This window comes from Lysobacter capsici, from assembly GCF_014779555.2.
GTDB classification, from domain to species: Bacteria; Pseudomonadota; Gammaproteobacteria; order Xanthomonadales; family Xanthomonadaceae; genus Lysobacter; species Lysobacter capsici.
Window position 1 is genome coordinate 5,049,959 of sequence record NZ_CP094357.1, and the last position, 56,155, is coordinate 5,106,113.

57 protein-coding genes (2 of these 57 cut by a window edge) are annotated in these 56,155 nt (G+C 66.0%); 24 read left to right on the forward strand and 33 right to left on the reverse strand.

Going from position 1 to position 56,155, the window contains the following annotated elements:
* From IEQ11_RS20770 to IEQ11_RS20780, 3 genes are all read left to right on the forward strand, one after another.
* On the forward strand, positions 1–170 hold the final stretch of the coding sequence (locus IEQ11_RS20770; protein ID WP_046657924.1) for a YciI family protein. 223 nt of this gene lie to the left of the window's left edge; 170 of the gene's 393 nt are visible here — the last part of the coding sequence; the start codon falls outside the window, past its left edge; the stop codon is at positions 168–170.
* 139 nt (positions 171–309) lie between these two features.
* On the forward strand, positions 310–1,413 hold the full coding sequence (locus IEQ11_RS20775; RefSeq protein WP_191822792.1) for a DUF1615 domain-containing protein: 1,104 nt from the start codon (positions 310–312) through the stop codon (positions 1,411–1,413).
* A 214-nt stretch (positions 1,414–1,627) separates the two neighbouring features.
* Positions 1,628–1,993: a DUF1428 domain-containing protein gene (locus IEQ11_RS20780; RefSeq protein WP_036106558.1), complete on the forward strand. Its 366-nt coding sequence runs from the start codon at positions 1,628–1,630 to the stop codon at positions 1,991–1,993.
* A 329-nt stretch (positions 1,994–2,322) separates the two neighbouring features.
* Here the strand turns inward: IEQ11_RS20780 and IEQ11_RS20785 are convergent, their stop codons facing one another.
* The 5 genes from IEQ11_RS20785 to IEQ11_RS20805 form a co-directional block, all read right to left on the reverse strand.
* A complete protein-coding gene (locus tag IEQ11_RS20785; protein ID WP_191823808.1) occupies positions 2,323–2,580 on the reverse strand; it encodes a hypothetical protein in 258 nt (85 codons plus the stop codon).
* Complete coding sequence (locus IEQ11_RS20790) at positions 2,577–3,446, reverse strand: aldo/keto reductase (RefSeq protein WP_247024629.1); 870 nt, start codon at positions 3,444–3,446, stop codon at positions 2,577–2,579. The genes IEQ11_RS20785 and IEQ11_RS20790 overlap by 4 nt, the downstream gene beginning before the upstream one ends.
* Before the next feature lie 169 nt (positions 3,447–3,615).
* Entirely contained in the window at positions 3,616–4,170 is a 555-nt protein-coding gene (locus tag IEQ11_RS20795) for an HD domain-containing protein (RefSeq protein ID WP_191823806.1), read from the reverse strand.
* Between the two features lie 168 nt (positions 4,171–4,338).
* Positions 4,339–4,764, reverse strand: a complete 426-nt coding sequence (locus IEQ11_RS20800; RefSeq protein WP_191823805.1) for a RidA family protein — start codon at positions 4,762–4,764, stop codon at positions 4,339–4,341.
* Between the two features lie 185 nt (positions 4,765–4,949).
* Positions 4,950–5,363: a rhodanese-like domain-containing protein gene (locus IEQ11_RS20805; RefSeq protein ID WP_046657930.1), complete on the reverse strand. Its 414-nt coding sequence runs from the start codon at positions 5,361–5,363 to the stop codon at positions 4,950–4,952.
* Between the two features lie 90 nt (positions 5,364–5,453).
* Here IEQ11_RS20805 and ftrA point away from each other — a divergent pair, with 90 nt between their 5' ends.
* Entirely contained in the window at positions 5,454–6,455 is a 1,002-nt protein-coding gene (gene ftrA / locus IEQ11_RS20810) for a transcriptional regulator FtrA (RefSeq protein ID WP_191823804.1), read from the forward strand.
* A gap of 20 nt (positions 6,456–6,475) precedes the next feature.
* Here the strand turns inward: ftrA and IEQ11_RS20815 are convergent, their stop codons facing one another.
* Together IEQ11_RS20815 and IEQ11_RS20820 are read right to left on the reverse strand one after the other, a co-directional pair.
* A complete protein-coding gene (locus IEQ11_RS20815; protein WP_191823803.1) occupies positions 6,476–7,087 on the reverse strand; it encodes an HAD-IA family hydrolase in 612 nt (203 codons plus the stop codon).
* A gap of 102 nt (positions 7,088–7,189) precedes the next feature.
* Positions 7,190–7,765: a GNAT family N-acetyltransferase gene (locus IEQ11_RS20820; RefSeq protein WP_191823802.1), complete on the reverse strand. Its 576-nt coding sequence runs from the start codon at positions 7,763–7,765 to the stop codon at positions 7,190–7,192.
* A gap of 309 nt (positions 7,766–8,074) precedes the next feature.
* Here IEQ11_RS20820 and IEQ11_RS20825 point away from each other — a divergent pair, with 309 nt between their 5' ends.
* From IEQ11_RS20825 to IEQ11_RS20835, 3 genes are all read left to right on the forward strand, one after another.
* Positions 8,075–8,899 (forward strand): alpha/beta fold hydrolase, encoded by an 825-nt coding sequence (locus tag IEQ11_RS20825; protein ID WP_191823801.1) that lies wholly within the window; start codon positions 8,075–8,077, stop codon positions 8,897–8,899.
* 80 nt (positions 8,900–8,979) lie between these two features.
* A complete protein-coding gene (locus IEQ11_RS20830; protein ID WP_191823800.1) occupies positions 8,980–9,513 on the forward strand; it encodes a DUF2306 domain-containing protein in 534 nt (177 codons plus the stop codon).
* A 128-nt stretch (positions 9,514–9,641) separates the two neighbouring features.
* Complete coding sequence (locus tag IEQ11_RS20835) at positions 9,642–10,574, forward strand: hypothetical protein (RefSeq protein ID WP_191823799.1); 933 nt, start codon at positions 9,642–9,644, stop codon at positions 10,572–10,574.
* Positions 10,575–10,581: 7 nt separating this feature from the next.
* On the opposite strand, the gene IEQ11_RS20840 is transcribed toward IEQ11_RS20835, so the two are convergent.
* The gene (locus IEQ11_RS20840) at positions 10,582–12,264 is read right to left on the reverse strand and encodes an amidohydrolase family protein (protein ID WP_247024631.1); all 1,683 of its coding nucleotides are present in this window, start codon (positions 12,262–12,264) and stop codon (positions 10,582–10,584) included.
* On the opposite strand from IEQ11_RS20840, the gene IEQ11_RS20845 reads away from it, so the two are divergent.
* The 6 genes from IEQ11_RS20845 (at position 12,238) to IEQ11_RS20870 (ending at position 19,227) form a co-directional block, all read left to right on the forward strand.
* Positions 12,238–12,678 (forward strand): hypothetical protein, encoded by a 441-nt coding sequence (locus IEQ11_RS20845; protein WP_191823797.1) that lies wholly within the window; start codon positions 12,238–12,240, stop codon positions 12,676–12,678. The genes IEQ11_RS20840 and IEQ11_RS20845 overlap by 27 nt on opposite strands.
* A complete protein-coding gene (locus IEQ11_RS20850) occupies positions 12,675–13,361 on the forward strand; it encodes an SIR2 family NAD-dependent protein deacylase (protein ID WP_191823796.1) in 687 nt (228 codons plus the stop codon). Before IEQ11_RS20845 ends, IEQ11_RS20850 begins: the two co-directional genes overlap by 4 nt.
* A gap of 451 nt (positions 13,362–13,812) precedes the next feature.
* Complete coding sequence (locus IEQ11_RS20855) at positions 13,813–16,503, forward strand: CshA/CshB family fibrillar adhesin-related protein (protein WP_191823795.1); 2,691 nt, start codon at positions 13,813–13,815, stop codon at positions 16,501–16,503.
* A gap of 255 nt (positions 16,504–16,758) precedes the next feature.
* Positions 16,759–17,214 (forward strand): hypothetical protein, encoded by a 456-nt coding sequence (locus IEQ11_RS20860; RefSeq protein ID WP_191823794.1) that lies wholly within the window; start codon positions 16,759–16,761, stop codon positions 17,212–17,214.
* Positions 17,215–17,821: 607 nt separating this feature from the next.
* Complete coding sequence (locus IEQ11_RS20865; RefSeq protein WP_191823737.1) at positions 17,822–18,331, forward strand: SRPBCC family protein; 510 nt, start codon at positions 17,822–17,824, stop codon at positions 18,329–18,331.
* Entirely contained in the window at positions 18,331–19,227 is an 897-nt protein-coding gene (locus IEQ11_RS20870; RefSeq protein ID WP_191823738.1) for a sterol desaturase family protein, read from the forward strand. The genes IEQ11_RS20865 and IEQ11_RS20870 overlap by 1 nt, the downstream gene beginning before the upstream one ends.
* A 142-nt stretch (positions 19,228–19,369) precedes the next feature.
* Here IEQ11_RS20870 and IEQ11_RS20875 read toward each other — a convergent pair whose 3' ends face one another.
* Complete coding sequence (locus tag IEQ11_RS20875) at positions 19,370–19,987, reverse strand: glutathione S-transferase family protein (RefSeq protein WP_191823739.1); 618 nt, start codon at positions 19,985–19,987, stop codon at positions 19,370–19,372.
* A gap of 42 nt (positions 19,988–20,029) precedes the next feature.
* Positions 20,030–21,451 (reverse strand): M20/M25/M40 family metallo-hydrolase, encoded by a 1,422-nt coding sequence (locus IEQ11_RS20880; RefSeq protein WP_191823740.1) that lies wholly within the window; start codon positions 21,449–21,451, stop codon positions 20,030–20,032.
* A gap of 112 nt (positions 21,452–21,563) precedes the next feature.
* Here IEQ11_RS20880 and IEQ11_RS20885 point away from each other — a divergent pair, with 112 nt between their 5' ends.
* Together IEQ11_RS20885 and IEQ11_RS20890 are read left to right on the forward strand one after the other, a co-directional pair.
* Positions 21,564–22,040: an Lrp/AsnC family transcriptional regulator gene (locus IEQ11_RS20885; RefSeq protein ID WP_191823741.1), complete on the forward strand. Its 477-nt coding sequence runs from the start codon at positions 21,564–21,566 to the stop codon at positions 22,038–22,040.
* A gap of 114 nt (positions 22,041–22,154) precedes the next feature.
* A complete protein-coding gene (locus IEQ11_RS20890) occupies positions 22,155–23,204 on the forward strand; it encodes a pyridoxal-phosphate dependent enzyme (RefSeq protein WP_191823742.1) in 1,050 nt (349 codons plus the stop codon).
* A gap of 36 nt (positions 23,205–23,240) precedes the next feature.
* Here the strand turns inward: IEQ11_RS20890 and IEQ11_RS20895 are convergent, their stop codons facing one another.
* Positions 23,241–24,149 (reverse strand): LysR substrate-binding domain-containing protein, encoded by a 909-nt coding sequence (locus IEQ11_RS20895; RefSeq protein WP_247024633.1) that lies wholly within the window; start codon positions 24,147–24,149, stop codon positions 23,241–23,243.
* A gap of 146 nt (positions 24,150–24,295) precedes the next feature.
* Here IEQ11_RS20895 and IEQ11_RS20900 point away from each other — a divergent pair, with 146 nt between their 5' ends.
* On the forward strand, positions 24,296–25,000 hold the full coding sequence (locus tag IEQ11_RS20900; RefSeq protein ID WP_191823743.1) for a glutathione S-transferase family protein: 705 nt from the start codon (positions 24,296–24,298) through the stop codon (positions 24,998–25,000).
* A gap of 246 nt (positions 25,001–25,246) precedes the next feature.
* Here the strand turns inward: IEQ11_RS20900 and IEQ11_RS20905 are convergent, their stop codons facing one another.
* Together IEQ11_RS20905 and IEQ11_RS20910 are read right to left on the reverse strand one after the other, a co-directional pair.
* A complete protein-coding gene (locus IEQ11_RS20905; RefSeq protein ID WP_191823744.1) occupies positions 25,247–26,392 on the reverse strand; it encodes a fatty acid desaturase family protein in 1,146 nt (381 codons plus the stop codon).
* A gap of 7 nt (positions 26,393–26,399) precedes the next feature.
* On the reverse strand, positions 26,400–27,521 hold the full coding sequence (locus IEQ11_RS20910; RefSeq protein WP_191823745.1) for a ferredoxin reductase: 1,122 nt from the start codon (positions 27,519–27,521) through the stop codon (positions 26,400–26,402).
* Positions 27,522–27,633: 112 nt separating this feature from the next.
* On the opposite strand from IEQ11_RS20910, the gene fabR reads away from it, so the two are divergent.
* Positions 27,634–28,272: an HTH-type transcriptional repressor FabR gene (gene fabR, locus IEQ11_RS20915; protein WP_036107004.1), complete on the forward strand. Its 639-nt coding sequence runs from the start codon at positions 27,634–27,636 to the stop codon at positions 28,270–28,272.
* A gap of 250 nt (positions 28,273–28,522) precedes the next feature.
* On the opposite strand, the gene IEQ11_RS20920 is transcribed toward fabR, so the two are convergent.
* From IEQ11_RS20920 to IEQ11_RS20945, 6 genes are all read right to left on the reverse strand, one after another.
* Positions 28,523–29,029, reverse strand: a complete 507-nt coding sequence (locus IEQ11_RS20920) for a hypothetical protein (RefSeq protein ID WP_036106498.1) — start codon at positions 29,027–29,029, stop codon at positions 28,523–28,525.
* Between the two features lie 129 nt (positions 29,030–29,158).
* The gene (locus IEQ11_RS20925; protein ID WP_191823746.1) at positions 29,159–29,497 is read right to left on the reverse strand and encodes a hypothetical protein; all 339 of its coding nucleotides are present in this window, start codon (positions 29,495–29,497) and stop codon (positions 29,159–29,161) included.
* 101 nt (positions 29,498–29,598) lie between these two features.
* The gene (locus IEQ11_RS20930) at positions 29,599–30,423 is read right to left on the reverse strand and encodes an ATP-grasp domain-containing protein (RefSeq protein ID WP_191823747.1); all 825 of its coding nucleotides are present in this window, start codon (positions 30,421–30,423) and stop codon (positions 29,599–29,601) included.
* A 65-nt stretch (positions 30,424–30,488) separates the two neighbouring features.
* Positions 30,489–30,989: an STM3941 family protein gene (locus tag IEQ11_RS20935; protein ID WP_191823748.1), complete on the reverse strand. Its 501-nt coding sequence runs from the start codon at positions 30,987–30,989 to the stop codon at positions 30,489–30,491.
* Between the two features lie 696 nt (positions 30,990–31,685).
* Positions 31,686–33,002 (reverse strand): peptidoglycan-binding domain-containing protein, encoded by a 1,317-nt coding sequence (locus IEQ11_RS20940; protein ID WP_057922598.1) that lies wholly within the window; start codon positions 33,000–33,002, stop codon positions 31,686–31,688.
* 131 nt (positions 33,003–33,133) lie between these two features.
* Positions 33,134–33,724: a hypothetical protein gene (locus IEQ11_RS20945; protein WP_191823749.1), complete on the reverse strand. Its 591-nt coding sequence runs from the start codon at positions 33,722–33,724 to the stop codon at positions 33,134–33,136.
* 305 nt (positions 33,725–34,029) lie between these two features.
* Here IEQ11_RS20945 and IEQ11_RS20950 point away from each other — a divergent pair, with 305 nt between their 5' ends.
* Both IEQ11_RS20950 and IEQ11_RS20955 read left to right on the forward strand, forming a co-directional pair.
* A complete protein-coding gene (locus IEQ11_RS20950) occupies positions 34,030–35,694 on the forward strand; it encodes an alkaline phosphatase family protein (protein ID WP_082124501.1) in 1,665 nt (554 codons plus the stop codon).
* Positions 35,694–36,455: a hypothetical protein gene (locus tag IEQ11_RS20955; protein WP_191823750.1), complete on the forward strand. Its 762-nt coding sequence runs from the start codon at positions 35,694–35,696 to the stop codon at positions 36,453–36,455. The genes IEQ11_RS20950 and IEQ11_RS20955 overlap by 1 nt, the downstream gene beginning before the upstream one ends.
* 618 nt (positions 36,456–37,073) lie before the next feature.
* On the opposite strand, the gene IEQ11_RS20960 is transcribed toward IEQ11_RS20955, so the two are convergent.
* From IEQ11_RS20960 to IEQ11_RS20980, 5 genes are all read right to left on the reverse strand, one after another.
* Positions 37,074–37,616, reverse strand: a complete 543-nt coding sequence (locus IEQ11_RS20960; protein WP_191822482.1) for a hypothetical protein — start codon at positions 37,614–37,616, stop codon at positions 37,074–37,076.
* A 131-nt stretch (positions 37,617–37,747) separates the two neighbouring features.
* Entirely contained in the window at positions 37,748–38,995 is a 1,248-nt protein-coding gene (locus IEQ11_RS20965; RefSeq protein WP_191822483.1) for a YcaO-like family protein, read from the reverse strand.
* Positions 38,996–39,074: 79 nt separating this feature from the next.
* The gene (locus IEQ11_RS20970; RefSeq protein ID WP_160309516.1) at positions 39,075–39,212 is read right to left on the reverse strand and encodes a hypothetical protein; all 138 of its coding nucleotides are present in this window, start codon (positions 39,210–39,212) and stop codon (positions 39,075–39,077) included.
* Positions 39,213–39,408: 196 nt separating this feature from the next.
* Entirely contained in the window at positions 39,409–39,882 is a 474-nt protein-coding gene (locus tag IEQ11_RS20975; protein ID WP_191822484.1) for a hypothetical protein, read from the reverse strand.
* Between the two features lie 96 nt (positions 39,883–39,978).
* Complete coding sequence (locus IEQ11_RS20980; protein ID WP_191822485.1) at positions 39,979–40,779, reverse strand: energy transducer TonB; 801 nt, start codon at positions 40,777–40,779, stop codon at positions 39,979–39,981.
* 7 nt (positions 40,780–40,786) lie between these two features.
* Between IEQ11_RS20980 and IEQ11_RS20985 the strand changes: the two genes are divergently transcribed.
* On the forward strand, positions 40,787–41,437 hold the full coding sequence (locus IEQ11_RS20985; protein ID WP_191822486.1) for a hypothetical protein: 651 nt from the start codon (positions 40,787–40,789) through the stop codon (positions 41,435–41,437).
* A 135-nt stretch (positions 41,438–41,572) separates the two neighbouring features.
* Here IEQ11_RS20985 and IEQ11_RS20990 read toward each other — a convergent pair whose 3' ends face one another.
* From IEQ11_RS20990 to IEQ11_RS21005, 4 genes are all read right to left on the reverse strand, one after another.
* On the reverse strand, positions 41,573–42,262 hold the full coding sequence (locus IEQ11_RS20990; RefSeq protein WP_247024635.1) for a hypothetical protein: 690 nt from the start codon (positions 42,260–42,262) through the stop codon (positions 41,573–41,575).
* A gap of 737 nt (positions 42,263–42,999) precedes the next feature.
* Positions 43,000–43,353: a transcriptional regulator gene (locus IEQ11_RS20995; RefSeq protein WP_191822488.1), complete on the reverse strand. Its 354-nt coding sequence runs from the start codon at positions 43,351–43,353 to the stop codon at positions 43,000–43,002.
* A gap of 102 nt (positions 43,354–43,455) precedes the next feature.
* On the reverse strand, positions 43,456–43,698 hold the full coding sequence (locus tag IEQ11_RS21000; protein ID WP_191822489.1) for a helix-turn-helix domain-containing protein: 243 nt from the start codon (positions 43,696–43,698) through the stop codon (positions 43,456–43,458).
* Between the two features lie 125 nt (positions 43,699–43,823).
* Positions 43,824–45,575, reverse strand: a complete 1,752-nt coding sequence (locus IEQ11_RS21005; RefSeq protein ID WP_191822490.1) for an AAA family ATPase — start codon at positions 45,573–45,575, stop codon at positions 43,824–43,826.
* Between the two features lie 358 nt (positions 45,576–45,933).
* Between IEQ11_RS21005 and IEQ11_RS21010 the strand changes: the two genes are divergently transcribed.
* Positions 45,934–46,314 carry a VOC family protein gene (locus IEQ11_RS21010; protein WP_191822491.1) on the forward strand — a complete coding sequence of 127 codons (381 nt, stop codon included), beginning with the start codon at positions 45,934–45,936 and terminating at the stop codon, positions 46,312–46,314.
* 52 nt (positions 46,315–46,366) lie between these two features.
* Here IEQ11_RS21010 and IEQ11_RS21015 read toward each other — a convergent pair whose 3' ends face one another.
* From IEQ11_RS21015 to IEQ11_RS21030, 4 genes are all read right to left on the reverse strand, one after another.
* Positions 46,367–46,789 (reverse strand): hypothetical protein, encoded by a 423-nt coding sequence (locus tag IEQ11_RS21015; RefSeq protein WP_191822492.1) that lies wholly within the window; start codon positions 46,787–46,789, stop codon positions 46,367–46,369.
* Between the two features lie 85 nt (positions 46,790–46,874).
* The gene (locus IEQ11_RS21020; RefSeq protein ID WP_191822493.1) at positions 46,875–47,213 is read right to left on the reverse strand and encodes a hypothetical protein; all 339 of its coding nucleotides are present in this window, start codon (positions 47,211–47,213) and stop codon (positions 46,875–46,877) included.
* Between the two features lie 332 nt (positions 47,214–47,545).
* A complete protein-coding gene (locus tag IEQ11_RS21025) occupies positions 47,546–49,243 on the reverse strand; it encodes a M28 family metallopeptidase (protein WP_191822494.1) in 1,698 nt (565 codons plus the stop codon).
* 524 nt (positions 49,244–49,767) lie between these two features.
* On the reverse strand, positions 49,768–50,658 hold the full coding sequence (locus tag IEQ11_RS21030; RefSeq protein ID WP_191822495.1) for a LysR family transcriptional regulator: 891 nt from the start codon (positions 50,656–50,658) through the stop codon (positions 49,768–49,770).
* A gap of 363 nt (positions 50,659–51,021) precedes the next feature.
* Here IEQ11_RS21030 and IEQ11_RS21035 point away from each other — a divergent pair, with 363 nt between their 5' ends.
* Positions 51,022–52,566 (forward strand): MFS transporter, encoded by a 1,545-nt coding sequence (locus IEQ11_RS21035; protein ID WP_191822496.1) that lies wholly within the window; start codon positions 51,022–51,024, stop codon positions 52,564–52,566.
* Positions 52,567–52,576: 10 nt separating this feature from the next.
* Here IEQ11_RS21035 and IEQ11_RS21040 read toward each other — a convergent pair whose 3' ends face one another.
* Positions 52,577–53,482 (reverse strand): hypothetical protein, encoded by a 906-nt coding sequence (locus tag IEQ11_RS21040; protein WP_247024637.1) that lies wholly within the window; start codon positions 53,480–53,482, stop codon positions 52,577–52,579.
* Between the two features lie 166 nt (positions 53,483–53,648).
* Here IEQ11_RS21040 and bla point away from each other — a divergent pair, with 166 nt between their 5' ends.
* The gene (gene bla / locus IEQ11_RS21045) at positions 53,649–54,572 is read left to right on the forward strand and encodes a class A beta-lactamase (protein WP_191822498.1); all 924 of its coding nucleotides are present in this window, start codon (positions 53,649–53,651) and stop codon (positions 54,570–54,572) included.
* Positions 54,573–54,709: 137 nt separating this feature from the next.
* A protein-coding gene (locus tag IEQ11_RS21050) for an NHL repeat-containing protein (protein ID WP_191822499.1) crosses the window boundary here: on the forward strand, positions 54,710–56,155 show its 5' portion. 666 nt of this gene lie beyond the right edge of the window; 1,446 of the gene's 2,112 nt are visible here — the first part of the coding sequence; it begins with the start codon at positions 54,710–54,712; its stop codon lies beyond the right edge, outside the window.

Genomic DNA, 56,155 nt, shown 5'->3' on the forward strand with positions numbered 1-56,155 from the left:
CCAAGGAAGTGCTCGGCGGCTATTGGATGCTCAACGTCGCCTCGCGCGAGGAAGCGATCGAATGGGCCAGGCGTTGCCCGGCTTCGGAAGACGAAACCATCGAGATCCGCCAGGTGATGGGCATGGAGGATTTCCCCGACGAGGTGCAAAAACAGGTCGCCGATCGGTGAGCGATGCGAGAGCGTCGAGCCGCCGCGTTGCCCACGCGCGCGGCTGAACGCCATCGCGCGATCGCGCTGGCCGCGCCGCCAAGCCGCCCGTATCCTGCATGCGTTCCCATCCGGCTTGGCCAACCCCGTGTCCCGACCCTTGCCCACCGCCGGTTCGACTTCGGAACGCCGACGCCTCGCCATCTTCGCGCTGCTCGCCACCCTGCTCGCCGGCTGCGCGAGCCAGCCCAGCCAGGAAGGACGCCAGCCCGCGGACGTGCGCGCCGAACTCGCGCGCAAGATCCCGGCTTCAACCGCCGACCGCGAAGGTTGGGCGGCCGATATCCAGGCCGCGCTCGCCGCGCAGCGGATCGATCCGTCCAGCGAGAACCTGTGCGCGGTACTGGCGGTGATCGAGCAGGAGTCCGGCTACCGCGCCGATCCGGCAGTGGACGGACTGGCGCGGATCGCGCGCGAGGAAATCGACCGTCGCGCGGCGGCGAAGCACGTGCCCCGGTTCATGGTGACGGCCGCGCTGCAGATCAAATCCCCCGATGGACGCAGCTACGCGCAGCGGCTGGAATCGGTGCGCAGCGAACGCGAACTGAGCGAACTCTACGAAGACATCATCGGCCGCGTGCCGCTGGGCAGTCGCTTATTCGCCGGCATGAACCCGGTGCAGACCGGCGGCGCGATGCAGGTGAGCATCGACTTCGCCAAAACGAACGCGCGCGACTATCCGTATCCCCTGACCGGCTCGATCCGCGAGGAAGTGTTCACCCGCCGCGGCGGCCTGTACTTCGGCATCGCCCATCTGCTCGGTTACGCCACGCCCTACACCCGCAAGCTGCACCGTTTCGCCGACTACAACGCCGGCTGGTACGCCAGCCGCAACGCCGCCTTCCAGAACGCGGTGAGCAAGGCGTCCGGCATCGCGCTGGCGCTGGACGGCGACCTGCTGGCGCCCGGCGCGTCGATGAAGGCGCCGGGCAAGACCGAGATCGCGGTGCGCGCGCTGGGCGCGCGGCTGGACATGGACGATGCCGCGATCCGGCGCGCGCTCGCCCGCGGCGACCGGCTCGATTTCGGCGAAACCGATCTGTACACGCGCGTATTCGCGCTGGCCGAAACCGGCGGGCCGCTGCCGCGCGCGCTAGTGCCCGGCATCGCGCTGGAAAGCCCCAAGATCACCCGCAAGCTGACCACCGCCTGGTTCGCCGATCGGGTCAACCAGCGCTATCAGCGCTGCATGCTCAAGCCCTGACAGGCGCGGCGCGAGCGATCGGGCATCGCCCGGCGGCGCCGACGCGAACGCCGGAATCGCGCGAACGCGCCGTTTCCTGAACAGGCGAAAATCAATTCGACCGCGATGTCGATTCCCGCGCCGTCGGTTCGTCGTTCCAATGAGGCAGGCAGTTCACCGGCGCGATCGCGCAGCCCTGCCCCCATTCGTTCCGTGTTCCCACCAGGAGATTTCCATGTCCTACATCGACGGTTTCGTGATCGCCGTACCCGCGGCCAACAAGCAGAACTTCATCGACTACGCCCGCCAGTTCGACCCCATCTTCATCGAACTGGGCGCGCTGCGCGTCATCGAAGCCTGGGGCGACGACGTGCCGGACGGCAAACTCACCGACTTCCGCAAATCCGTGCAGGCCACCAGCGACGAAGTGGTGGTGTTCTCCTGGATCGAGTGGCCCGACAAGGCCACCCGCGACGCCGGCATGAAGAAAATGATGGAAGACCCGCGCATGGACCCGTCCAACCCCGACAACCCGCCGATGCCGTTCGACGGCAAGCGAATGATCTTCGGCGGCTTCGAGCCGGTGGTCGAAATCAAGTAACCACATCGCCCACCCGGACGTTCGCCCCGCGCTCCACGTGGCGAGCGCCCGGATACGACCGACACATAGCCCGACCACCTCAATCAGCGCTGCGCCGAATCCAGGACGCTATCTCAGTCCAAACCCATGCTGCCAGGTTCATCCCCCAGCGCTGCGAAGCCTGCAACTCGCGAGAACAAAAGCACACCCGAAGGGCGGCGCACATGGATGTGCGCCGTGCGCCACCGGGACAGGATGTCCCGTGTGGCGCATGCCCGCGTAAGCCCCGCACTTGCGGGCTCTTGATTCACAAAAAAGCATTTTTCTTTGGTTACCTTTCTTTTGTTGCTTTAGACAAAAGAAAGTAACCCGCCCGCTTGCGGGCGGAAGCTGTTGATCTTGCTGGAAGCCGCAACGGCTTCGAAGCTCATGAAACCAAAAGCCGGATCAACAAACTTTTCATGAGCATGGAAGAAATCGTCAGCCGCCCGTTCAAACAGAATCTGAAGCACAAAAACCACTGACGCAAACGAACCCACGCTAATCCACACACGCGGCGCACCGCTCTTCCAAATCCCAAATCCCAAATAACCAATCCCGCCCCTCAAGCCACCTCCCGCCCCGCCCCCACCTGCCAAATCTCATACCACTCTTCCGCGCTAAGCCGAATCGACAACGCCGCCACCGCCTCCCGCAACCCCTGCACACGCCCACTGCCCGTAATCGGCCAAGGCCGCGACGGATGCCGCAACAACCAGGCATAAGCCATCGTCGCCACCGACGCCCCACCGTGACGCTCGCCGACCGCAATCAGACGCTCGCGCACACGCGCGGCATGAGCGTCATCAGCGGCGAACAAACGCCCGCCGCCGAGCGGCGACCAGATCATCGGCCGCATGCCGAGCAACTGACATTGATCGAGCGTGCCGTCGTCGAGCGCCGGCAAATGCAGCGGCGACAGCTCGATCTGATGCGTGGCCAGCCGATGCCGCGCATTCAACAACTGCAGCTGCGAGGGCGTGTGATTCGACACCCCCACATGCAGCACCTTGCCGGCCGCCTTGAGCTGTTCGAAGGTCAGCGCCAGCGCGTCGGCGTCCATCAGCAGATCGGGACGATGGATCAGCAACAGATCGAGCCGGTCGGTGCGCAGCGCGCGCAGCGAATTCTCGACCGAGGTCCGCACATGCGCCGCGGAGGTGTCGTAGGACTTGATCCGGTGATCGGGCCGCTGCGCCGAAGTCAGCTTGATCCCGCACTTGCTGACGAGGCGGATGCGATCGCGCAGCCCCGGCTCGGCCGCGAGGGCTTCGCCGAACAAGGACTCGACCCGGTAATCGCCGTAGATATCGGCGTGATCGAAACTGTCGATGCCCAGCGCCAGCGCCTCGTTGATCCATCGCAGGCGCTGGCCGACATCGAAGCCCCATTCGGCCATGCGCCAGGCGCCGGCGACGATCGGAGACAGTTGCAACGAAGATGGATCGACGGATGCGGACATGGCGGGCACGAGCGATGGGGGACGCTCAGTCTAGCCGCGACCGCTGCGTGCGCCAGCCTCCAGACGAACCGGTCATCGCTCGCGACCGAATTACATCCGCGCGGGCCCCAGCACCGGCACGATGCGCGCCGGACGTCGTCGCTCAAGCCGCTTCGTGATCGACCAGTTCCACCGCGCGCGCATGCACCGAGTCGAACAGCGCTTCCAGCCGCGGGTGCACGCCGCGCACGCCGTCGATCACCCGCGCCGACCAGTCGAAGTACTCTTGCTTGCGCTGACGCGACCAGTCCCGCGGCGGCGCGGCGAGCAGATCGCGCAGATTGCAGATCTTGTCGGCGAGCTTGACCAGTTGCGCCTCGCGCGAGGCATGCGCGGCGTGTTCGATCTGCAGACGCTTGCGCTCGGCCTTGGGCAGGGCCTTGTCGTCGCTGACTTCCAGCACGACCGCGGCGATGCGGGCGCCGAACATCGCTTCGAGCTCGTCCGCGCGGGTGTCGGTGTCCTCGATCGTGTCGTGCAGCAAGGCCGCGCACAGCACGACGGTATCGTCGACGCCGCCTTCGTTGGCCAGCACGTCGGCCAGGGCGATGGGATGGTTGATGTAGGGCGAGGCGGCCTGGTCGAGGCGGCGCTGGTGGCGGTGACGCTCGGCGGCGAAGGCCGCGGCGCGGATCAGCAGGCGGTGATCGGTGCTCATATGGTTCTCCTGGTCGTCCACAGGCCCGCGCCCAGCCGTCGGCGCCACGCGGCTCGGCCGCGCGGCGACAATCGAAAGGGGGAGCGCGGCGGGACCGGTCGCAGAATGCGAGTCCGGTGCGGCCACGGATGCATTGTAGCGCGTCGGTGGCCGCTGCAAGCCGCCGACTTAGGGGGCTACGGCCGCGACCGCCTCGATCTCGAACAACATGCCGTCCAGGGCCAGGCGCGGCACCGGGATCAGAGTGCAGGTCGGCCGATGATCGGCGCCGAACGCCGCGGCCAGTTCTTCGCCGAACACGCGCAGGCGCTCGTGGCTGTGGTCGACGATCAGCACGGTCAGCTTGACCACGTCGCGGCCGCGCGCGCCGCCGGCCTCCAATGCGGTCAGCAGATTGCGCATGGCTTGGCGCACTTGCCGGCGGAAATCGGGATCGAGCGCGCCGTCGACGCTCTCGCCGCCCTGCCCGGCGACGATGATCCAACGCGCCCCGGGCTCGACCCGGGCCAGATGCGAATAACCATTGGGCGCCGGATCGTACAGGCCGGCCGGATTGCTGAGTGCGAACACGGGTTGCGGGATTGCGGCGTTCATCGTCGATCCTTGCAGGTGAGGTAAACCAAGTGCGGACGACGGCGCGACGTTCAATGCGTCGCGCATTCGTTGCACTGTCCTGCGGATGACGATCCGGCTCGTATTACCGTGACATGAGGATGCGCGAGACCGAAGCGGAGATCGCCTCGTCATGCAGCACGCATCAACTCACCAAGCGCTCCAACTCAAGCCACCGCGCCCTGCGCCGAGCGCTGCAACTCGAAGCCCTCGTCCAGCCAGCCGGTGATGCCGCCGGCCATCAATTTCACCGGGTAGCCCAACTCGGCCAGACGCAAGGCGCCGCGCGCGGCGCCGTTGCAGTGCGGGCCGGCGCAATAGGTCACGAACAAGGTCCGCGGCGGATACGCGCTCATGCGCGAGGCGATGATCTTGCGGTGCGGCAGGTTGATCGCGCCGGCGATATGGCCGCGCGCGAACAATTGCGGACTGCGCGTATCGACCAGCACGAAGCCGGGTTCGCCCGACTGCAGCGCCTCGCAGGTGTCCCAGCAGTCGGTCTCGAACGCGAACTGCGCCTGGAAATGCGCCATCGCCTGTGCGGGCGCGGCGGCGGGGATCGCGGTGACGGCGTTGGCCATGGCGGGCTCCAAGCTGGCGGTAGGTGCGGCCATTGTCGGCAGTCGCGCGGCGGTTCACCATTGGCGGCAATGCCATCTATCGATCAGATCATGCCTAAGTCGAAAACCGCGCCGCGCGGCATCGGGCCGATCAACCCGCGGGTCGCCGTGCTGGTCTACGACGGCCTGTGCGCATTCGAATTCTCCTGCGCGGCCGAAGTGTTCGGATTGCCGCGGCCGGAACTCGGCCGCGACTGGTACCGCTTCGAAACCTGCGCCGCGCAGCGCCGGCCCTTGCGCGGCCAGTACGGGTTGAAGCTGTCGGCCGACGCCGGCCTGGACCGGCTGGCCCGCGCCGGCACCGTGATCGTTCCGGGCTGGACCTCGCTGGACACGCCGGTGCCGCCGCGCATCCTCGCGGCGCTGCGCGAGGCGCACGCTCGCGGCGCGCGCTTGCTGTCGATCTGTTCGGGCGCGTTCGTGCTCGCCGCGACCGGCCTGCTCGACGGCCGCCGCGCCACCACCCATTGGCGCTATGTCGATGCGCTGCGCGAGCGCTATCCGCGCATCGAGGTCGATGCCAACGCGCTGTACATCGACGAAGGCCGCCTGCTCACCTCCGCCGGCAGCGCCGCCGGCCTGGACCTGTGCCTGCATCTGGTGCGGCGCGACCGCGGCGCCAAGATCGCCAACCATGTCGCCCGCCGCCTGGTGATTCCGCCGCACCGCGACGGCGGCCAGGCGCAATACATCGATCGTCCGGTCGACCGCAGCGAACGCGGCGCGCTGGCGCCGCTGCTCGACGCGCTGCGCCGGCGCTTGGCCGAACCGCTGCCGGTGGCGGAACTGGCGCGCATGGCGTCGATGAGCGAACGCAGCTTGATGCGCCGCTTCAAGGCCGCCACCGGAATGACCCCGGGCGACTGGCTGATCCAGGCGCGGGTCGAGCGCGCGCGCGAACTGCTCGAAACCACCGCCGCGTCGATCGACCGGGTCGCCGCGCAGACCGGCTTCGGCAGCGCGATCACCATGCGCCATCATTTCCGCCGCAAACTCGGGCTGAGCCCGCGCGATTACCGCGAACGCTTCGCCCGCGCCGCCGCGGCCGGCTAAGCGCTTCGTCCAGCGCGACCTTATCCGTCCAGCGCGCCGGCCTCGTCCAGCCACTGCCGCATCGACGCGACACCGCGGTAATGATGCGCATTGACCCCCAGCGCGGCGGCCGCGGCCACGTTGCGCGCGTCGTCGTCGACGAACAGCAGGCGTTGCGGCGCGGCGTCGGCGCGATCGAACGCGGCCTGGAACAGCGCTGCGTCGGGCTTGGCCACGCCGACTTCGCTGGAATTGACGACCGCGTCGAAATGCCGCGACAGCCCCAGCGTCTGCAGATCGCGCGGCAGGCGCGAGGTCGCGTTGCTGACCAGAATGCGGCGCAGGCCCGGCCGGCAAGCTTCGAGCAAGGCCAGCACCGGCGTATCGACTTCGCCGCACGACAGCGACCATTGCCGCACCGCATCGTCCGCCTGCGCGCGCGGATGCGCCGCGCGCAGGCGCGACGCGACCTGTTCGCGCCATTGGTCGTCGTCGATGCGCCCGGTCACCGCCTGGGCCAACAGCTCCGACGCGAACGCGGTCGCGCGCAGACTGCCGCGCGGCAGGTCGTGGGCGGCTTCGATCGCCGCGTCGCGCTCGGGCCAGCGGCGCAGCACCCCATCGAGATCGATCAGCAACGCGTGATAGTTCATGGCATCGCCCGCGGGTCGGTGGTTGTAGCGATTATCGGGCCGGTTGCCGGCCCAGATCGCGCGAGGCGCGTGCGCGATCGTGAATACGTCGAACGCGTCACCTCAGCCGGCCGCATCGCGCCCGCGCTCGAAGCGCAGACCTTCGGCGGCGCGCGCGTTGCCGCTGCGCACGAAGCCCAGCTTGCTCAGCACCCGCACCGAGGCCGGATTGGCCCATTCGGTTTCGGCTATCACCCGCTCCACCCGCGGCTGCGCCAGCGCCCAGTCGACCAGGGCGCCGGCCATTTCCGTTGCGTAGCCGCGGCCTTCGAACTGCGGCAACACCGCATAGCCGACCGCGACCTCGCCGTCGAGCGGCGGACCGATGAAACCGCCGCTGGCGACCAGCACCGATGCCGCGCCGTCCTCGTGCCGCGCCAGCGCATACCAACTGAACCAGCCGCCGCAGGCCGGCGCGGCCTGCAGCCACAGCGCGAACAGCGGCAATGCGTCGGCCACCGTCTGCGGCGGCCATGCATCGGGAATATGCGCATCGAGCAAGGCGGCGAACGCCGCGCGGTCTTCCAGTTCGGCGCGAGCCAGCGCGAGCGTGGCCGGCACCAGCCGCAGGCGCTCGGTGACGATCGGCTCGGCGCCCGGCGGGGCGATCGGAAGTACGGCATCGCGGGTGAAGCTCATGCTTGCGATCGCCTGACGAAACCGGAACTGGAGACTGCACCTTACCCCGCATGGCTGCGCGCAAGCGACCGCGGCCGCGCCGTGCCCTTCACGATCCGCGCCGTCGCGCGCTGACAAACGCGACGCGCATCACTCATCGCGCATCGCGTTGTCCTGCGCCGCCCGGGTTCTACGTGGGCTTCGTTCAGGGCGCCGATATCCGCATGCGACATCCGCGCCCTCCGCTTCCGCATTCCGCCAGGACGGCGCCGCGCGACCGGCGACTTCGCTGCGTCCGCTCCCCACGCTTGCCCCCACCACGGAGTCCTCATGAGCACCTTCACCACCCGCGCCGGCGTCGACCTGTACTACAAGGATTGGGGCAGCGGCCCGATCGTGGTGTTCTGCCACGGCTGGCCGTTGAGCGCCGACAGTTGGGAAGCGCAGATGTTCTTCCTCGCCGGCAACGGCTATCGCTGCATCGCCCACGACCGTCGCGGCCACGGCCGTTCCAGCCAACCGTGGGACGGCAACGACATGGATCACTACGCCGACGATCTGGCCGAATTGCTCGAACATCTGGACGTCACCGATGCGGCCTTGTTCGGTTTCTCCACCGGCGGCGGCGAAGTCGCGCGCTACATCGGCCGCCACGGCACCGCGCGGGTCACCAAGGCCGGATTGATCTCGGCGGTGCCGCCGCTGATGCTGAAGACCCCGGCCAATCCCGGCGGGCTGCCGATCGAGGTCTTCGACGGTTTGCGCGCCGGTTCGCTCGCCGATCGCTCGCAGTTGTACAAGGACCTCGCCGCCGGCCCGTTCTTCGGCTACAACCGGCCCGGCGCCACGCCGTCGCAAGGCGCGATCGACTGGTTCTGGCTGCAGGGCATGGCCGGCGGCCACAAGAACACCTACGACTCGATCGCCGCGTTCTCGGCCACCGATTTCACCGAAGACCTGAAGAAGTTCGACGTGCCCACGCTGATCGTGCATGGCGACGACGACCAGGTCGTGCCGATCGACGCCGCCGGCCGCGCCTCGGCCAAGCTGATCGCGGGCAACAAACTCATCGTCTACCCCGGCGCGCCGCACGGCCTGACCGACACCCACAAGGACCGGCTCAATGCCGACCTGCTGGCCTTCCTGCAATCGTGACACCCGCGCGCTGACACACACCGCCGCCCTCGCCCGCGCGCGACGGCGGTTTTCTCCCAGGTATCCCCAGGAGCCCAGCCATGTTCGGTATCACTGCGTTCGGCATGTTCCACACCGTACTCGGCCTGATCGCGGTCGCCGCCGGTTTCGTCGCGATCGCGCGCCACCACGAAATCGCGATGGCCTCGCGCAGCGGTTGGTTGTACGTCTGGCTGACCGTGGCCACCTGCATCACCGGCTTCTTCATCTTCCACCACGGCGGCTTCGGCAAGCCGCATGTGCTCGGCATCGTCACCCTGCTGGTGCTCGCGGTCGCCTGTCTCGCCGAGCGCCGCAAGCCGTTCGGCCGGTTCTCCCACTATGTCGCCGCGATCGGCTACACCCTCACCTTGTTCTTCCACATGATCCCGGGCTTCACCGAAACCCTGACCCGCCTGCCCGAAGGCCGTCCCTGGGCCAGCGGCCCGGACGACCCGCAACTGGCGCAGCTCATCGGCGGCGTGTTCGTGGCCTATCTGGGATTGATGGTGTGGCAGGGGTTGCGGATACGGCGCGAGCGTCGCCGTTCGCAGGTGGTGCATGACATCGCGTCGGCGGATCACGCGGGCGGCTGACTTGCATCTGCGTCGCATCGCTTGTTTACGTTGATGGGCTATCGGAGCGGTCGGCTCAGCCCCGACCGCGCCCGCGCGCGAACCGCGCTACCATCCGCGCTCAGCATGGAATCTCGCGCAAACCCGTCATGAAGACCCTGCAACTGTGGCCGATCCTCAGCCTGGAACCGAGCGAGGGCGAGCTGGTCGCCTTCGATATCGGCCCCGACCGCGCGGTGTACCTGTTGCATGCGCTCAAGCCGCTGGACTATCGGCGCGAAGACAAAGGCGCGAGTTTCGCCAAGGTCCGCCCCGCCACGCCGCAGCGGTACCGCGCGCAGGCCTGGCTGGATGGCGCGCAATTGCTCGACCTGTGCATCGACAACGAACCCTACAACGTCCACGCCCTGCAACCGCTCGGCGATGATCTGCTGTTGGTCTGCGCGCGCTCCACCTCGCGCGGCGGCCACAGCGATCTCAATGGCCGCGTCTATTCGCGCGACGGCCGGCTGCTGAACGAAATCGCGCTGGGCGACGCCATCGAGCACGTGCAGACGACCGCACGCGGCGAAATCTGGCTCGGTTACTTCGACGAAGGCGTGTTCGGCGACCATCCCCTGTCGGCGCACGGCCTGGTCGCCTGCGACCGGCAAGGCACGCCGGTGTTCCGTTACCAGCCCGACGCGCCGCTGGACACCATCGCCGATTGCTACGCGCTCAACGTCGCCAGCCACAACGAAGCATGGACCTGCTACTACACCGACTTCCCGCTGGTGCAGCTGCGCGATCATCGCATCGTGCGCCACTGGAACGTACCGGTGTACGGCGCGCATGCGTTCGCCGTGTATCGCGATCGCGCGCTGTTCGCCGGCGGTTACGATGCGCGCCACGCCTGTACCCTGCTGCGTCTGGACGACGGCCCGGACGCATCGGTCATGGCGACCTTCAAGCTGCTCGATGAGCACGGCGAACCGCTGCAGGCCGAACTCGTCCGCGGACGCGGCGACACCTTGTATCTGTACCGGGACGATAGCGTCTACGCCTGCGATATCCACCAGGCCATAAGCGCGTTTTCGAACTGACCGGCGCTCAATGCGCCGGGTGGCGCGCGTCCTTGAGCCGCTCGATCTGCTCGCCCAAGCCGCGTTCGAACGCCTGCCCCTCGCCCAGTCGACGATCGATCTCGGCCATCGGCAACCACCGTCCCTGCGCGAACACGCCGGCGATCTTCGACACATTCTGGGTATCGGCCAGCGGGTCGGCATCGAGCAAGACCAGATTCGCGCGTTCGCCTTCGCGCACCGCGCCGCTGCCGGCGTCCGGATCGAACAAGCGATGGGCATTGATCGAAGCCGCGCGCAGTACGTCCAGCGGGCTCAATCCGACCTCGCGCAGTTCGATCATCTCCTGCTGCACCGACACCCCGAACGCGAGCCCCGGCAGGGCCGCATCGGTGCCGACAGTCAGCCTGACGCCGCGCTTGTACAACTCGCGCGTCAACACGCGGGAGAAGTCGTAACCGGCCGAGAAGGTGTCGGCGCCTTCCTGATCGCGAAACGCCTGACTCAGGTAGCGATTGGCCGGCGGCGTCCAGTCCAGACGGGTGACCGGATCGACGAGCTTGATCCAGTCGCCCGGCACCGACGGCACCTCGCGCTGCACATACATGCCGACGATGGTCTTCAGCGTGATCAGGGTCGGCGTCACCGAAACGCCGCTGTCGTCGACCGCCTGCGCCAACGCCGGGATGTCGCTGGGCGACAGATCGCTGCCGATGCGAGCGAACCGCGCCAGCTCTTCGCTGTGGGCGATATTGGTCATCGGATGAGCGAACGCGAACGCACGATCGGCGCAGCTCGCGCAACCCAGTTCGGGCAGATGGCCGGTGGTGATGAAGCCTTGGCGCCGGGATTCCTCGACCACCGCCTGATAGGTCTCGCGATTGAGGAACTGATACGGCTTGATGAAATCGTAGCCGCGTTCGCGCGCGCGGCGCACCGCGGCGATGCCGTCGGCGGCGGTATACGGCGCTTCGGGCCTGGACGCCGGCGGCGTCGATTCGGGCTTGTTCGCCACCGCCGCGCGCGGCCCGTTGATGCGCTTGCCCACGTACAGCCGCGGGCCGTCGATGCGGCCTTGATCGATCTGCCCGCGCAGCCACAGCAGGTCCTCGTCGCTGCCCGCGCTGCCGCCGAGATTGGCCGCGCCGGTGACGCCGGCCTTGAGGAACGACAGCATCACTTGCCGGTCGTAGGCGTGATCGCGGCCCAGCTCGAGCGCGGCCATCGCCGGGTCCTTGCTGTCGCGGATCGCGCCTTCTGTGGCGATGTGCACATGCGCATCGACGAAACCGGGAATCAAAAACTTGCCGGTCCCGTCGACGACCGTCGCGCCCTCGACCCGCGTCCGCGCGCCCTGCGTCGCGATCCGCGCGATCTTGCCGTCGCGGATCAGCACCGTGCGATGGCGCAGCACTTCGTCGGTATCGACCGGTATCACGGTGACGTCGGTGATCACGTAGCTGCCGCCCGGCGCCGCCATCGCGGTGGCCGACAGCGACGCGAGCCCGAGGCCTAGCGCCAACGCATGAACGATCATTCCAGTCTCCGGTTGCTTGCAGGTCGATGATAACCACGCGATCGCGATGGACAGGGGCGAATCTCGCATCCCCGCGCATCGCAACCCGCCCTCAACAGATGCCGTCGATGGCGTCATGGTTGAAAGCCACAATCGCCCGACAGGCTTATGAACCACGACGATGACGATCGCCATATCGACCGGCGATGGCTGGCCTGCGACGCGATCGGCCAGGTCGCCGCGTTCACCACCGCCGGATCCGGCCCGATTCCGCGCTCGGCGCGGGCCGCTGTCGACGGGGCCGATGCCGGCGTGGAGGCCTTGCCGATCCGCGGCGCTTACCGGCTGATTGCGCACGCCGGCAACGCCGAGGATTGGATAAGCTGCGTTCAGAGCGGCCTGTTCGCCTACGATTGGAGTGACATCGTCGCGGACGATGGCGGTTACGCCTACGAATTGCTCGCCGTGCCGCTCGCTCCGATCCGGCTGCCGGAGTTGCCGTCGCCGCTGCGCGAGATCGCCGCCGCGACGACAATCGCCGATGTCGTCTTCGGCGAAAACGATCTGCTGTCGCGTCGTCTGCTTCCCGATACCGAGCTCCCCGCATGAAAGACAAAATCGTCGTATTCACCGGCGCAGGCGTCAGCGCCGAAAGCGGCCTGAAGACCTTCCGCGACATGGGCGGGCTGTGGCACGAGCATCGCCTGGAGGACGTGGCTTCGCCGCAGGGCTGGCAGCGCGATCCGGCCACCGTGCTGCGTTTCTACAACGAACGCCGTCGCGGCGTGCTGGCGGCGCGTCCGAACGCCGCGCACGAGGCCATCGCCCGTCTGGAAGAGCGCTATGAGGTCGTGGTGATCACCCAGAACATCGACGACCTGCACGAGCGCGCCGGTTCCTCGAACGTGCTGCACGTCCACGGCGAAATCCTCAAGTCGCGCAGCACCGGGCTGACCCCGCCACGCATCTACACGCTCAAGGGCCCGACCATCGAGATCGGCGATCTGTGCGAGCGCGGCAGTCAGTTGCGTCCGGACGTGGTCTGGTTCGGCGAGGCCGTGCGTCATATGGACGAGGCCGAGGCGCATTTCGCGACCGCCGCCAAGGTGCTCGCGATCGGCACCTCGCTGACCGTGTATCCGGCCGCGGGCCTGGTCGATTGCGCGCCGCTGTCCGCCGAGCGTGTGTTCGTCTCGCCGGAGGTGCAGCAGGTGCCGCGTCATTACCGCTTCATGCAAGGCACCGCGGTGGAGACCGTGCCGCCGTTGGTGCAGCGATGGATCTCGCAATGAAAGTGCACTAAGGCACTTTTTTAGCGCTGATTTTGGGGAATGCAGTGTGCTGGCGAGGACGCTAGCATGAGCATGCTCAAATCATCGCCCGTGGGGGACCGATGTTCGCCCAGAGCGGCCCGCACACCAGGGCCGCGTAAATGCATGAAAGCAAGACCTTGCGTGCCGTTGTCCACGCATGGGCCTTGCGCCGTGCACGCTGTTCGTCTGCGAGTCGACTTCCCCGGCAATAACGCGATGCGACGTTCGCCGATGCGGCGGGACGCACGACAGCGAACACGATCAAGCAAGCGAACGGATCACCGACCATGCGTGGATCGATACAACGCCCATCGCCGCGGCATGTACACGCAACCGGTCGCGGCACCGGCCCGACTCAAACCAACGCTCCCGCAACCGGGGCGCTCACTTTTTCGATCGCCCCTGGCGATGTCGCAGTCCTGGAGGACAGATGACCAGCACCACCGCCATAACGCCCCATCGGTCGCGACGGGACTCAACCCGTCCGCTGCCGCGTTCGACCGGGCCGCGGCCGTGGGCGCTGACCCTGGCGCTGCTGTGGCTGGCCTTGCCGCCGCCCGCGCAGGCGCAGTTCGCGACCCAGGGCTCGGGCACCTATCGCAACAACATCATCTGGTTTCGCTGGGGAAACGGCACCTGTCTCAACAGCCAGGACAACTGCGCGGAAATCGGCAACAACACCGCCAACCAGACCATCACCAGCCAGCAGACCTACAACGTGGCGGGTCAGCCGCTGGTGGTGACCTGCACGCTGTCGGGGGTGGACGACAACGAGTTCCGCACCTATCGCTCCGGCTTGTGGCAGGGCGACGGACTCGACGACTTGTACAATATCGGCGGCGTCGGCACGGCCAATACCTTGTACAACGGCCTGCTGAATTTCGGCCAGACCCAGGTATCGACGGCCACGTTCGCCTGTGGCGCCACGCTGGGAGGCAATCCTTTCCCGCTGGAGGGACTGGTGGTCGCCGACGCAGAGCAGTCCCTTACGGGCGGCACCGGCCAGAACGAATCGATTTCCGCCAATGCGCCGACCGCGACCAGCTGGCGCATCATCGACCGCTTCCGCACGCCCGGCTGCACGACCAACGCCACCGCCAACATCACCGCAACGACGCTGACCCTCAACGGCAGCACCCCACTGTGCACGGCCGGTCCGATGGCCGTCGCCTTCATGGAGGGCGCCACCGGCGCGACCCTGACCCTGCGCGGCAACGGGCGTTCGGCCATGGCCCTGGGCGTGATGGTGTTCGTCGCCGACCGCAGCGATGCGCCGCTGAGTTACGGCGAGCCTCAGCACTTGCCGAACTTCACCTGGAACGGCGGCAATCTGCCGAACGGCAACACCACCTACACCACCATGATCCTGGCGACGCTGAACCAGCCGGCGGTGCGGCTGGGCACGCGGGTCGACATCGAGAACGTCTCTCTGGCCGGCGCTCCGGCGACCGGCGACGACAGCAACTTCACCACCCCGACCGCCACCGACGACGAAGACGCCTTCGCCACGCTGGCCAATATCGCGCTGTCGCCGGGCGCCAGCCACAACCTGTCGGTGCCCTGCGCCGGCAACGGCGCCTTCGTGCGCGGCTTCATCGATTTCAACCGCGACGGCGATTTCACCGACGCCGGCGAAACATCCGCCTCGGCCACCTGCAACGGCACCGCCGCCGCGGTGACCTGGACGATGCCGGCGGTCGCCGGGTTGAACCCGGGCGCCAGCTATGCGCGCTTCCGCATCGCCTCGGCCGCCATCGACGTGGCCAGTCCCGTCGGTCTGGCGAGCAGCGGCGAAGTCGAGGACTACCCGGTCACCCTGACCTCGCAGACCCTGACGCTGCGCAAGCAATGGACCGGCGCGGCCGTCGGCGACGACGCCGTCATCACCGCCTCGCGCGGCGGCAGCGTGATCGACACGCTCAACAGCAATGCCGACGCCGCGGGCGAACTCGAAACCGATCCCACGCCGGCCAATGTGTTCGCGGGCGAGACCATCGTCCTGGCCGAAACCCTCGCCGCCGGCAACGTCGGCGGCTATGCCCCGGCCCTGGCCTGCACCGGCGCCGCGGACACCAATCCCAACGACGGCATCGCCATCGCCGCGACCGACACCAACATCGTCTGCACCTACACCAATACGCGCGTGGCCACCCTGCAACTGGCGAAGGCCTGGGCCGCCAACAGCAGAACCGGCGATACCTTGACGATCGGCGCCACCACCGGCGGCAACAACAACACCGCGCCGTTCGACGCGACCGCGCCGACCGCGGCCAACAGCGGCGCGCCGGTGAACGTGCGCCTGGGCGATGTCGTCACGCTGCCCGCGGAAACCGGAACCGGCCTGGGCAACTACACCACGACACTGGCCTGCACCGGCGGCCATACCCTGTCCGGAACCAACGGACAGGCCGCCAACACGCTGACCATCACCAGCGGCAACGCGGCCGTGTGCACCTACACCAACACTCGCATAGCGCAGCAGATCAACCTGGCCAAAGTGTGGAGCGCGAACAGCACCAATGGCCACACCGCCAGCGCGACGACCACCGGCGGCAGCGCCAACCCGACCTTCAACGCGACCGCTCCGACCAACAGCGCCGGCCCGGCCGTGACCGTGTTCGCGGGCGACGTGCTGACGTTGCCGGCGGAAACCTTCGGCGGCGGCGCGACCGCCGCCAGTTACACCACCGCGCTGGCCTGCACCGGCGGCAGCCCGCTGGCCAGCGGCGCGACCGGCCGGACGCTGACGATCACCGCCAGTACCGCGGCGACCACCTGCACCTACACCAACACCCTGGTGGTGGTGGATCTGTCGATCACCAAGACCAACACCTTCGCCGCGGGGCCGCGCGATCAGGTCAACGACACGGTGGCATCGGGCGCCACGACCACCTATACGCTGGTCGCGACCAATAACGGACCTGGCCAGGTCACCGGTTCGATCGTGCGCGACACGCCCGTCGCCGGGCTGACCTGCCCGCCCGGCAATGCGGTAACGATCACCGGCAATGGCGTGCCCGCGGGCAGCTTCACCGTCGCCGACCTGAGCGCCGGCATCGCGCTCGGCACGCTCGGCGCGGGGCAGAGCACCACGCTCAGCTTCGACTGCCAGGTGAATTGATGAGGGCATCGGGCCCAGGCGGCGAGTTGTCGATGCTCGGCGTCTCGCCGTCCGTGCATTCACCACGGGCCGGTCGTGTACGCGCCGTTGCTGGCACGGCGGTGCGAACGACGCTGCCGTTGGTCGAGGGCTGGTTGGCGCGCTGACGACGGGGCGGCATCCGTCGCGCCAGTGGTCGCAGCCGCGGCGGATGCGCTACCGTTCGATCCAGTACCTCTACGGCCCCAATGGCCCGGTTCACTCAGGAGCAGGCCGATGTTCGCATCCAGGGCGATCACGTTCTCCGCATTGGCCTTGATTCTGGCGGTCTTCGTCGCCGCCCCTGTTTTCGTCCTGCAGGCCAGCCCTTACATGCAGCCGGGACAAAACTGGTCGATGGGCTTGCTGGCCGGCGGAGACCTGCGCTTGCTCGATTCCGGCCGCTATGTTCATCGGTCGTGGTGCGACATGTGTCCCAACCAGATGATCGTGCAGGGCACCTGGCGGCGATCGGGCGATTGGCTGCTGTTGCAACCGGCATCCGCCGAGCGCGCTGAAAGAAAGCTGCGCGTGGCCACGATCAAAGGTTGCCCGATGCTGATTCCGTTGCAGAACGGCGAGTGGCCCAAATGGATCAGTCACGGCACGGTGTATTCGCGCGCGGGCGACCGGTGTGCGATCGAGCTGGATATGGCGGGCCGAACCGGGGAGTTGCTGCGCGATCTGCAATGAGGTCGTTGCATCCTGGTTCGCTCAACCAGGTAGTGCGGCAAGTTCGAAAGTAGCCTTGTCTTTGCAGTCTCGCGGTCGCGGCTCGCGCCGCTCCTACAGGTAGGCCATGCAGCTTCTGCTTGAGCCTGAGGTCCAGTGCGCCACTAGCGCTGCGAAGCTTGTAACTCGCGTTAGCAAATGCACACCCGAAGGGCGACGCGCAGGGATGCGCGTCGCGCGCCACCGGGACAAGGATGTCCCGTGTGGCGCGTGCCCGCGTCAGCATCGATCTTGCGGGCCTTTGATTCAAAGAAAAGCATTTTTCTTTGGTTACCTTTTGACCGAAGGGAATCCAGGCGGACTTTTGTTGCTTTAGACAAAAGAAAGTAACCCGCCGTTTCAGCGGCGGAAGCTCTCAGCATTTGATCTTGATGGGTGAATAGAAGGTCACCGAATCTCCTACTCAAAGACCTCAAAGGCTTCGGGCAGGGCCAACGCCCGTTTCACGGACCACAGCAGCATCGGGCACCCCCAACATCGCAGCCCAAACCATCCACAAAGGCCAACCCCCAAGCAAAACATACGCCCGCGTGTGGACAGCCCCGAACCGCCCTCCTAGACTCCGCTCATGCACCTGACCCTCACCGCCGAACGCAGCATCGCCGCCGCGCCCGAGGCGGTGTTCGCGCTGGCGCTGGACCACGAACGGTTCCCGACCCTGTTCGACGGCTACGGCCCGATCCCCGGGCTCAAGCGCATCACCCCGCTGTCGCCGCCCGCGCTCGGCAGCCTGCGCGCGCTGGAGAACCGCGACGGATCCAAGCTGCGCGAACGCATCACCGCCTGGCAGCCGCCGCATCATCACGCCTACGTGCTCGACGGCTTCCGCGCGCCGCTGTCGTGGCTGGCGCGCGAGGGCCAGGCCGACTGGCGCTTTCACGCCGAACCCGACGCCGACGATACGCGGATCGCGAACGTCACCCACGTGGTGTGGACCTACCGATTCGAACTCACCTCGTTCCTGGCCTGGCCATTGGCCGCGCCGCTGCTGCAAGGCTGCATGCGCGCGGCGATGCGGCGTTGCCTGGAGCGCATGGCGCAATCGCTGGAAACCGCGTGGCGCGAGGAGCGGCGCTGATGGAAGAGTGGATCCTGATGGCGCTGGCGCCGGTGTTCCTGCTGTTGATCGCGCTGGAAGCCTGGTATTGGCGCAAGCGCCGGCCCGATCAGTACAGCCTGCGCGACACCTTGTCGAACGCGGCGCTGGCGTTGATGCACCAGGCCAGCGACGCGATCGCCTGGCTGATCGTGATCGGGCTGTACTACGCGGTCTACGCACATCGCTTGTTCGAATTGCCCGCCTCGGCCTGGACCATCGCCGGCCTGTTCCTTGCCCAGGATTTCTTCTACTACTGGTTCCATCGCGCCAGCCATCGCATCCGCTGGATGTGGGCCTCGCACGTCACCCACCATTCCTCCGAGCGGCTCAACCTGTCGACCGCGTTCCGGCAGAGCCTGACCTATCCGATTTCCGGCATGTGGCTGTTCTGGCTGCCGCTGGCGTGGATCGGCTTCGAACCCAAGCACATCGTGGCGGTGGTCGCGATCAACCTGGCGTTCCAGTTCTTCGTGCACACCCAGGCGGTCGGCAAACTCGGCTGGCTGGAAAAGGTGTTCAACACGCCCTCGCACCACCGCGTGCATCACGCGCGCAACGCGAAATACATCGACCGCAACTACGCCGGCGTGCTGATCGTCTGGGACAAATTGTTCGGCACCTATGTCGAGGAAGACGAGGCGGTGCCGTGCGAGTACGGCATCATCGGCCAGATCCACAGCCACAATCCGATCAAGCTGACCTTCCACGAATGGATTGCGATGTTCGGCGACGCCTGGCGCGCGCGCGGTCTGCGCGGCATGCTGGGCCAGCTGTTCGGGCCGCCCGAGCGGTCCTTGGCGCATACCGACCCCGTGGTTATTCCTACGGCGTCGACGTCGACTTCGACGACCGTGCTGGCAGACGGCCGCGATTGAAGCGGCTGCAGGTTCCAGCCTACGGTTTTTTTCGCTCGCTTAAATCGCGCGCGGCACTTCATCAGCGATCCAACAGCGACAAACCGAAACACATGTAATTGCGAGCACTTCTGCTCAGCGGCCTGGGCGCGACCGCGCTGGTTCAATCGTGGGTCTCGCCCGACAACGGCGTGGCCCGCATCGAATCGCGCCGCTCGAACGCATCGAACCAGCCGCTGAGTTTCGGCCGGCCCTCGCGGAAATCCGGCAGTTCGCGAAACGCCAACCAGCTCAGCGCGGTGGCGATGGCGATATGACCCACGTGCAGCGGCGCGTCCGCATCGAGTTCGCGCTCGAGCCAGTCGTAGCTCTCGATCAGCTTGAGCGTATACGCCTCGCGCAAGGCGTCGTAGCGCAAGGCCTCGGGACGGCGCACGGTTTCCCAGCGCACCTTGATCCCGGCATCGGCCAAGCCCTGCGCGATCGCCTGCAGGCGCAAGGCCTGCCAGCGCGCCTCGCCGTCGCGCGGAATCAGCGGCGCGCGGTCGTGCAAGGTGTCGAGGTAGGCGCAGATGATGTCGGAGTCGAACAATGCCGACCGTCCGGGACGAATCAACACCGGCACCTTGCCGAGCGGGTTCTGCGCGTACACCGCGTCGTTGCGCAGGGTCGGGCTGGTTTCGTGGTGCACCACCTCGATCCGATCAGCCAGCCCGGCCTCGTGCGCGAACACCAGCACCTTGCGCGCGTACGGCGAGTGGGTTTGATAGAGCAGTTGCATGGTCAAGTTCCTGAGAAGCAGATGAGGATCAAAGCACGAACGTCATCGCGGATCGGCATCGCCGCGGGCATCGTGCAGCAGCCGCGCCAGCGCCGCGGTGATCCGGCGCGCGGTCGGCAGGTGCAGGAACTCGTTCGGCCCGTGCGCATTGGATTGCGGCCCGAGCACGCCGGTGACCACGAACTGCGCCCGCGGAAAACGCTCGCCGAGCATGGCCAGAAACGGAATGCCGCCACCGCCGCCGATCAAGGCGCCGTCGCGGCCGAACGCGTCGCGCGACGCGCGTTGCAGGCTGTCGGCCAACCATGGCGCGACCGCCGGCGCATGCCAGCCTTGGCTGATCGAATCGACCGTAAATCCGACCTGGCTGCGATACGGCGGGTCGGCTTCGAGCAACGCCTTCAATCGTTGCGATGCGATCTTCGGGTCCAGCGTTGGCGGCAAACGCAGGCTCAGCTTGAGCGCGGTATGCGGCTGCATCACCGCCGCCGCATCGGCCACCGCCGGCAGTCCGTCGATGCCGGTGATCGCCAGCTGCGCGCGCCAGGCACGATTGAGCGCGAGTTCGCCGAGCGCTTCCTCGACCGGACGGGTGTCGGCATGAAACGGAAACCCACGCACTAGTTCGTCGCCGAGCGCGTTCGCGGCCAGCCCGGCCTGTTCGCGCCGCGCCGCGGGAATCTCGACCTTGAAGTCGGCGATCACTTCGCCGCTGATCGGATCTTCCAGCCGCGACAACAAGTGCCGGGCGATGCGGAAACTCGACGGAACGATCCCCGACGCATCGCCCGAATGCACGCCTTCGTCGAGCACCCGCACGCTCAGGGTCCCGGCGACCTGGCCGCGCAGCGAGGTCGTGGTCCACAGCTGATCGTAATTGCCGCAGCCCGCGTCGAGCGCGACGATCAGGCGCGGCTCGCCGAGCCGCGGCGCCAGCAGTTCGATGTACGCCGGCAGATCGACACTGCCCGACTCCTCGCTGGCCTCGATCACGATCAGGCAGCGCGGATGCACCAGCCCTTGATCGCGCAGGGCGCGCAGCGCGGCGATCGCGGCGAAGATCGCGTAGCCGTCGTCGGCGCCGCCGCGTCCGTACAGACGCTCGCCTTCGAGCACCGGCGTCCAGGCCGCGCGCCCCGGCGCCCAACCCGGCATCGGCGGCTGTTTGTCGAGGTGACCGTAGATCAAGCTCGGCGGGCCGGCTTCGCCGGGCACGTCGATGAACAACAGCGGCGTGCGCCCGGGCAGGCGCAGCACCTCGACCGTGGCGCCGGCCATCTCGGCGAGCTGCTGACGCGCCCACTGCGTCATCAACTCGACCGCGCTCTCCATATGGCCGTTGTCGGCCCAATCGGGATCGAACGCCGGCGATTGGCAGGGTATGGCGATGTAATCGCGCAGCGCCGGCAGGATGTCGTCCTGCCAGGCGCGGTCGATATGTTGGCAAAGCGCGGGGAAATCCATGCAATGACCTCTCGATGAGGCGAAAAGGCTAACGGCGCGGGCGCGCGCTTTCGCCGCGAACCGATACCCGCCCGCGCGGTTTTCCGGCGCGTTCGCGCTCTAAGATGCGGCCATGAAACTCGACCGATTCGACCGTCAATTGCTGAACCTGGTGCAGGAGGACGCCGGCCAGACCGCCGACCGCCTCGCCGAACAGGTCGCGCTGTCGCCCTCGGCGATCCAGCGACGGCTGCGGCGCATGCGCGAGGCCGGGGTGATCGTGCGCGAAACCGCGGTCGTCGATCCCAAGCAAGTCGGCAAGCCGACCTTCTTCGTCGTCTCGCTGCAGGTCGAGCGCGAACGGCCGGAACTGCTCGCGCAACTGCGCCGTTGGCTGAGCGCGCACGATCAGGTGCAACAGGTGTTCTATGTCACCGGCGAGGCCGATTTCGTGTTGGTGGTGACCGCGCCGGACACCGAGGACTTCGACGCGCTGATGATCCGCATGGTCGGCGAGAATCCGAACATCCGCCGCTTCACCACCAATGTCGCGCTGAGCCTGGTCAAGCGGGGGCTGACCATTCCGGTGTCGCTCGACGAGGACGACTGAGCCGCGCGCGAGTGCGCGGGCCGGCCGCGAGCGCAAGCACGAATGCGCCGAAATCCCGCGCGCGGCCGCCGATTTCGCCGCCAAGTCGCGCGCGCCGCCGCCCACACTGGCGGCATGAGCGAACACTGGCTGAGCGACCCGACCCGGCTGTGGCCGGACTACCGACCCACCCGATTGATCGAACTGCCCGCGCTCGCGCGCCGCGCCGGTGTCGCGCGCGTGTTGGTCAAGGCCGAGAACGAACGGCCGCTGGGCAATTTCAAGGCGCTCGGCGGCATGGTCGCCGGCTTGCGCGGGTTGGCGCGGATCACCGGCGCGCAGTCGCTGGATGAACTTCGCCATCGTTGCCGCGCATGGCCCACGCCACTGCGCCTGATCTGCGCGAGCGACGGCAACCACGGCCTGGCGGTGGCCGCCGCGGCGCAACACGCGGGCGTGGTCGCTACTGTGTTCCTGCCCGAGGCGGTCGGGTCGGTGCGCGCGGCGCGTATTCGAGCGCTCGGCGGCGAGGTGGTGGCGGTGGCCGGCAGTTACGACGACGCGGTCCTCGCCGCGCGCGATGTGGCGGCGCGCGGCGACGGCTGGTTGATCGCCGACACCAGCGACGATGCCACCGATCCGGCGGTGATCGACGTGATGGCCGGTTACGGCCTGATCGCGCGCGAACTCGCGCCGCAGTTGCGCGCATGCGCGGCGACCCGCGTCAGCCATCTGTTCGTGCAGGCCGGGGTCGGCGGATTGGCCGCCGCGCTCGCCGACGGCCTGCATGCGCAGGCGCAGGCGTCGGGGCGGTTGATCGTGGTCGAACCCGAAGCCGCGGCCTGCGTCGCGCGCGCGTTGGCGCGCGGCAAGCCGGTGCAGATCGACGGCGAATTGGACACCGCGGCGCAGATGCTGTCGTGCGGGCTCGCCTCGGCCTCGGCGCTGGCCTTGTTGCTGTGGCATCGCGCGCAGGCACTGAGTGTCGATGAGCCGGCCTTGCGGCGTGCGCCACGCGAGCTGCTGGAATGCGGCGGCCCGCGCAGCACGCCGTCGGGCGCGGCCGGCGTGGCCGGGTTGCTGCACGCGGCCGACGATCGCGCGCGGCGCGAGCTGCATGGACTGGATTCCACCAGCACGGTGTTGCTGATCGTTACCGAGGCCGCGATCGAAGACGCCGACTGATTATTCGAAGCCCGATGAGGCACGCGACGCCGCCGTTCAAGGACGCGCGAAACAATCGAGCAGGAATTCCACCGTCGCGCGCACGCTCGGCAACTGACCGCGCCGATGCGGCACCAGCAGCGTCGTGGTCACGCGGCCGGCGGTCCATTCGGGCAACACGCGCAGCAGTTGGCCGTTGCCGAGCTCGGCGCGGCACATGCGTTCGGGCAGCACGGTGATGCCCAGGCCGGCGACGGCGCTCGCGCGCAGCACCCGGCCTTCGTTCGCGGTCATGCGCGCGCGCGGTTCGACCTGCATCTGCGCGCCGTCGGACCGGGTCAGCTGCCACGCCTCGCCGCCGGCTTGCCCGGTCAACAAGGCATCGTGTTCGCTCAGCTCCAGCGGCCCGCTCGGCAGACCGTATTCGGCCAGATACATCGGCGCGGCCACCAGCACGATGTCCTCGGCCAGGGCCTGGCGCTGGATCAATCCCGAATCCGGCAGCGGCGCGAAATGGCTGCGCACCGCGATGTCGTAGCCCTCCTGGACCAGATCGACCCGGCGATCGCTGACATCGACCTGCACATGCATGCGCGGATACTTGCGCGCCAACACCGGCAGATGCTCGGCCAGATAGTCCTGGGCGGTCGGCACGCCGCAGCTGATGCGGACCTTGCCGCTGGGCTCGGCGACACGGCGGCGCACGCTGTTCTCCGCCGCTTCGGTTTCGATCAGCGCGGCGCGCGCGTGTTCGTAGAAATCGCGGCCGGTGTCGGTCAGGGTGAAGCTGCGTGAGGTGCGATGGATCAGGCGCACGCCCAGATCGTCCTCGAGCGCGGCCACGCGTTTGCTCAGCGTGGACTTGGGCACGCCGAGCCGGCGCGAGGCCGCGGCGAAACCACCGTGTTCGACCGCGGCGGCGAACAGGACCAGATCGTTGAGGTTGAGCATCGGTGCAAAGTACACACAGGCAGACTTTGCGTCCACTTTCCGCCGACTACTCGGACCAAGTCCACATACCTACAGTGATCGGCACCGGGACAGCGTGCCTGCAAGCGAGCGCGATCTCGCCCGGCGCCGCCCCTTCCATCCCCATCACTCAAGGAATTCCGATGTCTGCGATCCTCTACTACGGCGTCCCCTCCGGCTGTTCGTTCGGCTCCATCGTCGCGCTGGAATGGTCCGGCCTGCCCTACCGGCTGGCGCGGGTCGACATGCCGCAGATGATCCACACCCCGGCCTACCGCGCGATCAATCCGGTCGGCGAAACCCCGGCTTTGCTGACCGCGCGCGGCGACGCGCTGGCCGAAAGCCTGGCGATCCTCAACCACATCGGCGCGCAGGCCATCGCCAGCGGCATCGCCTTCGCCCAGGGCACGCGCGGGTTCGACGAACTCAACCGCATGCTCGCCTTCCTCAACACCACCTTCTTCAACGCGTTCGCGCCGCTGTGGCATCTGCTCGAACACGAGAGCAACGAGCACGAGAAGCTCGCGTTGACCGCGTACGGGCGCGACAAGGTCGAGCGCGCGCATGCGCAACTCGAACGCATGCTGGGCGACAAGCCATGGCTGCTCGGCGAGCATCGCACCCTGGCCGATGCCTACTTCATCGGCATCGCGCGCTGGACCAAGTACCACGCGGTAATCGATCGCCGCGACTATCCGAACCTGCAACGCCTGTACGACAAGCTGGAAGCCGATCCGGCGGTGATCTTCGCCCATGCGATCGAGCAGCAGACGGTCGCGGTCAGCGCGGGTGGGTTTGCCGGTGAGATCGGATTGGAAGAGGCGCTCGGGTTCAAGCAGGCGGCTTGATGCCGGTTTCAGCTTTGCCTTAAGCAATGGCAATCGGCGGAGCAAGAGCAAATCCCCCTGCCCCCCTTTTTCAAAGGGGGGAACTCAACGGGTAGATCGGTGCGCGCCGAAATGCGCGATCACTCAAGCCGAAGCTGCCTTTGCTGTTGCCCCCTTTAGAAAAAGGGGGCGGCGTCCGCGCAGCGGACGCGGGGGATTTGAGCTGTTGCTGTTGCTGTTGTTCTTGCTGTTGCTCTCGCCGCCCCATCAACCCTGAGCTTCAACCGCCTCAGCCCGCACCAACGGCCGCCGCGCGCGCGGCCGGCTCGGCCACGCATGCCGCAGAATCCGCCACATCACCTGCCCGAACTGCCGCGGCAGCGAGCCGGTGTCGTAATGCTGACCATAGCGCCCGCAGATCTCGCGCACCTCCACCGCCATCGCCGCATACCGACGCGCCGGCAGATCGGGATAGAAGTGATGCTCGATCTGATGGCTCAGGTTGCCGGTCATCAGATCCATCCACTTGCCGCCGCTGAGGTTGGCCGAACCGCGCAGCTGACGCAGATACCAATGCCCGCGCGATTCGTTGCGCACCGATTCCTTCGGGAACACTTCCGCATCGGCGGTGAAGTGGCCGCAGAAGATCACCGTGTAGGTCCACAGGTTGCGGATCACGTTGGCGACGACGTTGCCCAGCAGCACCGGCAGGAAGAACGGACCGGCCAACGCGGGAAACAACACATAGTCCTTGAGCATCTGCTTGCCCATCTTGCGGCCGACCGGCACGAACTTGCGCCACATCGCGCGGTGCTTGGTCTTGCCGGTGAACCAGCGGCCCACGCGCAGTTCCTGGATCGCCACGCCCCACTCGAACAACAGCGCGAACACCACCGCGATGAACGGCTGCAGCAGATAGAACGGGCGCCAGCGCTGCTCCGGGAACAGACGCAGCAGGCCGTAGCCGATGTCGTCGTCCATGCCGCGCACGTTGGTCCAGGTGTGGTGCATGTAGTTGTGGGTTTTGCGCCAGTTGTCGCCGGTGGCGACGATGTCCCATTCGTAGGTCTTGCCGTCCAGATGCGGGTCGCGCATCCAGTCGTACTGGCCGTGCATGACGTTGTGGCCGACCTCCATGTTCTCCAGGATCTTCGACAGCGCCAGCAGCGCGGTGCCGAGGATCACGCCGGGCCAGAACAGCCAGGCCACGAACGCGCCGCCGATCGCGCCGACCATCAGCAGCAAGCGGCCGAGCAAACCGGTGTAGCGCACCACCGCGACCACGCGGCGGATGTAGTCGGCGTCGACCCGGCCGATCTGGGCGACAGTGCGCGCGCGCAGCGCATCGAGTTCGGCGCCGAAGCGGTCGAGTTCGGTCGGGGTCAGCGCGCGATTGCGTTTGGATGCGGTCATGGGCGGATCACAGGTCGAGGACGAGGTCGCTGGTCGCGCTGTTCACGCACAGACGCAGCGAGGACACCGGTTCGGCATGCACGTCGCCGGTGTGCAGATGACGGGTGGCGCCCGAGGATTTGCCGCAGGAGCAGGTGTTGCACAGGCCCATGCGGCAACCGGAATTCAACTTCAGGCCCTGCGCTTCCAGCGCGGTGAGCAGCGATTCGCCGCGCGCCAGTTCCAGGGTGCGGCCGCTGCGCGCGAGGGTGACCGCGACCGTGCCGGTGTCTTCGACCGCGCGCGGCGGCGGCGTGAACGCCTCGGCCGCGAACGCTTGCGCGCGCGCTTCGATCAGGCCGCGCGCGTTGGCGACGAAACCGCCGGGGCCGCAGGCATAGACCTGACGCGCGGCGAGATCGTCGATGTGCGCATCCAGCAGCGAGGCATCGATGCGGCCGGCGTCTTCGTCGGCGGCGCGCGGCTCCTGCCGCGTCAGCAGGAAGCGCACGCGGAAATTCGGATGCGCCGCGGCGATCGCGCGCAGTTCCTCGACGAAACACAGTTCTTCGCGGCGACGCGCCCAGTACAGCAGGGTCAGCGGCACCGGCATGCCCTGCGCGGCGAGTTGCCGGGTCATCGCCATCAACGGGGTGATGCCGCTGCCGGCTGCGACGAACAACCAGCGGCCATCGACGCGCGCGGGCAAGGTCATTTCGCCGAACGCAGGCCCGAGTTCGAGCACGTCGCCGACGCGCGCGTCGCGGTGCAGATGGCGGCTGAGCTTGCCGCCCTCGATCGCCTTGACCGTGATCGCGATGCGGCCGTCGGCGCGCCCGGCCTCGGACAGGCTGTAGCTGCGCGACACCAGCGCGCCGTCGATACGGGCGCCGATCATCAGGTGCTGGCCGGCGCGGGCGGGCTCGTGACGGCGACCGGCCCAGTTGCGGTTCGGCGCCAGCAGCAGGGTCACTGCGTCGGCCGACGCCTCGCTGCGACCGACGATGCGGGCGAGCGGACGCTCCCAGCTCCAGGTCGGATGCAGGCGCGAGGCCCAGAAATCAAAGACTTGCGGAACAACCAGCGGCGCGATCAGGCGTCGCAGACGGCTGCGCGGACGGTGGCTGGCGGGATGAAGGGCAGCGTTCATGGGGGCACTATACACATATCCGCACAGATGTGTGCACAACCGTATATTAATATTGGGACGGGAGTATGATGTCGGCTGCCCGTCTTAGCGCCAGCCACTCGTGAGCCAACGCATCACCGACATCGACGTCGACATCCACCCGGGCCGCAAGGCGACGATCTCGCGCGAAGACCTGATCGCCGCCGCGCTCAAGCTGATCGGCCCGCACCGCAGCGTGTCGAGCCTGAGCCTGCGCGAGGTGGCGCGCGAAGCCGGCATCGCACCCAACAGCTTCTACCGCCAGTTCCGCGACACCGACGAACTCGCGGTCGCGCTGATCGATCTGGCCGGGCAATCCCTGCGCAAGATCGTCGGCGAGGCGCGCCATCGCGCCGCGACCCGGCGCAGCATCGTGCGCAGCTCGCTCGAGGCTTTCATGGAACAGTTACGCGCCGACGACAAACTGCTGCACGTGTTGTTGCGCGAAGGCACGGTCGGCTCGGACGCGTTCAAGCGCGCGGTCGATCGCGAACTGTCGTTCTTCGAGGAGGAACTGCGCGTCGACCTGATCCGGCTGGCCGCGCAGGACCAGATGCCGCTGTACGAACCGGCCGTGGTCGCGCGCTCGATCACCCGCCTGGTGTTCGCGATGGGCGCCAGCGCGATGGACATGCCGCGCGCGCGCGATCCGGAACTGATCGAAGAAATGAGCACGATGATCCGGATCATCCTGGCCGGCTCGCGCGCATTGGCCCAGACCACCAAGCGCTGAGCAGCCCACACCGCACCGGCGCGCAACGCGCCGGCCGCAACGCATCTTCCACTACCGCGCCGACCACGACGAGGCGATGAGCCGTCGCCGCGCGCTTTTGCTAGTTCATCAAGGCACCGCACGAACCGCCGGCAGCACCCAGCGACAATGAAAGCCTGCGGTACTGAGCGAACCCAGCGCAGCAATCGGCGGCACGTCGGCGATACCGACGTGCCGCCGACATCGCAACGGCATCGTCAGCCATCGCCGCTCAGGCGAGCTGCATCTCGACGAACGACAACGGCCGCGCATCCGCATCGCTCAACAGCGCGCCCAGCGACTCGACGAAATCGCGAATCTCCGCGGCGCTGCCCGGCCCCCAGTTGTAACGGCCCTCCGGCGCGAGTTCGGCAAGCACCGTCATCGCCGAACCATCGGTCGCCGACACCGAAGATTCCAGGCAGAAGAACCGCAGTTTCCCCGGCAACAAGGCCGCGGCCAGGTAATAGGCCTCGTTGCGCTTGCGCGGCGCCGGCAAGGTCAGCACGAGCAGCTTCGGCCCATCGGCGCCCAAACGCACGCGATCGACCTGCAGGCCTTCGGCCTCGACCCGATCCTCGGCCGGCAGGTCCTCGCCGAGCAAGCGCCAAAACTTTCGCAAGGCTTCCTCGCCGCTGTCGGCGGCGAAGGTGTTGACGAACCACACCGGGTCCTGCAACGCGCTGCTCGCCAGCATGTATTTGGCTTTCATGTGGTGCGCGCGGGTGGTGTCGGTCATGGCGAATGCGGTCGGGTTGAGTCGGATGGGATGAGTTCAAGCGATCCAGGTCGCGTCGTTTGAACCATGAGTTTGAATCAATTGGTTTGACATAGGTCGTTCGAAACCACGCAGGTCCGTATCGATTGGTTAGAGCCCACCGTACAGACGCGACGCGCCATTGCAGACATCCGGCACGCCCACCGGCGTCAGCGCCGGCAATGCCAAGCGCGACGCCGCCTGCGCGTACTGTGCGGCAGACAACGGCCCGATGACAATCGAAGCCGTATCGGCCATCGGTTGGTAGCGTCGCTTGGGCAAGATCACGAAACGCTCGACGGCGCCCACCACCCGCAGGCGCTGCCTGACCGCGATGTAGTCCGCGTTCTCGGCGACCGCCGATACGCAGGCATTCACGACCGGCGCGCTGGCGGTCGTCGTCAGGCGATAAGCCAGATGCGCGTCGGCCGGTTCGTCGATCCACAACACCTCGTAAGGTCCGGACGCCCACTCCACCCGCGAATCGAATGCGCCGCAGCCGCTCAGGCAGACCGCGGCGATGCAGCCCAGACAAATGGACAGGCCACGAATCACGCCGCGCCCGCTTGCATGGATTCGATGATCGCCGACCAGATCGCGCGCGGCGCGGCCGCGGCATAGCCCGATTCCTGCGCGTCGTTGCACTCGATCACTATCCAGCGGCCGTCGGCGGTCCTGGCGATATCGACCACCAGGAACGGCACCTGCAGCCTGCGCGCCGCTTCGGCGGCCAGCGCCAGGCCGTCGTCGATGTCGTCGCAGGCGTACTGGGCCGCCTGATACCAGTAGCGGCCCCAACCCACGCACGCGCCGTGCCACCAAAAACTGCGGAACTCCATCGACGCGGGCACCTTGCCGGCGATGCCGCCGGCCACCGCCTGCAACGGTACGAACTCGCGCACCACCGGCCGCTGCCAGTGCAGGACCGGATCGCGGCGATAGTGTTCGCTGGCCCACGCGTAATGTTCGCGATCGCCGATCACCGACAACTTGGCGTTGTGCTTGCTGGTCTGGCGCGATCCCTTGAGGAAAATCGGCCAATCGAATTCACGCTCGATCTGCGTCGCGTCGGGCAGTGATTCGAATATCCGCGTGCGCGGCGTCATGTCGGTCAACAGCGGATACCACACCGCCAGTTCGCTGGCGCGTTCGTGCTGCTCGGGCGTGTTGACCGGCTGCAGCCCCCAGTCGCGCATGGCCTGATACTGCGCGTAATAATCCTCGACCGCGCCGACCCGCAACACGCAAGGCATGCCTTCGTCGAAGAAGGTCGGATGGCGACAGCGGAAATACAGCTCGAAATCGAAGTCGTACACCGCCACGCCGATGCGGGCGCTGACCACGGCGAGCACGTCTTCGAGCAAGGCCACACGCATGAACGAATCCTTTCGAAAAGCGGCGATGCGCCGGGCCGGACGAGCCGCGGAGCCGCGGCGCGCCGTCAATCGCGCGCGCGCAGCGCCGCCATCTTGACGATGAATTCCAGCACCTGATGCGGATCGGCCGCCACGCCCGACAGATTGACGTTGAGCGCGGAGTATCCCATGCGCTGGTTCAGCGCCACCAGCTTGCGCTGGGTCGGCGACAGTTTGCCGATCCAATGCTCGGGGTTGCGCAGTTCCAGGCAGATGAAGTGGTTGCGCTGCATCGATTTCAACTCGGCGCCGATGATGTCGCGCCAGGGGATCACGCCGATGCCCAAGGTGCGGTCGAACACGCCGCGCTGGTCGAGGACGATGCGCGGGCGGCTATCGAGCAACTGCCATACGAAGACCAGCGCGCAGCCGCCGAAGAACAGGATCGACGACCAGCCGATCAAGCCATTGGCGCCTGGCTCGTGGCGGACGATGACCACGCCGGCGACGACGAACGCCAATGCGCCGACCAGCATCAGCAGGTACAAGCCACGCGAATTGCCTGCCACCAGCCTGAGTGGATCCATCGTTGCGAGCCCGGGTTGCGAAGATTGATCGGTCATCGGCGATGGTGCCGATCCGGCCGGGATTTTCAAAGCCCTTCGACCGTGCCGTCACTGGGCGGCGGGGCGCATCCATGGCGGCGAGGAAGACTTCGAGCGTCTGCCGCCGGAAGCGCATGAGGCGTCGACGGCGCGGCGACCGTCGTCGCGTGGCCGCGCGCGCGGCAAAGAAACCGCGCCGCGAACCGTCACCGCCCACAGGGAGGACAGCGACGGTCGCGGCGTGGCCTTGCCCGGATCGACGGCCCGGTGCGCACTGCGCTGGCCGGGATGCACGTCCTGCCCGATTTACCTTAGCCATCGCGGCGTATCCGATCCAGGAACAATCCGGGAACGAATCGGGACATGCGGGGGGCTGTGCGGACGACGCGGCTCGCGAGCCATCGGAAATGCGACGGCAATCGCGTGCGTTCGCAACGGCGCGGAGATTTCCTGGTCGATGCGCCTCGTCGATGCGCTGCGTGGTAACCGAACGCGAGATCAGATGACAATCGGCGAAGACGCGATACGAGAGCAGCGCCGCGAATATACCGCGCGGCAATCGTTACGAAACTTGTCGGGAATCTGCGCGGTCATCGTCGTAAAGGGCGTGCATCTACAACGCGGGCGATGCCACAACGGTCCGCCCCGTGCATGGGGCGGACCGCGATCGCGATGGGCTTACGCCATCATCGTCTTGGGCTGCTGACGTTCCTGCGCCGGTTCCTGGGTCTGGTTCTGCGTCGGCGCGTCCTGCTTGAGCTGCTGGGTCGACTGCTCGATGCTCTGGCTGCTGGCCTGCGCCTTGTCCACCACCACGCGCTGGCTGGCCGGATCGCGCAGTTCGCCCTGCACCGCGAACAGGCCGGTGCCGCTGGCGTTAGGCACGACGTGGTCGATCTTGGTCATGCCGCTGACCCGCGCCTCGTAGGTCATCGTCCCGGCCGCGCGCTCGAGCGCGGCGTGGTCCTTGAAGCCGGCCTGCGGTCCGAGCTTCTCCAGACCCGCGACGGCCTGCTTGTACATCGCGTGGTCCGGATGCGCCGGATTGGACAGTTGCACCTCGCCGGGCTTCTCGGCCGGTTTCTCGGTCTGCGGCCCGGCCGGTTGCGCGTTCTTCAGCGCCTCCAGGGTCTTGGGACCGGCCTTGCCGTCGACTTCCAGATTGTTGGCGCGCTGGAAGGCTTCGACCGCTTCCTTGGTGTGCTTGCCATAGTGGCCGTCGGGCTTGAGCTCGTTGCCCTGCGCGTCGCGGAAACCGGCCTTGTTCAACTGTTCCTGCAGCGAGGTCACCGCCGGACCGCGCTCGTCGGGCTTGAGCACGCCGTCGGCCATCGCGTCGCGCGGCGCGCGCTGCGAGGAACCCGGGCTGGTGATCGAGGCGGGCAAGGTGCGGTTCGGATCGTCGCCGGTGGTCGCCTTCCACGCATCGGCCGGCGACAGGCCCTTGTCGATATTGGCCTTGTACTCGGTGCGCATCTGATTGAGCGCGTCGGCCGACTGCTGCAGGGTGATGCTGGCGTGGTTCGCGCCGCCGTAGTGGCTGGCGCCGTTCTTGTTCGGATCGCCGAAGCTCGCCCATTCCTTGGACAGACCGTGCTGCGCCTCGGCCAGGGTCGCGCCGGGCTTGCCGGTGATGTAGTCGGCGACTTCAGGGCGTTTGTCGACGATCAGGTATTCGGAGAACACCTTGTCCTGCAGGGCCGGGGTGAACGGCTGATTGCGGTCCAGGCCCATCTCGGCCACCGCGCCGCGCATCGTCTGCGGAATGATCTGGTACTTGCCGACCGCGAACACGCGATCGTCGTTGCCGTTAGGCAGCGCCTGCCGGTCCATGACCTGGCCCAGCGTCATCTGCGAGAAATCGATCGGGCCGTTGGGACCGCGGATGCGCTCCTTGCCCGCGTCGTCGGTGTAGGTGCCGCGGTTGTATGCGTTGTAGCCGGCCGCGCCGGACTCGCCGCGGTACATCAGTTCCAGCAATGGATTGTTGCTCATGAGAATCTCCTTTTCCTGTCGTATGAATCGGTGCATGCGCGGCGGCGTCCTCTTTGCCGCTCACGCGCATGCACCCCGATGCTTCCTGTTAACGCTGTTCGCGGCCGGCGACGGCCCGCGATCGGCGGCGATCAGTCGGCCTTGGCGGCCAGTTCCCAACCGGTGACCTTGAAACCCGAATCCTTGCCGCTGTCCTTCCAGTACTGCGCCTCGCCGTAACCGGTGGCCTGCAGCACGCCGGTCACGCCGGCATGGGTGAACTGCACCAGGCAATGCGCGTCGCCGCTGCACGAGTTGAGTTCGGGAAGGTCCTCGCAGATCTGGCACAGGCCCGGATCGGCCGCGCAGATTTTTTCGTATTTGCCGCCGACCACGTTGGCCTTGCACTTCGGATCGACCAGCGGCTGCCAGCCCTGCGCCAGCACGGCCTTGCGGAAATCGCCGTAGGCCATGCCCTTGCTCAGCGCCGCTTCGGTGTTCTTGACGATCGTCGCCGAATCCGCGGCAGCCGGCGCGGCGCTCGGCGCAGCAGCCGGCATCGCGGCGGCTTGCGCGTTCGCGTCGGGCGCGGGCGTGGATGCAGGCGCGGCCTCGGCCGGCGCGGTGGCGGCGGGCGCCGGCGCGGCGGTGGCCGCGGCCGCTTCGGACGCGGCATTGCCGGAATTGCATGCGGCCATGACGGCGCACAACGCCAACGCACTCAGACTGTGAACAAGTTTCACGCAACCTCCCGATTCGAATTCCATGGACTGCTGTGTCGTCCCGCGGCGCCGTGAGCGGCGGCGGGGCTTCCAAGCCTTGTCTGGCAATGCGCCAGTGTTCCTGCCGGAACCCGCCGATAATAGCGACAGCGGCCCCATTGCGGCGTAACGATGGGCGCGGCGCAAGCTGAACAGCGGCGCCGGTCATGGCCGAACCCCGCAAACGCGATCCATGCCCGCTTTTCGGCCGATCGGGGTCACCTCGTCATTTGCATGCAACGCACGCTCGGCACAGTGCAGCCTCCCCTGATTTACCCGAGCCCCGCATGCGCCAGATTCCGCATTCTTTCGCCGCCACCGTCCTCGGCGCGGCCGTCCTCACCGCGCTCGTCGCCCTGCCCCTGCTGTCCACCGACGCCTTCGCCGCGCCCAGGCAAGCCGCGCGCAAGGCGCCGCCGCGCGCCGAGAGCGCGCAGCGCTGGTTCGAGGAAGGCGCGCAGACCGCGCGCGACGGCGCCAACCTGCGCCCGAGCCCGGGCAAAGCCAAGAACGTCATCCTGTTCGTCGGCGACGGCATGGGCATTTCCACCATCGCCGCCGCGCGCATCCGCGAAGGCCAGCTCAAGGGCGGCAGCGGCGAAGAGAATTCGCTGTCGTTCGAACGCCTGCCGTACGTGAGCCTGTCCAAGACCTATTCGGTCGACGGCCAGACCCCCGACTCGGCGCCGACCATGACCGCGATGGTCACCGGCATCAAGACCAACCAGGGCGTGCTCAGCGTCACCCAGAAAGCCAAATACGGCGATTGCGCCTCCGCGCGCGGCCAGGGCGTGGTCAGCATGCTCGAACTGTCCGAAGCGCTCGGCCTGGCCACCGGCATCGTCAGCACCGCGCGCATCACTCATGCGACCCCGGCCGCGACCTACGCGCACACGCCGAACCGCGACTGGGAAAGCGACGCCGAACTGTCCGCCGAAGCCAAGACCAACGGCTGCAAGGACATCGCCCGCCAGCTGATCGAATTCCCCTACGGCGACGGCCTGGAAGTCGCGCTCGGCGGCGGCCGCAGCTACTTCCTGCCCGCGACCGTGAGCGACCCGGAAGACGCCGGCGCCTCCGGCCGCCGCAAGGACGGCCGCAACCTGCCGACCGAATGGGCCGCGCGCCCGGGTTCGTCGTACGTGTGGAACAAGGCTCAGTTCGATGCGATCGACCCGCGCCGCACCCGCCACCTGCTCGGCCTGTTCGAACGCTCGCACATGGAATACGAACAGGATCGCGGCAAGGACGCCGGCAAGGAACCCAGCCTCGCCGAGATGACCGCCAAAGCCATCGACGTGCTGGAAAACAGCAGCCGCAAGGGTTACTTCCTGATGGTCGAAGGCGGCCGCGTCGATCACGCCCACCACGCCGGCAACGCCAGCCGCGCGCTGACCGACGCCATCGCGCTGTCGGACGCGGTGCGCAAGGCGCTGGAGAAAACCTCCGAGCGCGACACCCTGATCATCGTCACCGCCGACCACAGCCACACCTTCACCGTCGCCGGCTATCCCGATCGCGGCAACGACATCCTCGGCAAGGTCGTCACCAACGGCCAGCTCGCGCTCGACAAGAACGGCAAGCCCTACACCACGCTCGGCTACGTCAACGGCCCCGGCTACCGCGGCCCGAACGCGCGCCCGGACCTGACCGCGATCGACACCGCGCATCCGGATTACCTGCAGGAAGCCACCGTGCCGCTGGGCGACGAAACCCACGCCGCCGAAGACGTCGCCATCTACGCCCGCGGCCCCGGCGCGCATGCGTTCCAGGGCGTGGTCGAGCAGAACACGATCTTCCACGTGATGGCGCAGTCGCAGCGCAACACCAGCATCTTCCTGTGCACCTTGCTGGGCCAGTGCGGCCAGGGCCGCGCCCGTTCGGCGATTCCCGCGCCGCTGATGGAAGACGACCTGCGCGCTGGCATGGCGAAGCAGTCGGCTTCGCTGTAATGCGCGGCCGGGTTTTTCTGGGTACGGCGACGTGGTGCGTCGCCGTTTCGCTCGCGTTCGCCGGCCCGTCCTGGGCCGGCGATACGGTTCGGCCTGAAGCGGGCGCGATCGCCGGACTGGCCGGCGATCGCGGCGATGGACCGGCCGCCGCGAATGCGGCGTCGGCGCCGGTATTGGTCGCCGAGTATCAGGTCCGCGATGCACGCGGCGAACGCCGTCTGGTGTTGGTGCGCTCGGCCGATCGCATCGAATATCGCATGCAGGGCGAGCCGGTCGAAGTCTGGCGCAAGACGCCCGATGGCATCGCGCGTCTGGAGTTGTTCGCGAAGGAGCAGCGCAGCGTTTCGTGGTCGCCTGGCGATCTGCGCACTATCGGTGAGATGCCGCGGTGGGAGCAGTTGGCCAGTCCGATCAATCCGGAATTGCGCGCGCGGCTGCAACGCCATGGCGAGGTCAAGGCCTTTGGCGGCGTTGCTTTGCGGTATCGCGGGGAAAGCGCCGAGGGGCAGGCGATTGCGCTGGAGTGGATCGAGGCCGATGGGTTGCCTGCGTACTATCGCGCCGGCAAGGGTAAGGCTTCGGCTGGCGGGGCTGGGGCGTATGAGCTGCGGTTGCTTAAGCTCGATCGGGTCGGTGGTGATGGGGCGTTTACCGCGACTTCCGATTATCGCGAGACCGATTATGCGGATCTTGGGGATATGGAGCTTGATCCGTTTGCGGCTAATTACTTGAAGCATCGCGGTGACGCGCACGCGCACTGAGGTTCGCGGCAGTGTGGGTTCGTTCGTGTTATGACCTGGCTTAGAGTTTTGTGACTTTTATAAAGTTTTTAGACTTTTAAACCGAAGGCAGGATCAACAGCTTCCGCCCGCAAGCGGTCGGGTTACTTTCTTTTGTCTAAAGCAACAAAAGAAAGGTAACCAAAGAAAAATGCCTTTTTGTGGATCAAGTGCCCGCGCGTGCGGTGCAGACGCAGGCATGCGCCACACGGGACATCCTGTCCCGGTGGCGCACGGCGCACATCCATGTGCGCCGCCCTTCGGGTGTGCTGTTGTTCTCGCGAGATAGTGGCTTCGCAGCGCTGGATGAACTGCGCGGCTTTAAGCTCAAGCCGAACTTGCATGGCCTACCTGTAGGAGCGGCGCAAGCCGCGACCGCGCCATTACAACAACCGCGCCAACTACTACGTCGTCGTAATGCCGCGATCGCGGCATAGCCGACGAAATCTCCGTGGAACGTCCCGTACGGGCGCTCGCGCTCAAACAGAAATATCACGCAACACCCGAGGGCCACTCACGCGGCAACCTGGCAAACGCTCGACTGCGCCTGGGCCACCCATCCCGCCAGGGCCGCATACCGAAGCGGACAGGTCGCCGCGCTCAACGCTCCCCGCCCCCGGTAGGCTCAACGATCTCGTAAGCGGTCACGACCACGAACGGCTGCGCCAGTCCCGCTTCGGCCAACGCGGCCCGCGCCGGCGCCAGATCCTGGTCGCGCATCCACACTTTCAGACTCGGTCGCGTCGGATCGGTGGACAAGGTGCAGTCCAGCCCCTTCGCCCGCAAGACCTGTTTGACGGTCTCGCCGATCCGCTCCAGGTCGCGGAGCGAATGCGTCACTGTGACGGCCTCAAAGGTCTCGTCCGCGGTCAACTGGCGCAGGCTGGCTTTCGCATCGCGACTGAAATTGACCACCACGCGGTAACGCGGTCTGTGTTCGATATACAAGCCGCCAAACGTGTCCGGGAATCGGGCGCTTGCCAGTGCTTGCACCCGTCCCGGATCGGCCGGTGCGGTGGCGTCCTGCTGCAGCGGTTGCCGACGCTCACCGTCCATGCCGACAGCCTGCCCTTCGGCGAACTGGGAACACGTTGCAAGTAACAAGCTGAACGTCGAGATCGTCACCAAGGTAATGGTCTTCATGAAGGTTTCCTTTTCGCGGATCGTGGTGCCCGCGCCGGGTCCTCGGCCTATTCCGAGCATCAAGACCGAACGTACAAGACTCATGCATGGGGTGATTGGTATGGCGATCACCCGCGAGCCGGCCTCAGGGATCAGGCCACCTGCGCCTCACGTCCCGCCAACGCTCCCGCCAACAACGCCATCCCGCGACGCCCCGGCGCCATCACCATGCCGGTGGTGACCAACAGGAAGCGCTCGAGTTCCAGCGCCACGCAACTGACCACGCAGAACGCGTCGCCTTCGCGGTGGTGAATCAGGTGATGCAGTTCGATGCCGCGATCTGCCAAGGTATCGACCAGTTCGCGCAGCAACGTAGCCGGCGGCTGGCGTTCGCGTTGCGGATGCGACCAGCCCGCATGCCGCATCCGCTCACGATTCACCTGGAAATACGCACAGGCGCGCAGCTTGGGATACTCGGACAAGGCCTGCAGCACCTGTCGGCTGTAGTCGCCGACGCTGGCCAGACGCCGACCCACCACCACGGTCTGCACCAGTTCGGTCAAAGCGCGGATCGCCGCATGCTCGGCGTACAGGGACGCGCCATAACCGGTGGGAAATACCGCTTCGCTATCGACAATTCTGTCGGTGGTGGCGATGAAGGCCGGCACGCCCAGATCGCTGGTCGCATCGATCAGCAGCACCTCGCGCCCGAGCTGCGCGCTCGCCGCTGCATGCACCGCCGCGACCGATTGGGGCAGTGAGGCCGGGTCGACCCAGGCGCCGAAGCGCGATGGCTCGCCCAGGTAATGCGCGACCAGAAACAACGACCACGCATCGCGCTCGATCAATTCGCCGATCGCGTGCACCGCGGCCTCTTCTGGGCTGGCGCCGATCGCCGTGCCGCTGTTGGAGCCATAACGGATAACACTGCTGTAATCGAAGTCGTCGCCCGGCAATAAATCCGCCAGTGCATTCGGCCTACACAGGAATGCCGGCACCGCGAAATCGTCGCCGTCGCCGAAGAACGGGCGATAGCGCAGGCAAGTCAGCTGCCGCGTCGCCTGTCGCCCCAACTCGGCGAAAAACGGCAGCGCGGCGTAACGCGGATCGGCGAACAGCGACGAGGCCGCGCGCAGCTCGGCGCGCTCCTGCGGCGCGCTGGTATTCGCATAGACGTGTTCGACCGCTTCGTACAGCGCGCCCACCCGCGCCGCCTCGCGCTCGCCCTTGCCGAAGCCGCTGGCGATGGCCTCGCCGTGGGCATCGTGCAACATGCACACCGCGCCTTGCAGGCCCGTGTCGGCGCTGTCGATATGCGCGCTCCAGCCTTGGCGCGTGAGAAATGCTTCGATCACCCGCTGCGCATCGGCCAGCGACCGCTCGCGTTCCAACGGAATCATGCCGCGCTCCTTGCATCATGGCGTCGCAAAAACGAAGCGGCCCGGCCGGAGCCGCGCCGCTTCGGTCGTACCCCGCCGCTTACTTGGCGAGCAGATCCAGAATCGCCTTCTCTTCCGGCGTCGGCGCCGGCGCCTGGTTCTGGCTGACCTGCTGCTGCGCGGCGATGGCCAAGGTGACGGGCGTCTTGACAATGGTCGTTCCGATCAACTTCTTCATACAGTCCCTCGTAAGTGTCGATGCGTGCGATAAGTCCCCGCAGCGTCGGCGCAAGGCGGCAATAACGCGCCCTGCGGCGGCCTGCCAGTCAGCAATACGCCCGCCGTGGCCGGCGCGTCAATCGTGGCCCGGCAGGGGACGATGCGGTTGTGCGACTGCAACCACAGATTCACGGCGTCCCGGCGCGGCCAGGACGTTACGGCTCAGGCGTCGCCGACAGTTGCGCATAGGCCTTGCGGCCGACGGACGCCGACAGGCTGTTGAGCCCCTGGATGATGTTGGACGACGTGTCCTTGACCTCGTGGTCGCGATCGCGATAACGGATGCGCAGCGCGAGACGATCGCGCCCCGCCATCACCCCGAACATCACCCGTACGCCGGGCGGACGCTGACGAATATCGGTGATCGCCACTTCGGCGATCTCGGTGTCGGACACCGTGGCCGAATGCTCCTGCGCCTCTTCCGCATAGGCCTGCTCGATCAGCGGCGGCACCTTGTCGTTGTGCTCGCACTCGCCGCAATCCCAGACGATGTGCAGCTTGGGCACGGTTGTCTGTGCCGACGCGGCGGCCGTCGGCGATCCGGACGATGCGGGCGCGTCCTGCGCGAATGCAGACGCGGCGGCGAACGAAGACAGCAACAGCGCCGACAACAAACTACGTGTAATCACACATCCCTCCTGGAGTGTTTTCGGTTTTCAATCGTTGCTCGGCGACGCGAACGCAAACCCGCGCTCCCTCGCCGACGCGGCATCATGCCCGATGGTTCAACCGCGCGCGACGCGCCCGGGCAACACGAAGTCGATCGGCACCCGCGCGACCGCCTCCACCGCCTCGCCATCGCGCATCCGCGGCTGGAAGCGCCAACCGCTCAGCACCGCGGCCAACGCCGCCTCGTCGAGCGCGCGGTGGCCACTGCTGCGCGCGATCCTCGCCGTGAGCGGCACGCCGTCTACGCCGACGACGACTTCGATCTCGACCCAGCCACTGAGCCCGGCATGCAGCGCTTTACGCGGATACACCGGTGCGGGCGAGGCGACGGCCTGTAGCGGCAGATCGACACTTGCGCGGTAATGCGCCGGCGGCAGTCGCAATGTGTCCAGCAGACTCGGCACCGACAGCGGCAAGGTAGGCCTGGGATCGATCGATCCGCGCACGTGCTGCGCGATGACCGTCAGGTTCGGCGGCGGATCGGGAACGCGCAGACCACAACCGGGCGGATCGGGTATCTCGGGGTACGGAATCTGGACGACCAGCGGATCGCCGGCCGACACGAACGCCGAGCGCTCAAACGGATTGACCGGCAGAGTCATCGCCAGCAACAACCACGCATGCAAGGTCAAAGCCCCGGCGATGACCGACACCCGCAGCACATCGGGCCGCTCGCCACGCCGCGGCGGCGCGCTCGCCCGCAGATCCCCGCCTTCGCCTGCCCCATCCATATCAGCCCCCAAGACCAGCGTGATGTAGGTCACACGAATATGCGCAGGCACCGCTAAGATCGCAAGCCTGAACAGGACCGTTCGTCCGGGAAACCCAATGACTGCATCGCCGAGCCCGCCCCGCATCGTCGCCTTGGCCGACCTCGCCGACGCCTACCGCGTCCCCGACTACATGCCGGCCGACTGGCGCATCCTGGTCGTCCCCGGCGACCTGCGCGTCGACGGCGACCTGCAGCTGGAATGGGACCGCCCCGACGGAAACGCCAATCCACCACGGCACGACTGGCGCGACGCCGCCGGCTGCCCGCCCGGCGAAACCATCGACGGCGTCGCCATCGAAGGCAGCCTGCACGTCGGCGGCGCGATCATCAGCCATTGGGCCGGCCCGATGCTGCTGGTGCGCGAGCACCTGCGCGCGCGCAGCCTGATCGCCGGCGGAGCGTTCATCCGCATCCGCGGGGACGCCGACGTGACCGACACCGTGCTCGGCCATACCAACCACGGTGAGCTCTACATCGACGGCACCACGACCGCGCCGCTGCTGATCTGGGACGACCACTTTTTCAACGCGGCCACCATCAACGCCCCGTACACCTTCGACACCCGCGCGGCCGCGTGGGAGGACTGGGGCTACGACGACGACCTGGACGGTTATCCGGTGCCCGAACAGTTGAAGCCGGTGCTGAGGGAAGAGTTCGGGTGCTGGGATGAGGTGATGGATGCGTTGCGGGCGGGGAAGGAAGTGGTCAAGCCGGACTTCCGCGATCTGGCGTCGTCGGGCTGACGATCCACGCAGGCGCTACCGATCAGTCAGCGAATGCCATCGTTGGACGCGACTCGCATCTGAAGATTCAAACGCGAGGTCCGATCCCCTTCTTAGCCTCTTGGGCGTACTCGACCGGAGTCGAATCGGACAACGTCAGTTGGACGGGCCTTCGTATTCGCGCAACTTGCGACACTCGTGCGGCCATTTGCAAACCGCCAGGGGCTCGGACTCCCAATGCTGCGCGAAGTACCAGCAGTCGGATTTCTTCTCGAAACTGTCGGTCACGCCCGCATCGACCACGACGTCGTATCGGGTCGCGGAAACACGCTTGATCTTGAACGCAGCCAGCGGCGGAGGCGGACGCTTGCGCTGGGTATCGCGTTGCTTCGTCCAGCGCTCGGATGCCGCCAGCACTTGCGTGTCGTACACATACACGTCGCGCGCGGCATCGTAGCGATACTTGACGCTCGGTACGTCGCCGCGTTCCTCGACCTGCCAACGCGGGAATTTTGGATCGCCCGGCTGAGTGTTGTGTTCCCAGTAGTAGGGAAACTTGGCCTTGTACGGCCATAGCGAATAGGCCGACTGCACAGCGCCACGGTTGGCGAATGCCTTCAGGAACTCCTTGAAGTCGGCGGAGGGGCAGGCCACCGATTGCCCAACCGGCTCGGTGACGACCGGCGATAACGCGCTTGCAGGCGCCCCGTCCTCCGATACAGAACGGCGCACTGCACTACCGGCGCTGCCCAACAGACACAACGCGGCGAGCGCGCTGACAAGCCGAAGCCCTGTCCCGAGCCCGACTGGTTTGGATCGCGGCGAACGTCCCTGTAGACAGACCATGCGTTTTCTCCTGTTACGCGTGGACAACCTTACGCGGCCGGCGGCTCCGGCGTCACGCACTTTTCGGCCTCTGAGGGTCTGCTGCTTTGCCTGTTACTTGCACCCACTGCGTACCAACGGGCTGCGTGCGAGGCGCCTGGCAGGGTTCAGTTGCGCCGAGAGGCTACATCGCAGACCTGGGGCCGCATTTGCGAATAGGGGCGATGCGGTTGCGAAGGCCCGGCAGGCCTACCGGAGGGACGGCGAGGTGGTCGCATGAAGCTATTTCATATTCCGTAGAACGGGCGGGACATTCGCTAAAGCCAATTTGGCATTCCGGAGTACCGATTCGCTGTTCGCGTGAAGCTCTTTCGGACTGCGTAGTCCAAATCTGCTGCTCGCGAAGGACGTTTTCGTACTCCGCAGTCCCGATCCGGGACTCGCGTGAAGCTATTTCGGACTCCGTAGCCTCGATTTCGGACTCGCGAATGACGCTTTCGCACTCGGGAGTACCGATCTGCTGCTCGCATGCAGCTTTTTCGGATTCCAAAGCAGCAATCCGCTATTCGCATGGAGCTTTTTCGGACTCCGGAATGAATCGCCGGCGTTTCGATGGGGCTTTTTCGGATTACGGAATGGAAAAAATACATATCAATGGTACATGTCGAGCCGGACGAGGCGCGCGCGGCATCTGGAGTCGCTCTTCACCGTGCCAGTGTCAGCAACCCCACTCCGGCGACTACACGGCAAGACCCGGCTCAGCGCGTGTGCGGCGTCGCCCGCGCCTTGCGGGCTGGGCGGGTACGCGCGGCCGGTGGGCTGACGCGTGCCTTCAGCTCCACCGCGAGGCGACGCTGCTCGGACTCGGGCAGCAGGCCGAAGGCGAGGATCACCTCCGCCAGATCGGCGTTGTCGGCGTAGAGGTAGGCCAATGGAACGCCGAGGGAGTCGGCCCAATTTCGAGCGATCGCCAGATTAGCTTCGCTTAAGAAGGCCTCGCGACGCTGAGGCGAGTTAGCAAAAGATGCTTGTGGCGCAGGAACGGGCATGCGCGGCTCCTTCCGAAGATTGCTGTGGCTATTCGTGATGACCGATCCAGAGATCACCAACATCCTTATATCCCGTTTTGGGGTAATTTCAACCCGTTTTGGGATATGCAATGCAACGAAAAGCTCGCGATCCACAACAAAGGTGCGGCGCGAGCATGCAGATGATTACTTGCGGGACTTAGCGACCTGCCGGATGACATCGCCCGGATCGACATCGAGACAGGCACACACATGCATGAAGTCGATGACATCGAGCCGGCGCTCGCCCAATTCGTACTTGGAGACGAACGATTGTGCGCGGTGCAGCTTGTCAGCTACCTGGGTCTGCGTAAGCCCGGCGCGCTCGCGCGCTTCCACCAACAACTGGCGCAGACGGAGGTACTCGGGCTTGTTGAGGACTGTAGGCACCCGGAAAGCCTAAAGCCCAGATCGGAATAACCCATTTTGGGCTAATGGTTTAGATCACACCCACGCTGGACAATCCGCTCAGGGGCTTAGCCTCGAATGTCTCGCCATCAGAAGCCTCTAAGAAGCTAACTTTTTAAATCAGGCAATCTCTCTAAAACGCGTTTTCGCAATCCGGATTTCTCATCCGCAAGCAGGTTCAGTACATGGTCACGGTATTTTTCTTCCGTCAATTTAAACGCGCCGGCAGCTGCATCAATTGACGACTTACCCCTAAAAACTACAAGGGCGTCCATGTACTCGCCCTGCAATGCCTCATCAACCGTCTTAATAGCTCGCTCGTAGCAGGCCGAAGCATCTGCCGCCTGCACGGCTAATTCGACCGCTGCAACCAGATCCGATTTTGAATCTCCAGCCCGATTAACTTTCTGCAAGGCATGTCTAACGTTGTATTGCGCACGCTCCGCGATGATCGCCAACCTCGCTTTCGATGCCTGATGAACCACTCTTTTTTTTGCCTCGGATACAATATCTTCCGGATTCTGCACCCCTGTGATCGCGGCGCAAGCCTCTAAGCATTCCGGCAAGATATAGAGACATTCGACTGCACCCACTGGAAGGACATACACATCATTTTTTTGATGACTGTCGATCTCCGAACTGGGCCTATCATCCCGATCTATTAATCCTCTCACGTGCAAATGATGAAGCGCGGCCTGACGCCTGAATCCATTTACACATGCCACGACTTTTTGCCAGTTGTCGCAAGGAATAACCAGATGATCGGAGTAGACAATCTCAAGAAACTTCTGATCTAAGCCCCCAACCTTTCCCTCAACAAAGACCACTGGACGTCGCGACCCAAGCAACTTCAGCGTCAAATCAACAGGAAGATCGTCAGACTGAGCTACTTCAGCCCAAATCCAAATGCCGTCTCGCGGTACTTTCCCAGCCGGCGGCGTAGGCACCGGCCCCATTGCCATCAGCCCCTGCGCGTCGCTTTCACATTCCTTATCAGATGGCAAAGCTGCTTGATAATCAAGTAAAGCAATCTTCTTTGCGCCCAGCCTACTCGCCGCAAACTGAATACTATGCGTCATATATATAAAACAGCAATCTTTTCGCACAGACTCCAACTGATCCCACAAGAAAGATTGAATTGCCTCATGGAGATGCACTTCCGGCTCATCGATTACTATGCGAGAGCTTTTTGGAGCTAGCAAAATGCTACCAATGAGATAGAGCCCGACACGTTCCCCATCACTCATCAGGCTCGCAGCGTAGGGCTCATCGTCTGACTTACTTTTTGCAGAGAGCGTGTGATCCCCTACCAATAACTCTCGACCTTTAAAGACCTTCTCCCACAATTCCTTAAGCCTAATCAGATCATCTGGGCCCGCCTTCCCAGGACCAAATTGCGATGACTGACCCGCCTCATAGTATCGAAGAGCATCCGCTGTTCTCGCTGAGAAGAGTGCATTAATTAACGCACCATAGTCGGCCATAGAGCCCACAACCGGATCGCCACCAACACGAGTATGGCGAACTCCTATACCGGATGGCCCGCCCAGACCACTATTCAACTCTGCGCTTGCCTCTTCCCAAGACTTTCTAGCCGCACTCGGCGGGAGATCAAGAACACGTTGCGCCGATATCCTATAAACACCCTCATTTCGTTTACTGTCCGAATGATAGTGGCTAGCTTGGTGCCGGCGAACCGATGGATTTTCCAGCCATGCGCCAAACCTAGTCTTCCCTGAGCCGTTTGCGCCAACTATAACTATCTTTCCATTATGAGCGACGGCGCTTTCTCCCAAGCTACCGTCCGGCAAATTTGGCATCATCAGGTCAGGCCAAATGATTTTAACTTCGTTTTGCATGCGCCCCGGCTCCGATCAAGCACGCTATTTGCTAATAAAACTAAAACCTCACCATGCCTTTCATCATAGTGAAATAGGTTGCAGCGACACATTGCTCCGCTAAGTTCGCCCCCACCGCTAAAACGCCCCTCGTTCGGCTTCAATTCGCATGACTTAACCAAACCATCCCTTTAATTCGAGCATTTTAGCCAACTGGCAAAGCTGCCCTCTGGATGCGAACTTTAGCCGACGCGGCGTTACGCCGTTTGAGATGCCACCCGACTTCCGTCAATCGGTTTGTCGGTGGCTCGCAGATATATACGGCTTTTATCAATCGGCTCGCTTACGATCACGACACCCCCGTCTTCGTGCCTCGACCATGCCCCGCCCTACCCTAGCAACAATAGAGATCAAAGCCTTCCTTCCGACCCAAGACTTCGACTTCTCGAAGCGCTTCTACGAAGCCATCGGCTTCACCATCCCCTGGTCCGACGACACCCTCGCCTACGTCCACCACGGCCATTGCAGTTTCCTGCTGCAGAAGTTCTACGTCCCCGAGCACGCGCAGAATTTCCAGATGCATCTGCTGGTGGAGAACGCGGACGATTGGTGGCGGCATCTGGACGAGCTGAAGATCGCCGATACCTTCGGCGTGGCGATCGGCGAGCCCGAGGATCAGCCCTGGGCCATGCGCGATTTCACGCTTTTCGATCCCAGCGGAGTGTTGTGGCGGATCGGGCATAACTTGCCGCTTCGATAGTGCTGTGCATGATCGGCATCAAACATCGGCTCGTTGAAGCAATCCAGCCGCATCAACGGTGAAACGTGATGTCAATCCGATCAACGATGATGCCGACTCGTACGCCGTCGAGATAATCGTATTCCGGTGACATTGATCCCTCTTCGTCACCGATCACGAGGCCGCAAGCATGCACGCTGCTGCCGTGCAGAGTGCCGTGGATTTCATAACGCGAACTTCCGTCGACACGCTTGATCGTGTCTGGCATGTTGTCATCCAGCCGCCATATACGTAAGTCATCTATCTCCATCGCCGAAAAGCTGGCCCAGAGGTCGAGGCCGACATCGTCGCTAGTCGCTTCGCCGAAGCCGAAGCAACTCAGCACGATTGCACCGAAACCAATAATCACTTCGTCGGTTTCGTACACGCCCAGAACTCGCACGAGTCGGGCGTTGCTCGCCTGAGGGACTTGCTGGCTCGAAATCTTCATCGACATCTTGAGATGGCCTGGGCGGTGGTGTCACTTGCCATGGTTGCACGGGTGTCTGCGTCGCTCGGGGAACGGCCCTGGCGATGCCCTCTCAATCCACAGGTATATGCTCCATGGCCTCGCGAATCTTGGCCAGCAGTATCTCGCCGAGCTGATCGTCGCTGATCGGGCCGCCGTCTACGCGGCGCATGACTGTGTGGATCGCGAGGCCGAACGACAGTCGGAAATAGCGCATCAACCAGATTTTACTGTCGCGCAAGTCCGGCTCGACCGCGTAAGCCCGCGCGACGATTGCAGCCACGTTTTCACCGGCTCTTGCCGCGGCGCGCATGGCGTCGACCACGTCCTCGCTGAAATCCCTGGCGGGGCCTTCGCCGCGCAATGCGAAAGACCGGGAGTCTGCGGGGTTGCGCTCGGAAGGGTCGGTCATGGGGGTTGCTTCTGGGTGCGGTTGGATCAAGGGATCGTTTTTACGCGGCGCCCTGGGTATTCGGTGGAATGGGGCGGTGGGGAAAGCGAGAGCTCGACCTTAGTCGACGGGATTGGGGTTTACGAATCTTGATTGGAATGGTCGCGGGAGTTGAGGGTGCTCGGTCGCGGCTTGCGCCGCTCCTACAGGGGGGGACGAAGCTGGCGTCGCGATTGGGGGGCGGGCTTGACGATGAGCGGCAGCCAGAAACGAAACGGCCGCGAGGAGCGATGTGGGCTCCGACGCGGCCGTTTGGTTTTTAGCGCCGGGTGGGACCGGGCGCGGTTGCAGGCTTACTTGCTCGGACGCTGATCCGCCGTCTCGTCGCGCGCGGCGCGGAACTCGGAGTCTTCGCTCCAGTTCGGCCACTTGTTGGAGTTGGCCAGTTCGTTGCCCAGGGTGTAGAGGATCTGCATGTCGCGGGCCATGCCGGCGAAGGTCCAGGTGGATTCCCACTGGTCGGCGGGCTGGTGGTAGCGGTCGCGGTTGTAGGCTTCGCTCTCGGCCTTGCCGGCGGCGATGCCGCCGTCGACCTTGTCTTCGCCCGAGCCGAACGAGATCGCCGGGACGCCGCGCTTGGCGAAGGGGAAGTGATCGGAGCGGAAGAAGTGGCCGGCTTCGGGCTTCGGGTCGTCGACGTAGCTCAGGTTCCAGCGCTGGGCGGTGCTGATCAGGTCGGTCAGCAGGTCCTGCTTGGCGCTGCCGGAGGTGGTGAAGTCGCGCGAGGGGCCGGTCGGGTCGAGGGCGTCCATGTTGATGACGGCGACGGTCTTGGCCAGCGGGTACAGCGGACGCGCGGAGTAGTACTCCGAACCCAGCAGGCCCTTTTCCTCGGCGGTGACGTTGAGCAGCACGATCGAGCGCTGCGGCTTCTTGCCCTTGGCGAAGGCGCGGCCGATCTCGATCAGCGCGGCGGTGCCGGTGGCGTTGTCGACGGCGCCGTTGTAGATCTTGTCGCCCTTCGCATCGGGCTGGCCGACGCCCAGGTGATCCCAGTGCGCGCTGTAGATGACGGTTTCGTCGGGCTTCTTGCTGCCGTCGATGCGGCCGACGATGTTCTGCGAGGTGATGACCTGGCTGTCGACGGCGTAGTTGGCCGACAGGGTCACGTTCTTGAGCACGACCGGCTTGAACTCGCGGGTCTGGGCCTGCTTCTTGAGTTTTTCGAAGTCCAGGCCGGCGCTCTTGAACAGGCTGACGGCGAGGTCGCGCTGGATCCAGCCTTCCATCGTCGGGTGGGTGGCGCTGGGCTTGTCGCGCACCACGTCGAACATGGTGTTGGTGTTGGAGTTCTTGACCGTGGCCCAGCCGTAGGACGCCGGCTCGGTTTCGTGGACGATCAGCAGGCCGAGCGCGCCGCGGCGGGCGGCTTCTTCGAACTTGTAGGTCCAGCGGCCGTAGTAGGTCATGGCCTTGCCGCCGAAGTCGCCGTTGCCGGATTCGAAGTCGGGGTCGTTGATCAGCACGACGGCGATCTTGCCTTTCAGGTCGACGCCCTTGAAGTCGTCCCACTGGCGCTCGGGCGCGGCGACGCCGTAGCCGGCGAACACCAGGGGGGCGTTCTTGAAGCTGACGCTCTTGGAACCGTCGAGCGCGGCGCGCACGGCGATCTCGTTGCCCTGGGTGAGGGCGCGGGCCTTCTTCTTGACCGCGACCGACAGGGTCGGGGTGCCGGCGATTTCGGTGCGCAGCAGCGGCACGGCCTGGGTCCACAGGCGCTTGCCGTCCTTGAGGTCGCCGCCGGGCTGGATGCCGGCCGCCTTCATCTGGGCGACCACGTAGTCGATGGTCTTGGTCTCGCCGGCGGTGGCCGGGCCGCGGCCTTCAAACTCGTCGGAGGACAGGGTCTTGACCTCGTCGGACAGGCGCTTGGTGTCGAAGGTCGGGGCTTTGGGCGCCTTCGGGGCTTTGGCGGGCTTGGCGGCGTAGGCCGGCAGCGACAGGACGGCGGCGCAGAGCACCGCCAGGGGCGTGGCGATTGGCAACTTCATTGGGGAGGCCCTCGGTAGGTCGGCCGATGGTAGCTAGGTGGGGGTGAAGGGTCTATCGGGCTTTGGCTGGGGATGGGGGTTTGTTTGTGGGTGGAGTGGTGGTGGACGGGCTAAGAGCGAATCCCCCTACCCCCCTTTTGCAAAGGGGGGAAAAGCGTGGCGCGGGGACTGGAAGGTGGCCGGTCTAGCGGCTGATCGGCTATCGGTTCGTCGGGCTATCGTTTGAGCGCCTGTCGGTTTGTCGGCGTATCAGGTTGTCGGCCCATGGGTTGATCGGGCTATCGGCTTGTATGAGCGTGCGGGTCAATTCGCCCACTTTGAAAAAGGGGGCTGCGCCCTGCGATGTGTGAGGTCGGGTTGTAGTGGCTGGCGCGGGGGATTTGCTTTTGCGCTTGGTGTTGGAGGAAGAGCAAATCCCCCCTGCCCCCTTTTTTAAAGGGGGGAAAAGCACAGGGCAGTCGGAGAGACGACGAATCGGAGAAACGCGACGAATCGGAGAAACGCAGCCAAGCGGTTGCGGCGGCTCAGGCGCCACGCAGGCGCATCGGATTCGGCGCGGGGTTCGGCGCGGTGGCCGGCAAGTCGCGGATCAGTTTGCCGAACTCGCAGACCGCCGGCGCGGCGTCGAGCGAGTTCCAGATCAGCACGAACTCGGCGTCGGGCAAGGTCGGCAGGCCGTATTCGCCGTCGACGATGCGCATGCCCGGTTCGACGTCGTCCTCGGCCATCACCGTGATCGCAAGGCCGGCGAGGATCGCCGCGTGCAAGCCCTGCTGGCTCGGCGAGGTGAACACCACATGCCATTCGACCGCGGTGCCGTCCAAGGCCGAGATGCCGACCTGCCGGTTGATGCACGGCGGCGGGAAGAAGGCGAACGGCAGTGACGTGTTGGCGGGGACGTCGAAGTAATCGGCAGCGACCCAGACCCAGCGCGTGCGCCGCAACACGGTGCCGGCGCCGCTATCGGGCAAGGCGATGATCACCGCGAGGTCGAGTTCGTCGGCTTCGACCATCTGCCGCAGGTCCATGCTCATGCTGACGCTGACGTCCAGGCGGATCGACGGGAACGCGCGCGCGAACTGACACAGCACATTGGGCAAACGATCGCCGATGAAGTTTTCGGGCACGCCGAAGCGGACCACGCCGGCGATCGGCGAGGGCTGAAAGCGCCGGGTCAGTGCGTCCAGCGATTGCAGGATCTGGCCGGCATGGCGCAGGAAGTCTTCGCCGTCTTCGGTCAGGGTCAGGCGGCGGGTGGTGCGGCGCAGGAGCGGGCGGCCGACTTGATCTTCCAGGCGGCGGATCTGGTGGCTGATCGCCGACTGGGTCAGGTGCAGGCGCTCGGCGGCACGGGTGAACCCGCCGGTTTCGGTGACGGCGACGAAGGTGCGCAGCAGGGCCGGGTCGAAGTCCATGGGCTCAGGATACGGCGATTGATGATGGGCCGTAATGGGTTCCACAAAATTAAATCATTTCTCTCATGAGTCGGGGTTGGGGAGAATGATCGGTGTCGCTCGATTGGCGATGCCGCCCACCGCCGCGGACCGCGAGGTCGTTTGCATAGGGACGCTCTGTCGGGCGGGCGCTTTAACCGCGACGCTTTTCGATCGGGTCGCTGAGGTCTTTCGCATACCCAACGAAAGACTTCGACGCCGCGAAGCGATCCCGCATCAGCCAAACCATCGGCCGACATCGCCGACGTCATCACGATGCACCGCCCAGCCGCGCCTCACGCGCGGCGATGCGAAGCCCTGCCCCACCGTTTCCCTGGATGCCCCATGCCCCTGTCCCAATCCGGCAAAAACACCCTCGCCCTCGCCTCGGTCAGCCTCGCCGCGCTGATGTTCGGCCTGGAGATCTCCAGCGTGCCGGTGATCCTGCCGACCCTGGAAAAACAGCTGCACGGCGATCTGCGCGACATGCAGTGGGTGATGAACGCCTACACCATCGCCTGCACCACGGTGCTGATGGCCGCCGGCACGCTGGCCGATCGCTACGGCCGCCGCCGCGTGTTCGTGCTTAGCGTGATCGCGTTCGGCGTGACTTCGCTGATCTGCGGCGTGGCGCAGAGCATGCCGGTACTGATCGCCAGCCGCTTCGCCCAAGGTATCGCCGGCGGCGCGATGTTGACCTGCCAGATGGCGATCCTGTCGCATCAGTTCCAGGCCGGGTGCGAACGCGGCCGCGCGTTCGCGATCTTCGGCATCGTGTTCGGCGCCGGGCTGGGCTTTGGTCCGATCATCGGCGGCGCCATCGTCGCGCTGTCGAACTGGCACTGGGTGTTTCTGGTGCATGTGCCGCTGTCGGTGTTGACCTGGGTGCTGATCGCGCTGGGCGCGCAGGAGTCGCGCGATCCGCAGGCGCATAAGCTCGACCGCGCCGGCATCGCCACCTTGTCGCTGGCGGTGCTCGGCCTGACCTATTACCTCACCCAGGCGCCGGAGCAAGGCTTCGCCAGTCCGGTCGCATTGGCCGCACTCGCGATCGCGGTGATCGGCTCGATCGCGTTCGTGATCGCGGAGAAACACTCTGCGCATCCGATGTTCGATTTCGCGGTGTTCCGCATCCGCGATTTCTCCGGTTCGATCATGGGATCGATCGGCATGAACTTCAGCTTCTGGCCTTTCATGATCTACCTGCCGATCTACTACCAGAGCGCGCTGGGCTACGACACGGTGAGCGCGGGACTGGCGCTGCTGGCCTACACCTTGCCGACCCTGCTGATGCCGCCGCTCGCCGAACGCTTGTCGGCGCGTTATTCGTCCGGGGTGGTGATTCCGCTGGGCCTGTTCGCGATCGGCGCGGGGTTTGTGGCGATGCGTTACGGCAGCGCGGTCGCACACGCCAGTTGGCTCAGCATGCTGCCCGGCGCCTTGCTCGCCGGCGCCGGACTGGGCCTGACCAATACCCCGGTGACCAATACCACCACCGCCGCGGTGCCGAGTTCGCGCGCCGGCATGGCCGCGGGCATCGACATGAGCGCGCGCTTGATCACCCTGGCGATCAATATCGCCTTGATGGGTTTGATCCTGGTCGCGGGCATCGCCGCGCATCTGCGCGAAGTGTTCGGTGCGCGTTTCGACGGCGCGCAGTTGCGGCAACTGGCCGGGCGGATCGCGGCGGGGGATGTGAATGCCTTGCAGTCGGTCAGCGGAGGCACGCATGAGCTCGCGCACGCCGCGTTGATCGAAGGCTTCGGGTGGGTGCTGTGGTACGGCGGCATCGGCGTGTGCGTGTTGGCCGCGCTGAGCCTGGCGATCTTCGCGCCGGGCCGCGCGCGCTCGTCCGCGAGCGACGCGCAAGCCGCCTCGTGCGCTCAGTAAGCACCCGCCATCAGAAGAACGCGATGCCCGGCCGCAGCACGAGTTGGAAGATCAACAACTGCGCGATCACCGCCGCCACCGGCACCGCCAGCGACCGCGCGGGCGCGATGCCCGCCGGCCGCGCCGACGCGGTCGACCACGCCGCGGCCTGCAACCACCACACGCCGATCACGAACTCGGCGACCGGCACGATCGCGACCTGATCGAGACTGCCCGGCACCCGCATTGCGATGATCAACGGCAGCGCCAACAAGGCTGGCAGGGTCGCGATGCGGAAGATGAAACCGCTGCGCCGCCCCGGCGTGGCGATGTCGCCGGCCTGCGGCGCGAGCGCGAGCAAGGGCCTGGAGAAACCGATCGCCAGCGCCGCGATCAACGGCAGCGCCATCAGGCCCAACGCGAGCTTGGTGGCCGCGCCGAGCTGCAGATAGTCGAAGGCCATGCCGACATCGTTCTGCGGCACCACCGAGCCGACCACGATCTGCGGCAGCGACTGGAAATAGCCGTGGAACGCCATCCAGATCGCGAACAGCCGCCAACCCATGCCGCGCGGCGGGCGCAGCTTGAGCCACACGGTGCAGGCGATCGCGACCAGCAAGATCGCCAATGCGCCGGTGCCCTGGAACAGATGCGCGAGCGGGTTGTCGCCGTCCCAATGATGATTGTTGTGGAACAAGGTCGGCCGCAGGCCCGGGGTCAGCGCCTTGGGCACCACCAGGAACAGTTCCTGGATGAAGAAGATCAGGCTGAAGCTGAATGCGTACAACGCGGTGGAATGCAGCGTGTGCCGCCAGTTCCATTCGCTGCGCGGCGACAGGCTCGCAGCCGCGCCGCGCGAGCGCAGCACGCCAACCGCGCCCCATAGCAACGGGCCGACCACGACGGTCAGCAGCGAAGCGATTACGACCCATTGCACGGTAGCGTTCATGCGGTTGCCGCAAACTGAGTTCGTGCAGGAGATACGGCCGGCGCGGCGACGGTTGCAGCCGCTGCAAGGATTTCTTTTGCCTGCCGCGAGAATTCCTCGTTTGTCGCGGTGAGCCACGCTGCCAATAATCGGGTTCCCCGAAGGAGACCTGCCCATGCAACGACGCGATTTTCTGCAATGCGCCAGCGGCCTGCTGCTCGCCGCCGGCGCGAGCGCCAGTTTCGGCACCGCCGCGCTTAGCCTCGCACCCCAGGCCGGACGCGAAGCCAAGCCCGGCGACTGGCGGACGCGCCTGCGCGATCTCGAAAAGCACAGCGGCGGGCGGCTGGGCGTGGCCGTGCTCGACACCGGCAACGGCGAGCGCATGCTGTGGCGCGAGAACGAACGCTTCCGCATGTGCAGCACGTTCAAGTATCTGCTGGCCGCGGCGATCCTGCGACAGGTCGAATTGGGCAAAGTCGCGCTGTCGCAGCAGGTGCCGATCACCGCCGCCGACATGATCTCGCATGCGCCGTTCACCCAGCCCTTGGTGGGCCGCAGCGCCAGCGTCGCGCAGTTGTGCGAGGCGACGGTGACGCTCAGCGACAACCCTGCGGCCAATCTGCTATATCCCTTGGTCGGCGGCCCGCAGGGCCTGAACCGGTTTCTGCGCGAGATCGGCGACGGCGTCACCCGCACCGACCGCACCGAACCCACGCTCAACAGCGGCGCGCCCGACGACCCGCGCGACACCAGCACGCCGAGCGCGCAGATCGCCACGATGCAGCGTCTGCTGCTGGGCGATGCCTTGAAGGAATCCTCGCGCCAGCAGTTGATCGCCTGGCTGGTCGCCAACAAGACCGGCGACAAGCGTCTTCGCGCGGGCTTGCCGGCCGGGGTACGGGTCGGCGACAAGACCGGCAGCGGCGACGATGCGACCAACGACGTCGCGATCGTCTGGCCGCCGGGCCGCGCGCCGCTCCTGATCGTCAGCTATCTGGCCACCGCCAAGCTCGACGGCGCCGGCCGCGACGCGGTGCTGGCGTCGCTGGCGCGGATCGCGTCCGATCATTTCGCCATCAATGCTGCGAAACGCTGAGTCCACGCAACAGCATCTTGCGATCGCTGCATAAGCGGCCCGCGTGGCCGCTTATGCATTGCGCCGCGCGCGCCGTTTAGAATCCAGATTGGTGCGGGCCCGCCGCTGTCGCGCGGGCTTGCGTAACAAGGACTTGAATGAACCGAACCATCTGGATCTGTGTCGCGATCGGCCTGACCGCGGCCGCGCTCGCCGCGACCTTCGTGATCGAACCCGGCGCGCCGCGCGCCTTGTTGAACGCGGCCAAGCCCGCGCCCGCTCCGACACCGTTCGGCTGGAACGCGCAACTCGAACTGATCGCCGGCGACGGCGTGCGCGGCGTGCGCGGCTTGCGCAACGCGACCGCGGCGCAGGCGCGCTTCGCCGATCCCTACGGACTGGCGCGCAGCGGCAACGGCACGCTGTACCTCGCCGATGCCGGCGACAACAACCTGATCCGGCTGATCCGCGCCGACGGCAGCGTCGCCACCGTGGCCGGTTCGATCGAAGGTTTCGCCGATGGCGCGGGCACCAAGGCCGCGTTCAACACACCGTCCGGCTTGGCGCTCGATAGCCTCGGCAATCTGTATGTCGCCGACACCGGTAATCACGCGATCCGCAAGATTTCGCGGCAGGGCGTGGTCAGCACCTTGGCCGGCACCGGCGTGGCCGGTTATCGCGACGGCCCCGGCGCGCAGGCGCAGTTCAACGGGCCGATCGGCGTGGCGGTGAGTCAAGCCGGCCGCGTGTTCGTCGCCGACACCTACAACGACCGCATCCGGGTGATCGAACCCGACGGCACCGTCGGCACGCTCGCGGGCGGCGAACGACCCGGCGACAGCGACGGTGCGGCGGCGATCGCGCGTTTCGATACGCCGACCGCGCTGGCGATCGACGCGCAAGGCATCGTCTGGGTCGCCGACACCCGCAACCGCGCGATCCGCCGGGTCGAACCCGATGGCGACGTCAGCACCTTGAACCTGTTGCCGACCGTCGAAGGCGACAATCCGCTGTCGCGCCCGACCGCGCTGGCGATCACTCACGACGGCCTGATGTACGTCGGCGATATGTCGACGGGATTGGTATTGCAGATTCGCGCCGACGGCAACTGGGTGGCGCTGACCGGCAATGCGCAGGAGCAGCGTCTGTCGCTGCCCGCGGCGATGACGCTCGATGCCGACGGCGCGATCTATCTCACCGATGCCGGCAGCTACCGCGTGCATCGCATCGCACCGGCCGCGGCGCAACCGATCGTCACCGTCGCCGGGCCATCGCCGCTGGATCCCTTGCCGTTCACCGCCGGACGCTGGCCGCTGCATCCGCAGGACGCGTGGCACGAAGTGGTTGGCACCCTGGGCGAAGTGCGCGGCGACGGACGCGGCGAAAGCCGCCATCACCTGCATGGCGGCTTCGACATCCGCGGCGACATCGGTCAGCAGGTGCTGGCGATCGCCGACGCCAAGACCAGCAATCCGTCGAGTTCGTGGGGTTACGGCAGCCTCGGCGAAGGCGCGTCGCTGGATACGATCAGCTACATCCACATGCGCGTGGGCCGCAACGGCAAGGGCGAACCGATCGATCCCGCGCGCTTCCAGCCGATCGTC

Bases quoted from the DNA above. Each gene is read 5' to 3' on its own strand.
- IEQ11_RS21025 (WP_191822494.1), bottom strand. From the start codon at position 49,243: ATGAAGTTGCCAATCGCCACGCCCCTGGCGGTGCTCTGCGCCGCCGTC.
- IEQ11_RS21010 (WP_191822491.1), top strand. From the start codon at position 45,934: ATGCCCCGCCCTACCCTAGCAACAATAGAGATCAAAGCCTTCCTTCCG.
- IEQ11_RS20830 (WP_191823800.1), top strand. From the start codon at position 8,980: ATGTTCGGTATCACTGCGTTCGGCATGTTCCACACCGTACTCGGCCTG.
- ftrA (WP_191823804.1), top strand. From the start codon at position 5,454: ATGCCTAAGTCGAAAACCGCGCCGCGCGGCATCGGGCCGATCAACCCG.
- IEQ11_RS20905 (WP_191823744.1), bottom strand. From the start codon at position 26,392: ATGACCGCATCCAAACGCAATCGCGCGCTGACCCCGACCGAACTCGAC.
- IEQ11_RS21005 (WP_191822490.1), bottom strand. From the start codon at position 45,575: ATGCAAAACGAAGTTAAAATCATTTGGCCTGACCTGATGATGCCAAAT.
- IEQ11_RS20855 (WP_191823795.1), top strand. From the start codon at position 13,813: ATGACCAGCACCACCGCCATAACGCCCCATCGGTCGCGACGGGACTCA.
- IEQ11_RS20965 (WP_191822483.1), bottom strand. From the start codon at position 38,995: ATGATTCCGTTGGAACGCGAGCGGTCGCTGGCCGATGCGCAGCGGGTG.
- IEQ11_RS21030 (WP_191822495.1), bottom strand. From the start codon at position 50,658: ATGGACTTCGACCCGGCCCTGCTGCGCACCTTCGTCGCCGTCACCGAA.
- IEQ11_RS20845 (WP_191823797.1), top strand. From the start codon at position 12,238: ATGAACCACGACGATGACGATCGCCATATCGACCGGCGATGGCTGGCC.
- IEQ11_RS20910 (WP_191823745.1), bottom strand. From the start codon at position 27,521: ATGAACGCTGCCCTTCATCCCGCCAGCCACCGTCCGCGCAGCCGTCTG.
- IEQ11_RS20780 (WP_036106558.1), top strand. From the start codon at position 1,628: ATGTCCTACATCGACGGTTTCGTGATCGCCGTACCCGCGGCCAACAAG.
- IEQ11_RS21035 (WP_191822496.1), top strand. From the start codon at position 51,022: ATGCCCCTGTCCCAATCCGGCAAAAACACCCTCGCCCTCGCCTCGGTC.
- IEQ11_RS20960 (WP_191822482.1), bottom strand. From the start codon at position 37,616: ATGAAGACCATTACCTTGGTGACGATCTCGACGTTCAGCTTGTTACTT.
- IEQ11_RS20795 (WP_191823806.1), bottom strand. From the start codon at position 4,170: ATGAGCACCGATCACCGCCTGCTGATCCGCGCCGCGGCCTTCGCCGCC.
- IEQ11_RS20890 (WP_191823742.1), top strand. From the start codon at position 22,155: ATGAGCGAACACTGGCTGAGCGACCCGACCCGGCTGTGGCCGGACTAC.
- IEQ11_RS20835 (WP_191823799.1), top strand. From the start codon at position 9,642: ATGAAGACCCTGCAACTGTGGCCGATCCTCAGCCTGGAACCGAGCGAG.
- IEQ11_RS20920 (WP_036106498.1), bottom strand. From the start codon at position 29,029: ATGACCGACACCACCCGCGCGCACCACATGAAAGCCAAATACATGCTG.
- IEQ11_RS21015 (WP_191822492.1), bottom strand. From the start codon at position 46,789: ATGTCGATGAAGATTTCGAGCCAGCAAGTCCCTCAGGCGAGCAACGCC.
- IEQ11_RS20800 (WP_191823805.1), bottom strand. From the start codon at position 4,764: ATGAACGCCGCAATCCCGCAACCCGTGTTCGCACTCAGCAATCCGGCC.
- IEQ11_RS20885 (WP_191823741.1), top strand. From the start codon at position 21,564: ATGAAACTCGACCGATTCGACCGTCAATTGCTGAACCTGGTGCAGGAG.
- IEQ11_RS20950 (WP_082124501.1), top strand. From the start codon at position 34,030: ATGCGCCAGATTCCGCATTCTTTCGCCGCCACCGTCCTCGGCGCGGCC.
- IEQ11_RS20990 (WP_247024635.1), bottom strand. From the start codon at position 42,262: ATGGTCTGTCTACAGGGACGTTCGCCGCGATCCAAACCAGTCGGGCTC.
- IEQ11_RS20955 (WP_191823750.1), top strand. From the start codon at position 35,694: ATGCGCGGCCGGGTTTTTCTGGGTACGGCGACGTGGTGCGTCGCCGTT.
- IEQ11_RS20870 (WP_191823738.1), top strand. From the start codon at position 18,331: ATGGAAGAGTGGATCCTGATGGCGCTGGCGCCGGTGTTCCTGCTGTTG.
- IEQ11_RS20805 (WP_046657930.1), bottom strand. From the start codon at position 5,363: ATGGCCAACGCCGTCACCGCGATCCCCGCCGCCGCGCCCGCACAGGCG.
- IEQ11_RS20880 (WP_191823740.1), bottom strand. From the start codon at position 21,451: ATGGATTTCCCCGCGCTTTGCCAACATATCGACCGCGCCTGGCAGGAC.
- IEQ11_RS20930 (WP_191823747.1), bottom strand. From the start codon at position 30,423: ATGCGTGTGGCCTTGCTCGAAGACGTGCTCGCCGTGGTCAGCGCCCGC.
- IEQ11_RS20940 (WP_057922598.1), bottom strand. From the start codon at position 33,002: ATGAGCAACAATCCATTGCTGGAACTGATGTACCGCGGCGAGTCCGGC.
- IEQ11_RS20840 (WP_247024631.1), bottom strand. From the start codon at position 12,264: ATGGCGATCGTCATCGTCGTGGTTCATAAGCCTGTCGGGCGATTGTGG.
- IEQ11_RS20865 (WP_191823737.1), top strand. From the start codon at position 17,822: ATGCACCTGACCCTCACCGCCGAACGCAGCATCGCCGCCGCGCCCGAG.
- IEQ11_RS20935 (WP_191823748.1), bottom strand. From the start codon at position 30,989: ATGGATCCACTCAGGCTGGTGGCAGGCAATTCGCGTGGCTTGTACCTG.
- IEQ11_RS20980 (WP_191822485.1), bottom strand. From the start codon at position 40,779: ATGCGGGGCGGGCTCGGCGATGCAGTCATTGGGTTTCCCGGACGAACG.
- IEQ11_RS20900 (WP_191823743.1), top strand. From the start codon at position 24,296: ATGTCTGCGATCCTCTACTACGGCGTCCCCTCCGGCTGTTCGTTCGGC.
- IEQ11_RS20875 (WP_191823739.1), bottom strand. From the start codon at position 19,987: ATGCAACTGCTCTATCAAACCCACTCGCCGTACGCGCGCAAGGTGCTG.
- IEQ11_RS20815 (WP_191823803.1), bottom strand. From the start codon at position 7,087: ATGAACTATCACGCGTTGCTGATCGATCTCGATGGGGTGCTGCGCCGC.
- IEQ11_RS20850 (WP_191823796.1), top strand. From the start codon at position 12,675: ATGAAAGACAAAATCGTCGTATTCACCGGCGCAGGCGTCAGCGCCGAA.
- IEQ11_RS21020 (WP_191822493.1), bottom strand. From the start codon at position 47,213: ATGACCGACCCTTCCGAGCGCAACCCCGCAGACTCCCGGTCTTTCGCA.
- IEQ11_RS20860 (WP_191823794.1), top strand. From the start codon at position 16,759: ATGTTCGCATCCAGGGCGATCACGTTCTCCGCATTGGCCTTGATTCTG.
- IEQ11_RS20995 (WP_191822488.1), bottom strand. From the start codon at position 43,353: ATGTTGGTGATCTCTGGATCGGTCATCACGAATAGCCACAGCAATCTT.
- bla (WP_191822498.1), top strand. From the start codon at position 53,649: ATGCAACGACGCGATTTTCTGCAATGCGCCAGCGGCCTGCTGCTCGCC.
- IEQ11_RS20970 (WP_160309516.1), bottom strand. From the start codon at position 39,212: ATGAAGAAGTTGATCGGAACGACCATTGTCAAGACGCCCGTCACCTTG.
- IEQ11_RS20820 (WP_191823802.1), bottom strand. From the start codon at position 7,765: ATGAGCTTCACCCGCGATGCCGTACTTCCGATCGCCCCGCCGGGCGCC.
- IEQ11_RS20825 (WP_191823801.1), top strand. From the start codon at position 8,075: ATGAGCACCTTCACCACCCGCGCCGGCGTCGACCTGTACTACAAGGAT.